Below are 56,640 nucleotides of genomic sequence, written 5' to 3' on the forward strand. Positions count from 1 at the left end.
CGACAACGATGGCGGCGCAGAGGTTCTGCAGCGAATCCGCGTCTGGCTGCGGATGGTGAGGCAATCGATGCCGCACGAAGGTGGAAAAGGTTTCATTCAGCTGGCGCTGGGACTCGGCTGCAATGGTGTCGAACACGAGCGACGACTTTCCGGAACCAGACACCCCGGTGAACACGGTGACTCGCTTCTTCGGAATGTCGACACTGACATTGCGCAGGTTGTTTTCCCGCGCGCCCACGATGCGGATGACATTTGTCGAAACAGGCGGAAGATTTGTCGTTGAAGGACTTCTTGATGTCATATCCATTCTTGGCAATCCGCGTTCCTGCCGATAGCGGGTTTTGCGACTCCGTGACGCCAAGTGGGCTTGCTTTCTACGCCGTGTGCAAAGCGGGGCATCTTCTTCGAGTCGCGTGTCCTCATCTCCATTTCTTAAGTGTGCAATGGTAAGCAAGGCCTTGTCCTACAGCATGGCTCGGCTTGCCGGGCCACGATGGACGCCATCACCATTCTGCGTGGTGACAATCCCAAGGAGCAACATATGAAATCGACCTGGATTCTGGTGGCCGACGAGGCCATTGCACGCATCCTGGAACGGCCCCGCAAACCGGGCGCCGCGTTGGTGCCGGTAGAAGAACTCACTGACCCTGACGCGCATGCAAATGAATCCGACATGCACCGCGGTCCACATGGCAGGCGTGCTGGCGGAGGCGGAGGCGGCAACGCAACCGTTTCAGCGAGCGACTCCGAACGCCACCAGCGCGCACAGCTGTTTGCCTCGCGCATCGCACAACGGCTACTGGTGTCTCGGCGTGAAAAGCGCTTCGACAATCTGTACCTTGTGGCCGCGCCACGACTGCTGGGCTACCTGCGGGCGGAGCTTCACAGCGAGGTGTCCGGCGTGGTGGTCGAGAGTCTGGACAAGGATCTCATTCACGAAAGCAACGCCGACCTCGCGCAGCGCCTTTTTCCACCAGAGCGCGCGAGAGCCTGACGCCCACCAACGGAGCGGGCCGCGAGACCTTGACCTGTAGCCGGAAGAGTCTCGCGTTCAGAACGGATAGTGCCGCGGCGTGGTCTGCAGGGTGACCCATCGCAGCTCGGTGAACTCGGCAATGCCGGCCTTGCCACCGAAGCGACCGATGCCACTGCCCTTGACGCCGCCGAAGGGCATCTGGGCTTCGTCGTGCACCGTGGGGCCGTTCACGTGGCAGATGCCGGAATCGATCTTGCGCGCCACGTTGAAGGCGCGCGCAATATCGCCACCGAACACGGCGGACGACAGGCCGTACTCGTTGTCGTTGGCGCAGGCAATGGCTTCTTCCACGCCGTTCACGCGCACCACGCACTTCACCGGGCCGAAGGTTTCTTCGTGGTAGATGCGCATGGCGGGTGTCACATGGTCGAGCACGGTGGCGGGCATGAGGGTGGTGTCGGCCTTGCCGCCGCACACCAGCTTGGCGCCTTTGGCCAGCGCGTCGTCAATGAGTTCGTTGCAGTGGTGCACGGTTCCCATGCCGATCACCGAGCCCAGCACCACGGGCTCAGGTTTGCGCGGGTCGCCCACGGGCAGCGCCTTGGCCTTGTCGCTGAACTTCTTCACGAATTCATCGGCGATTTTCTGGTCCACGATGATGCGCTCGGTACTCATGCAGATCTGGCCGCTGTTGGCAAACGCTCCGAAGGCCGCGCCGTTCACGGCATCTTCGATGTTGGCGTCGTCCAGCACCACCAGCGGCGCCTTGCCGCCCAGTTCCAGTACCACGGGCTTCAGGTACTTGGCACAGGTCATGGCAATGATCTTGCCGATCTTGGTGGAACCGGTGAAGTTCACGCGACGCACTGCTGGGTGGGCCACCATGGCTTCGACCACCGCGCCCGCATCGGCCGGCGCATTGGTGATGTAGTTCACCACACCGGGCGGGAAGCCGGCATCCTGAAACGCGTCGATGATGAGCTGATGGGTGCGCGGGCAGTTTTCACTGCCCTTGAGGATCACCGTGTTGCCACAGGCCAGCGGCACGCAGATGGCGCGCACGCCGAGGATGATGGGCGCGTTCCAGGGTGCGATGCCCAGCACCACGCCAGCCGGCTGGCGCACGCCCATGGCCAGCGAGCCGGGCACGTCGGACGGGATCACCTCGCCCGCCACCTGAGTGGTGAGCGATGCCGCTTCGCGGATCATGCCGGCGGCCAGGAACACGTTGAAGCCGCCCCACATGCCGGTGGCGCCGGTCTCTGCCGACACGGCTTCAATGAAAGCCGGCGTCTTGGCTTCGAGCGCATCGGCGGCCTTGAGCAGCAGTGCGCGGCGTTCGCCGGGGCCGGTTTCACTCCAAGTCTTGAAGGCTTCGGCGGCGGCTTCCACCGCCATCACCGCGTCAGCGGGCGAGGCGGCCGGGGCGCGTGTGGCCACACTGCCGTCGAGCGGGTTGCGGCGTTCAAAAGTGGCGCCTTTTTCGGCGGTGACTTTGAGGCCGTTGATGAGCATGGACATGTCGGACATGGGGTTCTCCTAAGTAAACAACTTCACGGTGTCAGGGAGGTGGCCACGGCCTTGCGGCGCTGCACCGCATCGGCCGCACTGGTGGTGCCGGTGGCGGGGTCTTTGTCTGCGCCCAGGTAGGCCTCGCGGATCACGGTGGAGCGCGCGAGCAGCTTCGCCGGCCCATTGGCCACCAGGGTGCCGCGTTCCATCACGTAGCCCCGGTCTGCCACGGCCAGCGCCTTCTTCACGTTCTGTTCCACCATCAACACGGTGGTGCCCGCGTCGGCAATGCGGCGCACGATGGTGAGCAGCTCGTCGACCATCTTCGGCGCCAGGCCCAGCGAAGGTTCGTCGAGCATGAGCAGGCGCGGCGCGCACATCATGGCGCGGGCCACGGCCACCATCTGCTGCTCGCCGCCGCTCATGGTGCCGGCGAGTTGCGTGGCACGCTCCTTGAGCTTGGGAAAGTCCACAAAGGCTTGCGCCAGGCGCTCGGCGCGTTGGGCCTTGGGCACCAGCCAGCCGCCGAGTTCCAGGTTTTCGGTCACCGTCATCTGCGGGAACAGCTGGCGGCCTTCCGGCACCAGCGCCACGCCGGCCTGCACGATCTCGTGGGTCTTCTCGGGCATCTCCTGGCCATCGAGCAGCACCGTGCCGCCGCGCGGGATCAGGCCGTTGAGGGCCTTGAGCAGCGTGGTCTTGCCCGCGCCATTCGGGCCCAGCACCACGGTCAGGCCGGGCTGGATCTCGAGCTTGAGGTCGCGCAGCACCAGAAAGGCGCCATAGCCGGCTGAGAGGCCGTTCACCTTCAGGCGCGCGCGCCCGCCGCCGCCGAGTTCGAAGGGGCTTGGGCGGTACCACATCATGCGGAGGCCTCCTCGACAACATGTTCGGTGGAGGGCTCGTTCATTTCGTCACCCAGGTAGGCCTCGATCACCTCGGCATTGCGCACCACCTCGGCGGGCGTGCCGTCCGCAATCTTCTTGCCCTGGTACAGCACGATCACCCGTTCCACGTGGCGCAGCAATGTGGTCACGGCATGTTCGATCCACACCACCGTGAGGTCCAGTTCGTCGCGCAGGCGGCGGATCAGGCGCGCCATTTCCTCCACCTCGTTTTCGGTGAGACCGGCGGCCACTTCGTCGAGCAACAACATGCGCGGGCGGGTGGCCAGCGCCATGCCGATTTCCAGCAGGCGTTGTTGTGAAGGTGTGATGGCTGCGGCCGGCAGATCGGCCTGGTCGCGCAGGCCGATCAAGCCCAGGATGCTTTCGGGGGTGCGCAGCACCCAGGGCACGGTCGTCTCTTCACCCCACCAGATGTATTTGCGTGGCCGGCGGCCAGCGAACTTCAGGCCGAAGGCGATGTTGTCACGCACCAGCATGTCGGGAAACGTGCGCGGGGTCTGGAAAGTACGCGCCAGGCCATGGGCCGCAAAGCGGTGCGGGCCTTTGCCACTGAGTTCGCGGCCTTGCACCTTGAGCGCGCCGCTGGTGGGTTGGGTGACGCCGGAGATGGCATTGAAGAAGGTGGTCTTGCCCGCGCCATTGGGGCCGATGATGCCGACGAGTTCGCCAGGCATGAAGGTCGCGCTGACGCTGTCAACGGCCACCAGGCCGCCGAAGCGCACGGTGATGTCCTTGGCATCCAGAAGTGGTAGCAGTGCCATGTCAGCAACCCCTTCCGTTTGGGAATACACAGTCCGGCACGCAGAGGCCCCATCCAGGGATGCCGAGGAACCGGCTTTGCCGGGCCTCTGGCATCGCCCCCTTGAGGGGGTCGCGCGAAGCGCGGCGGGGGTGTTTCTTAGAACACATCACGGCGCTCCCTCAGGCTCTTTTCCCGCTGCTTGTGGCGCTTGGCCTCACCACTCAGGTCATCCCGCGTCTCCTGCCACCACAGCTTGGCACCATCGCGCCAGCCCCGGAAGGTCTCGGTGCGCAGCGAGGCCAGGCCGCCCGGCAGGTACAGCACCGACAAGATCAGCAGCAGGCCGAGCGACATCATGTAGATCTGCGGCACCTGCAGGCGCAGGGTCTCGGCCAGCACGCTGAAGACGATGGCCGCGATCAGGGGCCCCCACAGCGTGGCCGCGCCGCCGATGAGCGCGATCAGCACGGTCTGGAAACCGATGAAGGGGTTGAACACGGTGTGCGGGTCGATGTAGGTCCAGCGCACGCTCATGGCCGCGCCCACCGCACCGGCCACCGCCGCCGTGAGCGCGAAGCCGGCCACCTTCACCCAGCGCGTGTTCACACCCAGGGTCTGGGCACGCTGTTCGTCGGCCCCGATGCCGAGCATGGCCAGACCAAAACGCGTGCGCCGGATCGCGATGGACAGTGCCACCGTGATCACGGCCAGCGCCAGCACGGTGAAGTAAATGGTGTCGCGCTCGGGCACCACCATGAGCACGCGGCCCACGGTGCCGGTCACACTTTTTTCGAAGTAGCTGATGGCATGGCGGATGAGTTCGGTCATGCCGAAGGTGAGCACCGCGAAATAGGTGCCACGCAGGTGCAGCACGGCCGCGCCCATCACCACCGCCACGGCCGCTGCAATCAAGGAACCCAGCGCAATCGCCTGCACCCAGGACAGCTGTTCCAGCAGGATGGCGCTGGTGTAGGCGCCGATGCCAAAGAAGGCCGAGGTGGCCAGCGACAGGTAGCGCGTGGTGCCGCAGAACAGCGCCCAGCTGGACGAGAGCGCGATGTACATCAGGCAGGTGAGCGCCATGGACACGGCGAACTCGCTGGCAAAGCCAGGCAGCGCAATGGCCCAGCCGGTGAGGCCGAAGAGCACCAGCAGGTCGCGGATGAGGAACTGTCTTGAGTTCATGAAAGGTCAGTCTCGCCGGGCCGCCCCAAGGGGCTGACAGCCCCCACGGGGGGCAGCGAAGTACACGTAGTGACGAGCGTGGGGGTCATGCTTTTCTTGACTTGCGGGAAAACAGTCCTTCGGGCCGCAACAACAGCACGCTGATGAAGACCACGTAGCTCAACAAGGCCTTGAGCGAGGGATTGGTGAAGTGCATGCCCAGGGCTTCGATCACGCCCAGCAGCAGACCACCGGCCAGCGCACCACCCATGCTGCCGAAGCCGCCCAGGGTGATCACGATGAGCGCGGTGATGGTGTAGGGCTCGCCCATCGATGGCGAGATGGTGTAGGCCATCGAGATCAGGCAACCGGCCACACCGGAGAGCCCCAGGCCGATGCCGAACATCAGCGGGTGCAGCTGCCGCGTGTTGATGCCCATGAGCTGTGCGCCGGTGGGCGACTGCATGAGCGCGCGCACCCCCTTGCCCAGCAGCGTGGTGCGCAGCAGCACGATGAGCGCGCCCGAGAACAGCAGCGCCAGCGCAAACACCAGCAGCTTGTTGCCGGCAAACTGGGCCTCGCCGCCCGGCAACGGAATCTGTACCGGCTCGGTCAGAAAGTCGTAGCCACGCAGGTCGCCGCCCCACATCCACGAAGCGAAGTTCTGCACCAGAAACATGAGGCCGAAGGCCACCATGAGGCCGCGCGCTTCAAAGATGTCGATGTTGGGCGAGGTGGCGGTAAGACGCCGGAAACACAGCCGATGCACCACCCAGCCCAGCACGAACAACATGCCGAACGACACCGGCACCATGAACAACGGGTTCAACCCCAGCGATGTCTGCGCCATCCAGGTAAGGTAAGCCCCCACCATGAGGAACTCGCCATGCGCAATGTTGAGGATGCGCATCAGCCCGTACTGCAGGTTCAGCCCGAGCGCGACGAGCGCGTAGATGCCACCGGTGATGAGACCGGAGGCGAGGAGTTCGAGCCAGGCAGAAAAGGACATACGAGTGAGGGGAAGTTATCCAGGAGCGCGGCGGAACCGGCTTTGCCGGGCCGCACGCGCTGCCCCCTTGAGGGGGTGGCGGCCGTCAGGCCGACGCGGGGGTGGGCCTACTTCCAGGCAGGCTTTGCCGGATTGAGCGCGGCCGTCGCCACGTTCTTCGGCCACACCACCTCAAACTCACCGTTCTGCCACTGGGACACGGTGCCTGGCGTGCCCACGTTCTCGCTGCCGTTGAACTTGATGTCGCCAATGATGGTCTTGTGCGTGGTGTTGGCCACGTAGTCGCGGATGGCTTTGCGGTCCAGGCCCTGCGCCTTCACCGCGTTGGTGAGGATCTCCAGGCCGGCCCAGCAGGCGCCGCTGGCCCAGCGATCCGGTTCCTTGCCTTCGAACTTCTTGGTGTGCGCATCGAAGTAGGCCTTGGCACCCGGGCTGGTCTTGCTGTTCCACGAGCCCATGCCCAGCACACCTTCGGCGCCGGCGGGGGTCATCACATTGCGGTAGAGCTGGAAGGCCGTGCCCACCGAGGCGTAGAAAAACTTCGGATTGAAGCCCACTTCCTTGGCCTGGCGGCTGGCCAGGATGGTGTCGGGCGGGTAGGTGAAGCCGACGAAGGCGTCGGGGTTCTTGTCCTTCATCGAACGCAGCACCGGCGAGAGGTCTTTCACGCCGCCGGGGTAGCTCTTGTCTTCCACCAGCGTGATGCCACTGCCCTGCAGCGCCACCTTGAACGCGGCGAAGTTCTCCAGGCCAAACAGGTCGTCCACGTAGATCAGCGCCACGGTCTTCACGCCATTGGACTTGAGCATGTCGACCAGCGCGTTGGTCATGGCGCCAGGTTGCTGCAGCAGCAGGAAGAAGTACGGCAGCCGCATTTCCACCAGGCGCTTGCTCAATGCGGTGGGCGCCAGGAACGGGTACTGGAAGCGGTTGGCCAGCGGTGCCACGGCGAAGTTGGCGTTGCTGCCCCAGGGCGGCAGCACCAGGTCGACCTTGTCGCTGCCCATGAGCTTTTCGTAGGTGCGCACCACGGTTTCGGTGTCGCTGCGGTCGTCGCTGCTGATGAGTTCGATCTGGCGTTTCACTCCCTTCACATCGAGGCCGCCCGCGGCGTTCTGCTGCTCGGCCCAGAGCAGATAGTTGGGCTCCTGGCTCACCTGCGCGCCGCCCGTCCAGGGACCGGTGCGCGACATGGAATACCCGATGCGCACCGGCGCCGACTGCGCCATGAGCTGCGGGGCGAAGGACATGGCGCCCACTGCAGCGGCGGCGCCCTTGATGACCAGACGGCGATTGGGATGAACCATGGTATGTCTCCTGTTGTGGGTATCGAGCCATCAGCATGGTAGGTCGTCGCCTGCCCGGCGGCTTGTCTCTGCGTGCAAAACCCGCTTGCCAAAACGTGCACATCGCTGCGGGTTAACCCTCAACGTCACCCCTCGCACAGCGCCACGGCGGGGCACATAATTTCCCTTCCACCCACCCGACGGAGCCTGCCCATGACCCCATCCTCCGTGATGAGCACCGATTCGGTCGCCCCACGCGACCGCGCCGCCATCTGGCGTGACTGGGTCTGGACCCACTTTGGCGGACTGGAATCCGACCTGTACGGTGACACCGGTTTCGACGGCCACATGGCGGCCACGCAGGCCGGCTCGGTGGTGCTGACCAAGCTCGAAGCCAACCGCCACCGCGTGCTGAAAAGCCCTCGCCTGGCCCGCGCCAGCGAACGCAACTACCTGAAGATCGTGGCACCCTGGCGTGGCAGTGCCACGGTGGAACAACAGGGCCGGCAAGCCTGGGTGCGCCCGGGTGGATGGGCCATTTACGACACCACCGGCAGCTACGAGATCGGCAATCCCGAGCGCGTCGAACACCTCATCGTGATGCTGCCCAAGGAACAGCTGATCGAGCGCGGCTTGAAGCTGGAGCCGCTCATGGCGCGGCATGTGGGCGGCGTCAGCGGCATTGCCCGCGTGGCGCTGGAAACCATGCGCAGCACCTACCAGGAACTGCCCAGCATGAGCGAGGCGGCCGCTCGCGGTGCCGGCGAACTGATCGTGGAACTGGTGCGCCTGTCGCTGCAGGAACTCGCGGGTCGCGAGAGCGCCACCACCCAGCTCGAAGCTTTTCGCGACCGCATCCGCGAGCACATCGGCCGCCACCTGCGCGACCCCGCCCTCACGCTGGACCACATCGCCCAGGCCCTCAACTGCAGCAAGCGCCACCTGCACAACGCCTTCAGCACAGAAGACGACACGCCAGCCCACTACATCCTTCGCCGGCGACTGCAGGCCTGCATGCGCGACCTGCAGAACCCCGCCCACGCCCAGCGAACCATCACCGACATCGCCTTCTCCTGGGGCTTCAACAACGGCGCCCACTTCAGCCGCGTGTTCCGCGAACACACGGGTCTGACACCAAGTGATTTTCGGGAAGCGATGTTGAGACGGTCGTTGGCTGGGGAAACTGCTCGGAACGACTGACACGATGGTTGTGCCTTCGCTCTCTCACCTTCTGAGGAGAAGGGTGGGTTGAAGGGCCTGTGTCTGCGTGTTGGTTTCTCTCCGGAAGCTTTGTTTGGCCGGGTCTCGGCCCGGCGGCCGAGTAACTTTCTTTGTCTCGCCAAAGAAAGTCACCAAAGAAAGGCGAGCCGAAGTCCGGGGCCCTGCGGGCTTCCTTGCGCTGCTCGCGTCGTGGGGGAAATTCGCAAACTTGTCCGCTGCGCGTCCTTCGGACATGCGAATTTCTGATCCCCACGCCGCTGCGCTGCTCAGCCCGGCCACACGGCACAGGCGGGATCGGGAGCGGACTACCCCTCAGGCAAGCGGGCTTCCAGCCAGGGTCAGCCTGGGAAACGGTGCAGGGGGAGAGCCAATCCCTCCGGTGCGAAATGCCCCTGACAAGGGGCAGCAAGGGTCCGGCTTTGCCGGCCCAAGCTGCCGTCCCCCCTCCAAGCCGAAGGCGCAAGAGAGGGGGGAAGCCGCGTCAGCGGCGCAGGGGGGTGCTTACTTAACCCCCAACGTCACCTTCATCGCCATCTGGTGCAGCGCCTGCCACGGATCGGTCGGCCATCCGGGCACCTTGATGCCCTTCACGATGCCGTCCACCAGGTGAGCATCTTCCAGCCATCGGCTGAGCTGTGCCATGGAGAGCAAAGGCAGTGCGCGCTCCATGAGTTTTTCCTTCACGCCCCACACACGGTTCTCGCGCAGGGCCATGGGCAGCGGGCGCCCGGCGTCCATCGCGCTGCGGATGCGGTGCAGGGTGCGGATGTCTTCGGACAGCGCCCAGTGCACCAGCACCGCCGCCTCGCCTTCGGCCTGCAGACCTTCGAGCATGCGCTGCACGCGCACGCCCTGTCCGCCTAGCACGGCTTCGGCCAGCTTGAAGGGTGTGTAGCGGGCCACGTTGAGCACCGCCGACTCGACCTGTTCAAAGCTGAGTTCGCCAGCGGGGTACAGCAGCGCGAGCTTCTGGATTTCCTGGTGGGCAGCCAGCAGGTTGCCTTCCACGCGATCGGCAAAAAACTGCAGCGTGCGCTGCCCTTCTTCGCCACTGGCCACGTGCTGCCTCTGCAGTTGCAAGCGCTGCGCGATCCATTGCGGCAAGGCCTTGCGCTCGACCGGCTCAATGCGCACGGTCACGCCAAAGCTGTCCAGTGCGGCGAACCAGGCGCCCTTCTGTGTAGCGGCGTCGAGCCGCGGCAGGATCACCAGCGTGACCGTGCTGTCGTTGTCCTGGGCCGCCTGCGCGATCTGCTGCAGCACCTGTGAGCCGTCCTTGCCCGGCTTGCCCGAAGGCACGCGAATCTCGATCAGCTGCTTGTCGGCAAAGAGGCTGAGCGAGCCGCCACTGGCCAGCACCTCGCTCCAGTCAAAGTGGGCACCGGCCACGGTGTGCACCGTTCGCTCTGAACAACCCTGGGCGCGCGCCTCTGCGCGGATGGCATCGGCCGCTTCCTGCACCAGCAGGGGCTCGTCACCGTAGACGGTGTAAAGGCTCTTCAGGCCGCGTTGCAGCTGGCCCGCCAATTGCGCCGCAGCGACCTGCATGGCAGGGTCAGACGGCCTTCACGGCCGCCAGTCGCCGGAGCACCTGCTGAACGATTTCCGACTGCTGGTCCTGAAACATCATTTCCTGCTCAGCCGCCTTGGACAAGGCCGCCGTTTCGGAGAAGCTGAGATCACCTTCGAGCAGGATTTCGGTGTCTTCGATCAGCGTCCGGCCGGTCATGGTGCTCAGACGGAAAGTAAAGCGGGTGCGGATCTGGAGCTCCCGCACCTCGCCGGTTGCCGTCTGGCCCACCACCGCGCGTTCGCGCTGATCCAGCAGCACGGTCAGCAGCACCATGGTGATCCCCGACGGTGGGTTGCCTGGCCTTGTGGTGCCAAAGGTGCGCACGCCGGAGGTGTCCAACACACTTCGCAGCGCCCGGGTCACCGGCCTGTTTTCGTTGCCGGCGAAGCGCACGGCATCGAAAGCGAATTTCGGCGTCTCGCGCAAGGCAAAACCGCAACCCGTCAACCACCCGGCCGACGCCAGGGCGCCCGCCCCGAACAGACCGCGGATCAGCGAACGGCGGCCCATGGGACCGGATGCATACAGGGGGTGTGGGGAAGTGCGGTTCATGTCGAAAAAGGTTATATCACCACGTTGACCAGACGCCCCGGCACCACCACGACCTTTTTCGGCGTGGCGCCCTGCGCCTGCTTCTGAAATGCTTCGCTGGCCAGGGCCACTGCCTCGATGGTGGCCTTGTCTGCGCCGGCGGCCACGGTGATGCTGCCACGCAGCTTGCCGTTGACCTGCAGCACCAGCTCGATCTCGTCGCGCTGCAGCGCGGCTTCATCGGCCACGGGCCAGGGCGCGTCGAGCAGTTCGCCCGCGTAGCCCAGACCGCTCCACAGCGTGTGGGCAATGTGGGGCGTGGCCGGGTACAGGCAGCGCAACAGAATGCCGAAGCCTTCGGCGAGCGCGGCGTTGTCGGCAGCAGAGCCGTCAGACTTGAAGTCCTCCAGCGCATTGAGCATCTTCATCGCGCCCGACACCACCGTGTTGTACTGCATGCGCTGGTAGTCGTAGTCCACCTGCTTGAGCACGGTGTGCATCTCCAGGCGCAGCGCCTTGGCCGCCTTGGACAGTTTCTGACCGGACACGCCATCAGCGAGCACCCCCAGCTGGCCGATGGGTGCGAGTTTGTGCCCAAAGCCCCACACCCGCCGCAGGAAGCGGTAGCTGCCCTCCACCGCTGCGTCGTTCCACTCCAGCGTTGCCTCGGGCGGTGCGGTGAACATGGTGTACAGGCGCGCGGTATCAGCACCGTATTTTTCGATCAGGTCTTGCGGGTCCACACCATTGTTCTTGGACTTGGACATGGTGCCCACGCCCTCGTAGTCGATGGGCGTGCCCACGGGCAGCATACCGTCGCCGCTGGTGGCCGGGTTCTTGAGCTTCGCGCCCACCACCTTGCCGGCGTCGTCGAGCACGTGCTCCACGTCGTGCGGCCAGAAGTAGTCCTTGCCGCCCTTGGCGGTGCGCCGGCTGTAGATGTGGTTGAGCACCATGCCCTGGGTGAGCAGGTGGGTAAAAGGCTCGTCCACCTTCACCAGGCCCAGGTCGCGCATGACCTTGGTCCAGAAGCGCGCGTAGAGCAGGTGCAGGATGGCGTGTTCGATGCCGCCGATGTACTGGTCCATCGGCATCCAGTAGTCCGCGCCTTCGGCCACCATCTTCTCGCTGTTCGTCGGGTCGCAGTAGCGCATGAAGTACCACGACGAGTCCACGAAGGTGTCCATGGTGTCGGTCTCGCGCCGCGCGGGCTTGCCGCAGACCGGGCACACCACGCCGGCGTGAAAACCCTCGTGCTTGTGCAGCGGGTTGCCCGAGCCGTCCGGAATGCAGTCCTGTGGCAGTACCACCGGCAGGTCTTTTTCGGGCACCGGTACCGCGCCGTGTTCTTCGCAATGGATGATGGGGATGGGCGTGCCCCAGTAGCGCTGGCGGCTCACGCCCCAGTCGCGCAGGCGGAAGGTGGTTTTTTTCTCGCCCATGCCTTTGGCGGCCAGCAGTTCGGCAACCTTGTCCACGGCGGCCTTGTAGCTCAGGCCATCGAGCACACCGGAATTCACGCACACGCCGCGCTGCTTGTCGCCGTACCAGTCGGCCCAGGCGTCAAGGCTGAAGGTCTCGCCTTCGACCGCCACCACCTGCTGGATCTTCAGGCCGTATTTCTTCGCAAAGGCGAAATCGCGCTCGTCGTGCGCGGGCACGCCCATCACCGCGCCGTCGCCGTAGCTCATCAGCACGTAATTGCCCACCCACACATCCACTTCCTCACCGGTGAGCGGGTGCGTGACAGACAAGCCGGTGGCCATGCCCTTCTTCTCCTGCGTGGCCAGCTCGGCTTCGGTCGTGCCACCGGTCTTGCACTCTTCGATGAACGCGGCAAGGACCGGGTTGCTGGCGGCGGCGTGCGTGGCCAGCGGGTGCTCCGGCGCCACGGCGCAGAAGGTCACGCCCATGATGGTGTCGGCGCGCGTGGTGAAGACGTACATCCGGCCGCCACTGATCGGCTCACCGCTGGCGTCCTGGATCGTGTGCGGGAAGGCAAAGCGCACGCCCTCGCTCTTGCCGATCCAGTTCTCCTGCATCAGCCGCACCTTGTCGGGCCAGCCATTGAGCGTGGCCTTCTCGTTGCCGATCTGCACGTGGTCGAGCAGTTCGTCGGCGTAGGCGGTGATGTTGAGGTAGTAGCCAGGGATCTCGCGTTTCTCGACCACCGCGCCGGTGCGCCAGCCCTTGCCGTCGATCACCTGCTCGTTGGCCAGCACGGTCTGGTCGACCGGGTCCCAGTTGACGACCTGGGTCTTGCGGTAGGCAATGCCCTTTTCCAGCATCTTCAGGAACAGCCACTGGTTCCATTGGTAGTAGCTGGGGTCGCAGGTGGCCACTTCGCGCGACCAGTCGATGGCCAAGCCCATCGCCTGCATCTGCTGCTTCATGTAGGCGATGTTCTCGTACGTCCACTTCGCCGGTGGCACACCGTTCTTGATCGCCGCGTTCTCGGCCGGCAGGCCGAAGGCGTCCCAGCCCATGGGCATGAGCACGTTCATGCCCTTCATGCGCAGCTGGCGCGCGAGCATGTCGTTGATGGTGTAGTTGCGCACATGGCCCATGTGCAGCTTGCCGCTGGGGTAGGGCAGCATGGAGCAGGCGTAGAACTTGGGCTTGCCCGCGTCTTCGGTCACCCGGTAGGCGTCGGTGGCGTTCCAGTGGGCGTGCGCGGCGCGCTCGACTTCCTTGTGGGCGTATTTTTCTTGCATGAACCAGGGGGCCGGACAGAGGCGGCGGTGATGATCGGGTGGCGCGGTGGCGGGAGGCCGGGAACCAACCCCGCCGGCGCGCCACGGAAACCCTGAATTTTAGGCCTTGGGCAGGCCCGGGCTGCGGCAGCGGTGAATCAACGCGCAGGTGCAGCGGGTGCGCCCAGTGCACCGGGCAGCTCATCGGTGACAAAACCGATGCGCGACAGGCCGGCGGCCTGCGACAAACCGATCAGCTCCACCACGCGGCCATAGGGCACGGTGGCGTCTGCGCGCAACTGCACTTCGGAATCGGGGTTGGCGCGCGCGGTGTCCTGCAATCGCTGCTTCAGCGCTTCAACGCTGATGGGCTCTTCGTCCCAGAAGGTCTGGCCCTGCGGGTCGATCGCGATGGACACGAAAGCATCCGGCTCCTGCGTCACCTGGGCGTCGGACTGCTCTGTCTGCGGCAGATCCAGAGCAAGGCGGCTCGCCATGAACGGTGCTGCGATGATGAAGATCACCAGCAACACGAGCATCACGTCGACCAGCGGCGTGACGTTGATCTCGCTCATGGGCCGGTAGCCCGCTGGTTTCTCCAGTCCACCGAAACTCATGCCCCCACGCTCCACCGCTGACGCGGGTCGCTGCCCCCAGAGGGGGCTGATCCGCCTTGGGACGGCCCGGCGGCGGAACCTATGCCCCCACGCTCCGCCGCTGACGCGGGTCGCTGCCCCCCAGAGGGGGCTGATCCGCCTTGGGACGGCCCGGCGGCGGATCTCATTCCACCTGCTCCTTGTGATGCACCAGCAACTCGCGCAGATCGCGGGCAAAGCCCTCGAGGTCGGCTTCGATGCGGGCGATCTGGCGGCCGAGCACGTTGTAGGCCAGCACGGCGGGAATGGCCACCGCCAGGCCGGCGGCGGTCATCACCAGGGCTTCACCCACGGGGCCGGACACCTGTTCGATGCGGAAGCGGCCATCAACCCCGATGGCGACCAACGCATGGTAGATACCCCAGACCGTGCCCAGCAGGCCCACAAAGGGCGCCGTGGAGCCCACGGTGGCCAGCAGCACCTGGCCGAACTGCAGGCGGTGCAGGATGCGATGCAGCGCGTCGCGCAGCACACGGGTGAGCTGCTGGGAACGGTCACCGGCAGCGGCCAGCGTGTTGGGCACTGCGCGTTCGATGGTGAGCGCCGCCTGCACCAGGGGCAGCACCAGGCGCCGCTGGTCTTGTGAACCCAGACGCTGCTGGGCATCGTCCAGATGGGTGGCCTGCCAGAACAGCGCAGCAGAAACCTGCACGTCGACCGCCGCCCGGCGCAGCAACCACCCTTTCCAGAGGATCACCACCCAGCTCGAGACCGACATGGCGAGCAGCAGCAGCGCCACGCCGCGGCTCACAGCATCACCCTGGAGAACGGTTTCCCAGAAGCTCACATTCAATTCCGAAGTTCAGCGTGCAACGAAACTCAGCGCAGGCCGAGCACGTCGAACATGTCGTACAGCCCGCTGGAGCGGCCCGCCAGGAAGCGCACGGCGCGCAGGCTGCCCTGGGCGTAGGTGGCGCGACTGCTCGACTTGTGGGTGATTTCGATGCGCTCGCCCGTGCCCGCAAACAGCACGGTGTGGTCGCCCACGATGTCACCCCCGCGGATGGTCGCGAAGCCAATGGACGAAGGATCGCGCTCACCGGTGACGCCTTCACGGGCGTACACCGCGCATTCCTTCAAGTCTCGCCCCAGCGCGTCGGCAATCACTTCACCCATCTTCAGCGCGGTGCCGCTGGGTGCGTCCACCTTGTGGCGGTGGTGGGCTTCGATGATCTCGATGTCGTAGCCAGTGGACATGGCCTTGGCCGCCATCTCCAGCAGCTTCATCGTGACATTGACGCCCACGCTCATATTGGGCGCCATCATGATGGCGATCGACGAAGACGCCTTGGCGATCTCGTCTTTCTGCTCTGGCGTGAATCCGGTGGTTCCGATGACCAGGTTGACGCCGAGCTTCACGCACTCGCGCATGTGCGCCATGGTGCCTTCAGGGCGGGTGAAGTCGATCAGGTACTGGCTGCCCAAGAGGCCGGTGGTGAGGTCGGACGTGATGATCACGCCACTGGCATGCCCACCAAATGCGGCGGCGTCCTGTCCCAGCGCGGGGCTGGTCGCCACGTCGAGCGCACCGGTGAGCTGGCAGTCGCCGCTGGCGCGCACGGCTTCCACCAGCATCTGGCCCATGCGGCCACTCGCACCCGCAATGCACACGCGGTGCAGGTCGGCGGCGGTCATTGTGCAGCCCCGGCGGGCTCCAGCGGCGGATAGCTCGATGCCGGCTGGGCGGCAGGCTCGCTGGTCGTGGCATCGGCCTTCTTCGGCGGATTGCGTTCCTGGAAACGCTGCAACTGCTCTTCCGTGGCTTCCAGGGGAACGGGTTTGCCGAGTTTCTTCTTCACTTCAAGCGAGGACACGAACTCGGCCTCGGTGGGCAGTTCGTCGGCTTCGACCCGCTCCAGCACGTTGTCGCGGAAGAAGACCGCGAGCTTGCGGCGCTGGGTTTCCTGGCCCTGCCGCCGGAAGGTGAACACATAGTCCCAGCGGTTGCCATGGAACACACTGGTGAGCAAGGGCGTGCCAAGGATGTCGCGAACCTGCTCGCGCGGCATGCCGGGGCGCAGTGCCGCTGCCTGCTCGCGCGTGACCACATTGCCCTGCACGATGTCGATCCGGTACGGTGTGACCATGTTGCCCAGATCACCCACGGAAGGCGCACTTGAGCAACCCGACAGTGCAGCGAGGGCGGCCGCCGGAACCCACAACCAGAATGTCCGGCGTTGGCGATGCGCGCTGGCGGTACCGCGATGCTTGGAGAGGATGTGCATGAATGCTGACCAGAATGTGCACGAACAGAGCCGCACATCCCTGGGAAAATGCAGCATTCAGCCCGCGCTGGCGATATGATCCGGTCATTGTAGCCCTCAGGCCATCGCCAGGCCGCCTACCTTTCTGAATGGGCTTCGTTCGCCGACGTGCCCACGAAAGCCCCTTCAGACACCCGCCCATGACCAACATTGAAGAACTCAAGAACACCGGGCTCAAGGCCACACTGCCCAGGCTGAAGATTCTGGATGTGTTCCAGAACGCCAAGCAGCGCCACATGACGGCCGAAGACGTGTTCCGCGTGCTGCTGGAGGATCGCTCCGACATCGGTCTGGCCACGGTCTACCGTGTGCTGATGCAGTTCGAACAGGCCGGCCTGCTCACCCGCAGCAACTTCGAATCCGGCAAGGCGGTCTACGAACTCAACGAAGGCCAGCACCACGACCATCTGGTCTGCCTGGACTGCGGGCGGGTGGAAGAGTTCTTTGATGCCGAAATCGAAAAGCGCCAGCAAATGGTCGCCAAGACCCGCGGCTTCATCCTCCAGGAACACGCCCTGTCGCTCTACGCGAACTGCAGCAAGACCGACTGCCCCCATAGAGGTGGGTAGCACCCCCCTGCGCTGCTGACGCAGCTTCCCCCCTCTCTGACGCGCCTTCGGCGCTTGGAGGGTGGACGACATCTCGGGCCGGCGGAGCCGGACCCTTGATCTCCCTTGACGAGGGCACGTCACGCGATCTGGATCACACGCTGGAGAGCAGTGCACTTTCTGCGCCACAGAAAAAGAAGCGTCTCCAAGAAGCGATGTCCCCATCCAGGGGCACCGAAGGTCCGGCTCCGCCGGCCCAAGGGTGCCGTCCCCCCTCCAAGCGGCGCAGCCGTGCCAGTGAGGGGGGAAGCCGCGTCAGCGGCGCAGGGGGGTGTCACTCACTACGCATCATCGCGGCCCGATGTCGCGAGACGAATTCCTGGTAGGTGTCAATCCCGCGCAGTTGCAGGATGGTGTTGCGCACGGCGGCTTCGACCAGCACGGCGATGTTGCGGCCTGCCACCACCTGGATCACCGACTTACGAACCGGCACACCCAAGACGTCCTGATACAGCGGCTCGTGTGGCATGCGTTCATAGTCGCGCTCCAGTGTCTCTTTGCGGACCAGATGCACGATCAGCGTCAGGCGCATCTTTCGCCGGACGGCCGTCTCGCCAAAGATCGCCTTAATGTCGAGCAGGCCGATGCCCCGCACTTCCAGCAGGTTCTGTAGCAGCTCAGGGCAGCGGCCTTCGATGCTGGTTTGATTGATCCTGAACAGGTCGACTGCGTCGTCGGCCACCAGGCCGTGACCGCGTGAGATCAGCTCCAGGCCCAGCTCGCTCTTGCCCAGGCCCGACTCACCGGTGATGAGCACGCCCATGCCCAGGATGTCCATGAACACGCCGTGCATGGAGGCGCGGTCGGCAAAGTGGCGTGACAGATAAGCCCGCAGCACATCGATCACGAAGGCCGCCGACTCCTTGGTCGAGAACATCGGAATCTGGGCGCGTTCGCACATGGCCACCAGCGCATCTGGCGCCACCTGACCGTCGGCCACCACCAGCACCGGGGGCTCCAGCGTCACGATGCGTGAGACTCGGCGTCGGTTGTCGTCTTCACTGGGGCTGGTGAGATAGGCCACCTCGCGTTCGCCAAACACCTGGACCCGGTAGGGGTGGATGTAGTTGAGGTAGCCCACGAGGTCGGCACCTGAACGGGCCTCGCGAATCGCCACTTCGTCGAACCGGCGCTCGGAAGCGCCGAGGCCAGCCACCCATTGCCACTTCAGGGCGTCGCGATGGTCCTCAAACAGTACATCGGCACTGACAACGGTGGGTTTCATCTCTGGTCACCTGAAGGGCGACCTGCAGCCGCATCAACCGATGCCGACACCCGCGCGTGGCTGGGGTTCGGGCAAGGCAAGGAGCGGGCGGCGCGCCGTCTCACGCAGCGGCGTGGGCCGATTGCCAGGTGGTGATGAGCGAGTGAAGGGCTGCACCGTCGGTGGAGCTCTTCATCTGTTCGCGCAGGTTGCTGTCGCTGAGCAGTTCGGCGATCTCTGACAGGATTTCCAGATGCTTCTGCGTGGCCGCTTCCGGCACCAGCAGAAAGATCATCAACTGCACGGGTAATTCGTCGGGTGCGTCGAAACCAATGGGGTTCTCGAGCTGGAACACCGCGGCCAAGGGTTGCTTCAGGCCCTTGATACGCCCATGCGGGATCGCCACGCCGTGACCGAGGCCGGTGGACCCCAGGCGTTCTCTGGCAAAGAGGCTGTCGGTGATGAGTGCGCGGTTGAGGCCGTGCAGGGTTTCAAAGAGCAACCCTGCTTCTTCAAACGCACGTTTTTTGCTGGTCGCATCCACGCTGACGAGCACTTGCGCGGCGGGCAATATGGCAGATAGTCGGTTCATGTGGGCCTCTTGGACCGCAAATTATGACGAGTTGGGCGGCGATGGCTAGACTCTGGCGACAAAAAAGCCGCTTGACAGAACAAGCGGCTTGTTGCAGTGCAGCATTGAAAAATGGCTGCACCGGCGGCCATCGTGACGGATGTCACATCAATCGTTTCGTCGATTCATGGTGGTGATTCTGTGACTTGTCTTTGTAGCGCAACACCTGGCGGTCCAGTTTGTCTGCCAGTTCGTCAACAGCGGCATACAGGTCGGCATGTGCGCTTTCTGCAAACAAGTCCCTGCCCTTCACATGGATGTTGCATTCGGCGCGCTGACGCAGGTCTTTCTCCTTGAGGTTGTCTATGGTGAGCAGGACCTTGACATCGACCACCTGGTCAAAGTGCCGTGAGATCCGTTCGAGCTTGGTGGTGACGTAGCCGCGCAAGGCGGGCGTGACCTCGAGGTGGTGACCGCTGATCGTCAAATTCATGGATGAGCCTCCTGTTGCTCCTGGTTGACACAAGCCACCGGCTGGTCAGGACCTCCCGGCGGCCACGGGGATGTCTTGGAGCCACTATGCACAGGAACCCCGGGCGACGCAAGCTTGCACTGCAACATCCTGCAAAAAGACGAACTTTTGATGTGCTGGCGTTCGCAGCGGCTCAGTTCGGCGGTGCGATCTTGTCCTGTGTTCCGGTATCGAAGTCGCTCGCATCGTGCCGCTCGTGCAGCTGGCTGGACGGCGCGCCCCAGGTGCGATTGACCATGCGACCCCGCCTGGCACCGGGCCGCTGTGCAATCTCGTCGGCCCAGCGGATCACATGCGTGTATTCGTGCACCTGCAGGAATTCGCCCGCTTCGTAGAGTTGGCCCTTGGCCATGGCGCCGTACCAGGGCCACACGGCCATGTCGGCAATGGTGTATTCGTCCCCGGCCAGGTAGCGTTGTTCGGCCAGGTGGCGGTTGAGCACGTCCATCTGGCGCTTGACTTCCATCGCGTAGCGGTCGATCGCGTATTCGATCTTGATGGGCGCATACGCGTAGAAGTGGCCAAAGCCGCCGCCCAGAAAGGGCGCGCTGCCCATCTGCCAGAACAGCCACGACAGGCATTCGGCCCTGGCCGCGCCCTCGGTGGGCAGGAAGGCACCGAACTTTTCGGCCAGGTAGATCAGGATCGCGCCGGACTCGAACACGCGTTGGGGTGTGGCGCCGCTGTGGTCCACCAGCACCGGGATCTTGGAGTTGGGATTGGCCGCCACAAAGCCGCTGCCAAACTGTTCGCCTTCGTTGATGCGGATGAGCCAGGCGTCATATTCGGCGCCGGTGTGGCCCGCCTGCAGCAGCTCTTCCAGCATCACCGTGACCTTGGCGCCGTTGGGCGTGCCCAGCGAGTACAGCTGCAAGGGATGGCGACCCACGGGCAAGGGCTTGTCGTGCGTGGCGCCGGCCACCGGGCGGTTGATGTTGGCGAAACGGCCGCCGCTTTCCTTTGGGGGCGACCAGACTGGGGGTGGGGTGTAGGCAGTGGTGTCGTTCATGCGGTCATTGTGGTGTGCGTCCGCGTTCCTTGCAGGCGCGACCCAAAAGGCCCGCCGGGCCATCTCGTATAGTGCCCCGACCAACGTACCCGCCCTGAGCCCATGCCCACCCCCAAGAACCCTCCAGCACCCGCCCTGCACGCTGAGCCCGGGCATCTGATCCGGCGCGCGCACCAACTGGCCGTGTCCACCTTCCATGACACCCACGGACGCGAGATCACTCCGGTGCAATACGCCATCCTGCGCGCGCTGCAAGACCACCCCGGCATCGACCAAGTCACCCTGGCCGACAAGGTCGCGCTCGACACCTCCACCACTGCCGACATCGCCACCCGGCTGGAAGCCAAGGGCTGGATCGTGCGCGAGCTGCTAGCGCGGCGCCAGCGCGCCCTGCGCCTCACCGCGGCGGGCGAAGCCATGCTGCAGGACATGCTGCCCCGCGTCGCCCCCATGTACCACCGCCTGCTGGAGCCGCTCTCGGCTGAAGAACAGGCGCAGTTCCTGGCGCTGTTGCGCAAGTTCGTGCACCTGAACGACGCCGCCCGCGCCGAGTCTCCCGGTAAATCTCGCGAAACCTAGGGTTTACCCGATGTTTTGAGCCCTTTTATTTTGATTCTTCATTCCGTACAATGAACGTCATTCAGCATACTGAATGAATCAGAATTCCCCTCACGACTTCCGCCCAAAAGGAGACACCCCATGTTCCCCACCCTCACCTGGTATGTCGCCTGCACGGCCGACGAGATCAACGAAAAGCCCCTGGGTCGCACCATCTGCAACCAGGCCATCGTGTTCTACCGGCCACAACCCGGCCAGGTGGCGGCGGTGGAAGACTTCTGCCCGCACCGGGGCGCCCCGCTGTCGCTGGGCACGGTGTGTGAAGGCAAGCTGGTGTGCGGCTACCACGGCCTGGAGATGGGCTGCGACGGCAAGACCGTGGCCATGCCCGGCCAACGCGTGGGCGGCTTCCCCGCCATCCGCAGCTTCCCCGTGGTGGAGCGCTACGGCTTCATCTGGGTGTGGCCCGGCGACAAGACCAAGGCCGACCCGGCGCTCATCCCGCACATGGTCTGGTACGACAACCCGGAATGGGCCTACGGCGGCGGCCTGTACCACGTGAAAGCCAACTACAAGCTCATGGTCGACAACCTGATGGACCTCACGCACGAGACCTACGTGCATTCCACCAGCATTGGCCAGAAGGAGATCGACGAGACGCCGTGCAAGACCACGGTCAATGGCGACGAAGTGGTCACCAGCCGCTTCATGGAAAACATCATCGCGCCACCGTTCTGGAAGGCTGCGCTGCGCGCCAAGGGCCTGGCCGACGACGTGCCGGTGGACCGCTGGCAGATCTGCCGCTTCACGCCACCGAGCCACATCATGATTGAAGTGGGCGTGGCCCACGCCGGGCATGGCGGCTACGACGCGCCCGCCGAACACAAGGTCTACAGCGTGGTCACCGACTTCATCACGCCCGAGACCGACACCAGCATGCACTACTTCTGGGGCATGGCGCGCCAGTTCAACCCAGGCGACAAGGCGCTGACCGCCCAGATCCGCGAAGGCCAGGGCAAGATCTTTGCCGAAGACATGGAGATGCTGGAGCGCCAGCAGAAGAACATCAGCGCCTTCCCCGACCGCAAGCTGTTGATGCTCAACATCGACACCGGCGGCGTGCAGTCGCGCAAGGTGATCGATCGCGTGATCGCGGCCGAACAGGCGGTGGTGGCATGAACGTTCACACGGACACGCTGCGGGTGCGCGTGGCCAGCCGCAGCACCGAAACGCAAGACATCTGCAGCCTGGAACTGGTGCCCGTGGAAGGCACCACCCTGCCCGCCTTCACCGCCGGCGCACACGTGGACGTGCACCTGCCCGGCGGGCTGGTGCGCCAGTATTCGCTGTGCAACCGGCCGGGCGAAACGCACCGCTATCAGATTGGCGTGCTGCGCGACGCGGCATCGCGCGGCGGCTCACAGGCGGTGCACGAAGCCTTGCTCGAAGGCACCGAGCTGGACATCAGCACACCGCGCAACCTGTTTGCCTTGAGCGACAGCGCACCGCACCACCTGCTGCTGGCCGGCGGCATTGGTATCACGCCCCTGCTGGCCATGGCGGAGCACCTGAGCGCACAAGGCGCCAGCTTTGAGCTGCACCACTGCACCCGTTCACGCGACCGCACACCCTTTGTGCCGCGCATCACCGCCGCCAGCTATGCGCAGAAGGCCCACCACCACTTCGACGACGGCGATGCCGCCCAGAAGCTGGACATTGCCACCACCCTGGCCCAGGCACCCGCCGGCACGCACCTGTATGTGTGCGGACCACAAGGCTTCATGGACGCGGTGCTGAACGCCGGTCGTGCCGCCGGCTGGCCAGAAGAACGCCTGCACCGCGAGTACTTCGCCGCCGCACCGGTGGACCACACCGGTGACGGCAGCTTCGAGATGGAAATTGCCAGCACCGGGCGCGTGATCCCGGTGCGCGCCGACCAGACCGCCCTGGCAGCCCTGCACGAAGCCGGCCTGGACATCCCCATGTCGTGCGAACAAGGCATTTGCGGCACCTGCCTGACCGGCGTGAAAGCCGGCAAGCCCGACCACCGCGACCAGTACCTCACGCCAGAGGAACGTGAAGCATGCGACCAGTTTCTGCCGTGCTGCTCCAGGGCCAGCAGTCCCCGTCTGGTTCTCGATTTGTGAGAAAGCTCCCCCTGCGCCGCTGACGCGGCTTCCCCCTCTCTTGCGCCTTCGGCTTGGAGGGGGACGGCGGCTCGGGCCGGCGGAGCCGGACCCTTGTCGCCCCTGGAGTGAGGGCGCCCCAATTGCTGCGGACCATACTCCGGCAACCGGGCTTGAAGCGCCTCAGGCTGAAGGCACGGGAAGAACGGTCGTTTCAAACACCTCCTTCAAGCACACGAAGGTGCGCACCTGGCGCACGCCCGGCAGCGCGATCAGCTGGGCGCTGTGCATGTCGTTGAACGAGTCAATGCCCTGGATGCGCAGCTTGACGAAGTAATCAAATTCGCCGGTCACCAGTTGCACCTCCAGGCAGCCGGTGAGCCCGGCCGCGGCCTTCTCGAACGCAGCGAACGAATCGGGTGTGGACCGATCCAGCACCACGCCAATGATCACCAGCCCCGTGTAGCCCAGCGCGCGCGGGTCCACCAGGGCCACCGTCTTGCGGATCAAGCCCGACGCCCGCAGCCGCGCCACACGCCGCGAACAGGCCGGCGGGCTGAGGTGGGTGCGTTCGGCCAGTTCCAGGTTGGCCAGCGAGGCGTCTTGCTGCAAAAGCTCCAGCAGTTTGCGGTCGATGCGGTCAAGCGGTGTTTCCATAGCTGAAACCTTCATTTGTTGCGTCAGGCGGCCATTTCACACCATCTATTCAACAAATGCCTAGAAATTAGCATCAAAAACTGGTTTCTTAAGGTCAATTGGCAATTCGTAGCAGCGCCACCGCCCTACGATGAACTTCGTTCTCACCCCAACGGAGTTCGCCCCATGCCCACGTGTTTTGCCGCCATGACGCTGTACGCACCCGGGCTGCAAGCGCTCCTACACACCAGGACCCTTGATGCCATGACCACCGTCACCACCCACACCCTGAACCTGCAGAAATTTCCCCGCTACCCGCTCACCTTTGGCCCCAGCCCCATCCAGCACCTCAAGCGGCTCAGCAACCACTTGGGCGGCAAGGTGCAGCTCTACGCCAAGCGCGAAGACTGCAACAGCGGCCTGGCTTTCGGCGGCAACAAGACACGCAAGCTTGAATACCTGATCCCCGAAGCCATCGCCGGTGGTTACGACACGCTGGTCTCCATCGGCGGCATCCAGTCGAACCAGACGCGCCAGGTGGCCGCCGTGGCCGCGCATCTGGGCATGAAGTGCGTGCTGGTGCAGGAGAACTGGGTCAACTATTCCGACGCGGTGTACGACCGCGTGGGCAACATCGAGATGAGCCGCATCATGGGTGCCGACGTGCGGCTGGACGCGGCGGGTTTTGACATCGGCATCCGCCCCAGCTGGGAACAGGCGATGGAAGACGTGCGCCAGGCCGGCGGCAAGCCCTTCCCCGTGCCCGCCGGTTGTTCAGAGCACCCCTACGGCGGCCTGGGCTTCGTGGGTTTTGCCGAAGAAGTGCGCCAGCAGGAAGCCGAGCTGGGTTTTCAGTTCGACTACATCGTGGTGTGCTCTGTGACCGGCAGCACCCAGGCCGGCATGGTGGTGGGTTTTGCGGCAGACGGCCGCGCGCGCAAGGTGATCGGCATCGACGCCTCAGCCAAGCCCGAAAAGACCCACGCACAGATTCTGCGCATTGCGCAGAACACCGCGCAACTGGTGGAACTGAACCAGGACATCACGGCAGAAGACGTGGTGCTGGACACGCGCTACGGTGGCCCCGAATACGGCCTGCCCAACGAAGGCACGCTGGAAGCCATTCGCCTGTGCGCGCGGCAGGAAGGCATGCTGACCGACCCGGTGTACGAGGGCAAATCCATGCACGGCATGATCGACAAGGTTCGCCGCGGCGAATTCCCCGAAGGCTCGCGCGTGCTCTACGCCCACCTGGGTGGCGTACCGGCGCTCAATGCGTACAGCTTTCTGTTCCGGAACGGCTGAACAGAACAAAGGCATGAGCCGTGCCTTCGCTCCCTCCCCCGCTGGGCGAAAGGCACAAGCGTGCACGAAGATGGGGTCAAGGGGTCTCGGTCATGCACCAAGGTGGCACAAAAGAAGCGCTGAAACTGCCAACAACCTGGCATGGAGATTGCGGCATGTGCCTCGGCGGGAATGGTCTGGCATTTGCTGGATTCGAAGAGCCACATCATCAATAGACGGCTAGGGTTCCGGCCTGCGCAAGCAGGTGTCTGGTCCGAGAGCTGTCGACCTCTTCGGGGGTTACACGGCGGGATAAAAGCCCGGGAGAACAAGCGCATTGTGGTGCGCCGTTCCCGTGTGCCATCTCCAAGGAGTTATCCCATGCTTTCTCGCCGACTCTTCAAGCAGGTCGTCACGGCGGCCGTGTTCTCCGGTCTGACTGTGCTTGGCAGCACGTCCGCCCTTGCCGCACCCAAGAAAGACTTCAAGGTCTGCTGGACCATTTATGTGGGCTGGATGCCGTGGGACTTTGCCAAGTCCAGCGGCATCATGGACAAGTGGGCCAAAAAGTACGACATCAAGGTCGATGTGGTTCAGCTCAACGACTACGTGGAGTCGATCAACCAATACACCGCCGGTTCGTTCGATGGCTGCACCATGACCAACATGGACGCGCTGACCATTCCTGCTGCGGGCGGCGTGGATTCCACCGCCTTGATCATTGGCGACTTCTCCAACGGCAACGACGGCATCGTGATGAAGGGCGAGAACAAAAAGCTCGCCGATCTCAAGGGCAAGCAAATCAACCTGGTGGAACTGTCTGTGTCTCACTATCTGCTGGCACGGGCACTGGAGAGTGTGAAGCTCAGCGAGAAGGACGTGAAAATCGTCAACACGTCCGACGCTGACCTGGTGGCGGCATTCAAGACCCCGGGTGTTGACACGGTGGTCACCTGGAACCCCTTGCTGGCCGAAGTGGCCGCCACGCCCAAGGTCAGCAAGCTGTTCGACTCCAGCAAGATTCCCGGCGAGATCATCGACCTCATGGTGGTCAACAGCAAAACCCTCGCAGACAACCCCAACTTCGGCAAGGCCCTCGTGGGCGCCTGGTACGAGGTGATGGGCATCATGGGCAGCGACACGGCCCAGGGGCGCGAGGCGCGCACCCAGATGGCGGCCGCGTCGGGCACCGATCTGAAAGGGTTTGATGCGCAGCTCGCTGCCACCAAGATGTTCTTTGCCCCGAAGGACGCTCATGCCTTTGCCATCAGCAAAGAGCTGCCCGCCACCATGTCCAAGGTGTCTCAGTTCAGCTTCACGCATGGCCTGCTGGGTGAGGGCGCGCGCAGTGCAGACGCCATTGGTGTGCAATTTGCCAAAACACAGACGGGCAATGCCAAGAACGTGAAGCTGCGCTTCGACCCGAGCTACATGAAGATGGCCGCCGACGGCCAGATCAAGTAAGCCCCCACGTCGCTTTTTCTCTCCAGCGGGGGGCCCATGCGCCTGATCAACCTCATTCCCGGTCGCGGCCTTCGGGTCGGACTGGCGGTGCTGCCTTTCTTGCTTCTGCTCATCGCCTACGCGATGGCCTCGGACGCCAGACTGGCCGTCAATCCGGATGACAAGCTGCTGCCCAGCTTTGGCCAGATGGCGGACACCTGGCAGCGCTACGCCTTGCAGGAAGACGCCCGGACCGGCGGCTGGCTGTTCTGGGATGACACCCTGGCCAGCCTGCGCCGCCTGGGGATGGGCATACTGGTGGCCACTGCCCTGGCTTTGGTTCTGGGTATTGGCCTGGGTGCCCTTCCGCTGGTAGGTGCGACGCTGTCACCCGCCGTGGCGGTGATCTCGATGATCCCGCCATTGGCCATCCTGCCGGTGCTGTTCATCGTTTTCGGGCTCGAGGAGTTGTCAAAGGTCATGCTGATCGTCATCGGCATTGCCCCGGTGATGACACGGGACCTTGAGCAACGGGCGCGGGAGATCCCGTTGGAATGGCTGATCAAGGCGCAGACCCTGGGGGCCAACACATGGACCCTGGTGCTGCGGGTGATCCTGCCGCAACTGATGCCGCGCCTTCTGATTGCGCTGCGGCTGGCGCTGGGGTCGGCATGGCTGTTTCTGATCGCGGCAGAGGCCATCGCATCCACCGACGGCCTGGGCTATCGCATCTTTCTGGTGCGGCGTTACCTGGCCATGGATGTGATCCTGCCCTACGTCGCATGGATCACCCTGCTGGCCTGGTCCATGGATTTCGCACTCAAAAAAATGACTGCCTTCTTGTTTCCCTGGCACGAAGGGCGCTGACCATGGCATTTCTCAAAGTCAGCAACGTATGGATGGCATACGGCGAACAGGTGGTGCTCGAACGCATCAACCTGGAAGTTCAGGAGGGACAGTTCTGCACCATGGTGGGCGCATCAGGCTGTGGCAAATCAACCTTCCTGAGGCTGCTGCTGGGCCAGGAAAACCCGACGAAGGGCAGAATCACGCTGGACGGCCAACCCTTGGCGGCTGAACCGGACGCCAGCCGGGGCATCGTGTTTCAGAAGTACTCGGTGCTGCCGCATCTGACCGTGCTGGACAACGTGGCGCTGGCGCTGGAGCTGCCACGCAGCCCGGTGCTGGGCCGCCTGTTCGGGAAAGCCAAGGAAGCAGCACGGGAAGAGGCCCGGGCCATGCTGGACAAGGTGGGCCTGGCACCCGCCTTGCACAAGTACCCACACCAGCTCTCTGGTGGGATGCAGCAGCGCCTGGCCATTGCCCAGGCGCTGATGGGCAAGCCCCGCATCCTGCTGCTCGATGAGCCCTTCGGTGCCTTGGATCCCGGCATCCGCAAAGACATGCACCAGCTGCTACAGGATCTGTGGTCCCAGAACCGGCTGACCGTGTTCATGGTCACGCACGACCTGTCAGAAGGCTTCCACCTGGGCACACGCCTGCTGGTGTTCGACAAGGTGCGCATCGACCCCCAAGCCCCGCAGGCTTACGGGGCAGCCATCACCTACGACATCCCTCTGAACCAGGACCGCGCCGCTGCCAATGGCCTGCTGGATGCGGTCCGCAACCAATACACCCTGCCGGCAACGTCACAGGCAACGATGACATGACCACCGCACACCCAGATACCCCGATGAACGCCAGTATCACCAACCCACCGAGCGAGCAGCCCGTGGACAACCTGGCGTGGTGGAAGCGTTTCCCCGCTGAAGCCACCGCCAACCTGACCACAGAAGACGTGCTGTGGTCGGACATGATGCCCGGCGGCAACCACTGGTCATGGCGCATGCAGCGCGGGCGTGCCCTTCGTTTTGTGGCCATGGACCCCGGTGTCAACCTGAGCATGGTGCTGTACGCCGCCCACGACAAGCTCGAACGCTACAACATGCCCGACTCGCTCAAGGCCCAGCACACGGCCCACTACCGCCAGGGCCACGTGCTGATGAGCGACATGGGCCGATCCCTGGCCAGCATCACCCACGACAGCCTGGGCTGGCACGACCCGCTGGGCCTGTTGCTGGACAACGCCAGGCTCCAGGCACGCTACGGCGAACAGCGCTACCAGACGCACCGGAACGCCATGTTCCGCAGCGGCAAGGACGGCTTGCTCACCGAAATCGGCAAACACGGATTGACCGCACGCGACCTCATCATCGGTGTGAACTGGTTTTCCAAGGTCAGCGTGGATCCGCAGGGGAGCTTTGTTTTTCACCCCGGCCACAGCCAGCCCGGACATTGGTTCGAGTTGCGCTGCGACATGGACGTGGTGATCGCCGTGTCCTCAGCGCCGCATCCACTGGACCCGAGCCCGGTGTACCAGCCGGGCCGCATCGGGGTGCTGGCGCGGCAGGTGGGCGCTGCCGCCGCCGATGACGCGTGCCGCGCGTTCCGGCCGGAGAACGCCCGCGCACTGCACAACGCCGACATGTTTCACGCCTGAGCAGGGAGCCCGCCATGACCGCCATCACCACATCTTCAGCCACAGCCACAGCCCCCGCCGCCGCGACGCGCGTGACCACCAGCGCACTGCAGCCACAGCATGCGGTGTGGAGCGAAACCCACCCGGCGGGCGAACCCATCCTGTTCCAGGTGAAGCAAGGTCAAACGCTTCGCATCGTGGACCTGGAAGGCAACCAGGCAGCCGACGTGATTTTTTACGCCGCAGACGACCTGGCCGAGCACTACAGCGCCACAGACACCATGCTGGCCCAGGGCGGCATCTACCTGACGACCGGAACGCGCCTGATGAGCAACGTGGGCCGCCCCATGCTCACCATCGTCGCCGACACTTGCGGCCGCCACGACACCCTGGGCGGCGCTTGTGCGGCCGAGAGCAACACCGTGCGCTACGCCCTGCAGAAGAAGTACATGCACAACTGCCGCGACAACTACCTGATAGCGATCCAGCGTGCCGACATGGGGCTGACCAAGCGCGATCTGGTGCCCAACATCAACTTCTTCATGAACGTGCCGGTCACCGAAAGCGGCGACCTCAAGTTCGACGATGGTGTGTCAGGGCCTGGCAAGTACGTGGAAATGCGCGCCGACATGGATGTGTGGGTGCTCATTTCCAACTGCCCCCAGCTCAACAACCCGTGCAACGCCTACAACCCCACCCCGATTCAACTCATCGTCTGGGACCCCGCCTGAGACTCAACCCATCTGCAGGACGGCCTGCAGATGCACACACCAGGCGGGACGGCCCGCACAAGGATTCCATGTTTGAGAAGGTACTGATTGCCAACCGAGGAGCCATTGCGTGCCGCATCATCCGCACGCTCAGGCAAATGGGGGTGCGCAGTGTGGCGGTGTATTCGGAGGCAGACGCACAGGCGCGCCACGTGCGTGAAGCCGACGAGGCCTACCTGATCGGGCCTGCCCCCGCCGCACAGAGCTACCTGTGTGGCGATCGCATCCTGGCGGTGGCCAGGCAGGCCGGGGCAAAAGCCATCCACCCTGGCTATGGCTTTCTGTCAGAGAACCCCGACTTTGCCGAGGCCTGCGAGGCAGCAGGCATGGCCTTCATCGGGCCAACGGCTACACAAATGAGGGCCTTCGGGCTCAAGCACACGGCGCGCCATCTGGCGCAATCGCTGGGGGTACCGCTGCTGCCCGGCTCAGGGATCATCGGTGACCCCGAACAGGCCTGCCAGCAAGCCCAGGCCATTGGCTACCCGGTCATGCTCAAGAGCACGGCTGGCGGTGGCGGCATCGGCATGCGATTGGTGTGGAACGAGGCCGAAATGGTCGAAGCCTTCGAATCCGTGGGCCGGCTGGCACAAGCCAATTTCAAGGACGCTGGCCTCTTTCTGGAAAAGTATGTCGAGCAAGCGCGCCACATTGAAGTGCAGGTGTTCGGGGATGGCGCAGGGGGTGTGATCGCCCTGGGCGAGCGCGACTGTTCGGTGCAGCGCCGCAACCAGAAGGTGATCGAAGAGACGCCCGCCCCAGGGCTGAGCGACGAGCAGCGCCAGGCGCTGCACACCACCGCCGTGCGCCTCGCCCAGGCAGTGAACTACCGCTCTGCCGGCACGGTTGAGTTTGTGTACGACGCCGTCGGCCACCAGTTCTACTTTCTGGAGGTGAACACCCGCCTGCAGGTGGAGCACGGCGTGACCGAGCAAGTCACGGGTGTTGACCTGGTGGCCTGGATGGTGAAGCTGGCCGCAGGCAAGCTGCCGCCATTGGCCACCCTGCAGCCGGTGGCGCGCGGGGCCTCCATACAGGCGCGGCTGTACGCCGAAGACCCTGCTCGGCATTTCCAGCCCAGCGCGGGGCTTCTCACCGATGTGCACTTCCCACCCGAGGCCCGGGTGGACGGCTGGGTGGAGCGCGGGACCGATGTGCCCCCGTGGTATGACCCCATGCTGGCCAAGTTGATCGTCACGGCCGACACCCGCGAACAGGCCTTGCAACGCATGGATGCCGCGTTGGCCGCCACCCGGCTGGCAGGCATTGAAACCAACCTGGCGTACCTGCGGTCTGTGGTGCAAGACCCGGTGTTCAGGGAGGGGCGCCAGGTCACCCGCTTTCTGAACACATTTGTGTTCCGCCCGCGAACCATCGAAGTGCTGGAGCCCGGGGTGCAAACCAGCGTGCAGGACTGGCCCGGCCGCACGGGTTACTGGGACGTGGGCGTGCCCCCCAGCGGCCCTATGGATGCCTACGCCCACCGAATGGCCAATGCCCTGGTCGGCAACCCACCCGAAGCAGCAGCCCTGGAAATCACGCTGGCCGGTCCCACCCTGCGCTTCAACACGCCTGCCGTGGTCGCCGTGACCGGTGCACCCGCCAGCCTCACATTGAATGGTCAGCCCGTGGCCATGTGGCAGACCTTGCACATCGAGGCAGGCAGCACCCTGGAAATCGGCCGCACAGAAGCCGGCGTGCGCTTGGCGCTTGCCGTGGCCGGAGGGCTGGATGTGCCTGCCTACCTGGGCAGTTGCAGCACATTCACGCTGGGCCAGTTTGGCGGCCATGGTGGCCGATGCCTTCGCGCCGGAGACGTGTTGCACCTGGCCCAGAACAGCCATGCACCGCAGGCCTGCTGCCCGCCCGACCTCGTGCCGCACTATGGGCACCACTGGCACGTGGGCGTGATATACGGCCCGCATGGCGCTCCTGATTTCTTCACAGCTTCGGACATCGATACCTTTTTCGACACCGACTGGAAGGTGCACCACAACAGCAGCCGGACCGGGGTGCGACTGATCGGTCCCAAGCCTGAGTGGGCACGTTGCGATGGCGGTGAAGCCGGGCTGCACCCGTCGAACATCCACGACAACGCGTATGCGATCGGGGCCATCGACTTCACAGGTGACATGCCCGTCATCCTGGGTCCGGACGGGCCCAGCCTGGGGGGCTTTGTGTGCCCGGCGGTGGTCGCGCATGCCGAACTCTGGAAGCTGGGTCAGTTGCGGCCAGGCGACACGGTCCGGTTTTATCGCGTGTCGCAAACGCAGGCACTGGAGCGGGAAGCGGCCATCCACCGTGCGATCACCGCGCGCTGCGGGCCATTGCCCGCTGCACCCCGTGACGATGCCGCCGCCCACCCGACGCCAGTGATTCACAACGACCCCGGCCGCGGCGACGTGCCTGACATGGTGGTGCGTCAGGCCGGGGACCGCTACCTGCTGGTGGAGTTTGGCCCGCTGGTGCTCGACATTGAACTCCGGCTGCGCGTGCATGTGCTGATGCAAGCGCTGCAAGATCTGCGCAAAGCCGGGAGCCTGAACGGCATCATCGACATGACGCCGGGCATCCGGTCCCTGCAACTGCACTACGACCCGGCGCAGATCGCCCAGCAAGCGCTGCTTCAGCAGGTGATCGATGCCGAGGCTGGATTGCCGGCGGTCGATGACATGGTGGTGCCCAGCCGCACCGTGCACCTGCCCCTGTCATGGGATGACCCGCAGACCAAACTCGCCATCGAAAAGTACATGCAGTCGGTCAGACCGGACGCACCCTGGTGCCCAAGCAACATTGAGTTCATCCGACGCATCAATGGGCTGGAAACCTTGGAGGATGTGCACCGGACAGTCTTCGATGCCAGCTACCTCGTGCTGGGCCTGGGCGATGTCTACCTGGGCGCACCTGTGGCCACGCCGCTGGACCCGCGCCACCGCCTGGTGACCACCAAGTACAACCCCGCCCGCACCTGGACCCCGGAAAACGCGGTCGGCATTGGCGGTGCCTACCTGTGTGTGTACGGCATGGAAGGGCCTGGCGGCTATCAGTTCGTGGGGCGCACCCTGCAAATGTGGAACCGCTGGCATCACGGCCAGCCCGGCCCCGCGTTCGAGCAGCCCTGGTTGCTCCGCTTTTTTGACCAGATCCGTTTCCACCCCGTGAGCCAGGACGAGTTGCAGCACATCCGCGCCGGGTTTCCCAGCGGGGGTTACACACTTCGGATCGAAGAGGGCGTGTTCAGCCTGAAGGACTACCGACAATTCCTGGCCGACGAAGCCGTCGGCATCACCGCCTTCAAACGGCAGCAGCAGGCAGCATTCGAAGCCGAGCGGCAACAGTGGGTGGCGGCCGGGCAAGACATGCCAGGCAGCGAGGCAGAGCTTGTTGCTGACGGCGCCACCCTGGAACTGGATCTGCCCCCGGGTGGCCGTGCCATCACCACCAGCGTGCCCGGAAGCGTGTGGAAAGTGACGGTCACCCCTGGCCAGACCGTGAAAGCGGGCGACGTGCTCATGGTGATCGAGTCCATGAAGATGGAGTTCAACCTGCTGGCCCCGGCCGATGCCACGGTGCACCAACTCTTTTGCCAGCAGGGCGCTGCCGTGACAGCAGGCCAAACCGTGCTGGTGCTGATGGACCCCGCCGCCGCCGAAACGCTGGCCGCCTGAAAACGCGCGTGCTGTACGCCCACCTGGGCGGCGTGCCGGCGCTCAATGCGTACAGCTTTCTGTTCCGGAACGGTTGATCCGCGCCACCCCGGTTTCAGTGCAGAAAAAGCGATGGCTGGCGGGCGGTGGTGCACAGCCCACCGCCCGCACCGCTCACCCCGCCTGTATGCGCCACTCCGATTGCCGGTCCTGGGCATCGCCGCGGCGAAAGTCGCGCGGAGACAGGCCGATCTCGCGTTTGAACACTTTGGAAAAACCGAAGGCGTCGCTGTAGCCGACTTCTTCTGCCACCTGGTCCAGCGGGCGCTCGGTCTCGCTGAGCAAGTGCATGGCTTTTTGCATGCGCACGGTGCGCAGGTGGCTCAGTGGCGTGTCGCCCATGGCTTTGCGGAAGCGCTCGGCCAGACCGGTGCGCGACAGCCCCACCGCGCGGGCGAGTTCGTCCAGTGTCCAGTTGCGTGCGCAGTCGGCGTGCATGAGGTGGATGGCCTGGCGCACTGGGAGGTCGCGCACGGCCATGGCCCAGCCGGTATGCGCCTCGCCTTCGCGCGCCAGCAGCTCGCGCAGGGCGTAGGTGAACAAGGCGTCCAGCAGACCGTGCACGATGGTGCGTGCGCCCATGCCGTGGTGGCGCAGTTCCTGATCAAGCAGGCCCACGGTGAGCGCGAGCGCGCCCAGCCTGGGCAGTTCTTCGGCGCGCAACACGAACCACGATGGCAGATCGCGAAACAGCGGGTGCACGGGCGCGTGCCAGAACTGGTAGGCGCCGCTGATGACGGTGGGGGTGGCGTCGTCCTGCCCTTCGCTGGATACGTTGGGTTCGGCGGGTTCGGTGATGTGGTCGATGCGCACTTCTTCCGCCGCACGCCAGCCGGGCTGCAGGCTCAGCACATGGTGGCAACCGCGCGCCATCACCGCGATGTCGCCGCGCGCCAGCGCCAGCGGCTGTGCCAGCCCAGGCGCACTCAGGAACAACTGGCCCTGCGTGACCACGTGCAGGCCCATGCTCTTGTCACAAGGAAAACGCAGGGGCGCGCCTTCGCGCAAGCGGCGCAGGTCCAGCAGGCGGCGGTGCAGGCCGGCCTGTTGCAGCACGTCGGTGAGCAGATCCATGGCGATAGAGTGGTGGTGGAGTGAGGGTTGACTGATCCATGATTCCGTACGATTGAACATGAATCATGAACTGGCATGCATTCTAGTTCAAGCATTCAGCCAGAACAATGCAGGCTTCTCCACTTCACAAAGCAGCTTTCCATGGCCAACATCCTTGTCATCGGTGCCAGCGGCACCGTCGGTTCCGAACTCTCCCGTCTTCTCAAGAGCGCTGGACACGGCGTGGCCCGCGCCACCAGTCGCGCCCCCAAGGCACCTGACCAGGTACAGCTCAACCTGGCCAACGGCGAAGGCCTGGACGTGGCACTGGCCGGACGCGACGCGGTGTTCCTGCTCTGCCCGCCTGGCCACACCCGCCAGCACGAATGGCTGGTGCCAGTGATCGACCGTGCCAAGGCGCTGGGCGTGCCCAAGCTGGTGCTGATGACCGCCATGGGCGCCAACGCCGACGAGGCAGCACCGCTGCGCATGACCGAACGGCACCTGGAGGCCAGCGGGTTGGCCTACAACATCATCCGGCCCAACTGGTTCATGCAGAACTTCCACACCTTCTGGCTGCAGGGCATTCGCGAGCACGGAAAGATCTTCCTCCCGGTGGGTCAGGCCAAAGGCAGTTTCATCGACGCGCGCGACATTGCGTCGGTGGCTGCCGTGCTGCTCACCAGCACGCAGTGGGACAACCGCGACTTTGACCTCACCGGCGACCAGGCCCTGGACCACGACGAGGTGGCGGTGATCTTGAGCCGAGTCACCGGCCGCAACATCAGCTTCCAGGACGTGACGCCGGAAGACATGCGCCCCGGCCTGCTGGCCGCTGGCCTGCCGGCGGACTACGCCGACTTTCTGCTGCTGATTCTGGGCTTCTTCAAGGCCGGCTACTCGGAGCGCGTCACCGATGCGGTGCAGACCATCACCGGCCAGACACCGCGCCGCTTCGAGGCCTACGCGCAAGACCACCGCAGCCACTGGCTGGTCTAAACACCGCCGCGCTGCCTGGGCGCTGGGGGGCGCAGCGAGACGCCCGGCAGCGCAAGATGACCCCGCGAGGCAGGCCGTGCCTTCACTCCCTCGCCCCTCTGGGGAGAGGGCTGGGGTGAGGGGCCACGCCTCAATCTTTGGACCAGATCTTGAACGACACGTACATCCCATACCCCAAGGCCAGCACGCACCACACCAAGAAGAACACATTGCCCCAAAACCGGCCCGCATTCTCAGCCAGGGTGTAGACCTGTCCCGCGCAGCCTTTGCCGACGCATTCGATCTGGCCTTGCACCAACGCGCGCAGCACGCCAAAGAGAAGAACGCATGCAATGGCACCGCACACCACAAAGCTCACGGGCCCCATGGGCGGTTTGGTGATTTCATCGTTCTCATCGCGGAAGCCTTGCTTGAGCAGCTTTTGCCCGTGCCTGTACACGACAAAGCCGAGCAAGAGCATCAGCGCGTAATAAACGACGGTCAACATGCCTTCACGTCCGTTGAGTTAAAAAAGAAAGCGGTAGATGCATTGGCAGGGATCGTACCCGAGCAAGATTCGGTGTCGCCGGCCGCGGCAGGAAGGCATGCTGACCGACCCGGTGTACGAAGGCAAGTCCATGCACGGCATGGCCAGGCGATTGACCTCAAGCTGCGGCGAGCCCCTGGGCATCATCCGGCGGGCTCGCGCGTGCAGCCATTCGATTGAGGCAGCGCGCTTCAATGGCATCGAGTGTTTCGACGGGTACGCGATGGATGTACTTCTTCCGGATGTTCTTGGATACCACTCCACCGTTGTGAAATGCAGCAGCGACAAGGTGGGACAGGTCGTTGTCCCTGATGTCAAACCTGGCCTTGATCTGGGCATAGACAAGGTCGAAGTCGCCCAGCCATTGGGCTTCTCCTAGCAGGTCTTTCTGCAGGGCGACCTGGGCCATGCGCATGGTGAATTCAACGCATGCCGTCAGATCCATGAACCTGAAGGCCTCGTCGGCTTCCGGCAGCCAGTCGAAGGCATAGTTGGCGTCACCCCCCCATGTCACGTGGCACAGCTCGCGCGCGGGTTTGCTGAAGGCGTGCAGCGCTTCCAGGTAGGCGTCTTCATGCCGCCTCAAAGCCACCGAGACGGGAAGCACGAAGGCCGTCGGCAGCGCGTTGGACTGCCCCAGGCAATGGTGAACCAGAAACCGGGACAGCCGGCCGTTGCCATCCATGAACGGGTGGATGTACACAAACCCGAAGGAGATGATGGCCGCGTGCACAAGGGGGTCCAGGCCTTTGGGTGGTCTGTTGGCCAATGCCATCAGGGGCGTCATCAGCGGCACGACCATCTCTGGCCGCGGCGGCACGTAGCGCACGCCTGCTGCCCCCACACCTTTTTGGAGCCGGTTTTGTTCACTGCGGAATTCCCAAGCCTTGTCGAAGGGGTTGGTGATGCTCATGCGCTGCAATTCGCACAGGAGTTCCTCCGTCAACGCCTTGGGATCGCTGGCGTGCTGCAGCAACTGGGTGAACGCGCGCGCCTTGTCCTGCGTCGGCACCTCACCCTCAATGGCGAAGGATCCCTCCGTCTCACTCATGTAGGCCCAGCCCAGCGCACGGTCCAGCATCTCCGTGTTGGTGTTCTCAGCGAACGCTCTGGCCTGCTTCAAAACATCCTCGGCCAGCAATTGCTGGATGCCCGGTGTTTTCCTGACGATGGGGCAGAAGCTGATGTCGCCCAGTCCGTTGAAATCCACCCTCCACTTCGCACTCTTGCGTGATTCGCCCACAAAAAATTGCACTGGGTCGAAGACTTCCTGGTAGGGCGCTGTGATCGTGGCGCCGTTGGTGGCCAGGCTTTTTCCAGTGACCATCTCCCAAAGGCAGCAAGCCGTCCGGATGTACACCCCGTTGGGCGTGGCCGCAAAGGAGGCCTCCATGTCCGAGCTGGGCACCCTTTTCAGGGCAAGCGCCAGAAGATGCAGGTTGATCTGTTCGTGCTTGAGTGCGAAGAGCACATGATCGAGAATGGTGGCCGGCGGCGCCATGCGGGCCGGCACCAGCAGCCCGCCTTCAGGCAGCCTCTCGAGGGCGTTGACGCCTGCCATTCGCGCTTCGCGGGCGCCCAGGAAAGATGGGACATTCAGATGGTCCCTCAGCCAGGCATAGCCAACAGGCCCCGTGATTTTTCGCAGATCAGTCATGTGAGGCGCGATTATCTATAGAAGATTCGCATTTTCTATAGTTCTAGCCTTTTCGGCAAACTTATCTATAGTCGAGGTCGTTCTTTCGTCAAGGCAAAGGGCTCACGCAGTGGGGGAACACGCCTCTCAACATCGCAGCCATCTGCGCGCCCGCTACCTTCACCCGCCAACACCCGCCTGCCACGCCAGCACGGGCAAGCCCAACATCGTCAGAAGTGAGAACAAAACCAGGCCGCCGTCCCGGGTCAACAGACCAGCGGCCAGCATCGAAATGATGGCGGCGGCGATGGAGCCGGAGACCGGGACGAGTTCCATGAAGGGCATGAAAAGGCACAGCACCAGGACCATGCCCAGCGGCAGATACCGCCACGGCCTTTCCAGAATGAAGGTGAGCCGGGCCTTCAGAAAGCGCTCGACAAAAACGACGGGCTTTCTCAACCATCCAAGTGCCTTGCACAACGCTGCCTTGGAAATGCAACGGTGGCGAATGAAGGAAGGGAGCCACACACTCTCGCGCCCGACGATCATCTGGCTCACCAGCAGGAAGACGATGACCGCGACCGACGCCGTGACGCCCGGGATCGCGCTGGCCGGAGAGACTGCGATCAGCGGGAAGATCAGCAGCAATGACGCAAACGACCTTTGACCCAGCGTCTCTACGATGTGCTGCACGCTCACCTCTTCCCCATTGATGGATTTCTCCAACCCATCAAGAACCTCGCTCAATGCGTGGCTCACACGCTCGGTCATCTTTCCTCCTGTTCGATATGGTCGACACGGAACCCCGCAGGATTTCCCACTGTAGCGACTCCGTCGAAAGGAAATGACGGCATCCACAACACCCGCATCAGAATGGCGGCACCGCTTCCCCATCCACAAGGAGCACCGCATGGACCGCCCGCAGCCCGGCCTGATGAACAACGAGCCGCCGCCCCCTGATGCGCACGACCTATGGCGGCATTTCTCTGAAACCTATTTCTCGCTCAGGCTGGGGCTGGCGGTGCTGGCCTTTGCCTTCCCGGCGGTGCTCTATTTCTGGGGCCGCTTCGTTCACGATCTGCCGCTGCAGCCTTCGATGAGCGCCTACTTCTTCGCCGCCCGCGCCACAGCCGAAGCCGGCGCCATGCAGTGCGCCGCATCCCCATGCGCACCTTCTTCGTGGGCGGCCTGTTCGCCATCGCGGCCGGGCTGCACCTTTACAAGGGGCTCAGCGGGGTGGAAGGCGACGCCGATTAAATGGCGCATGTCCCTTCAATGAAGCCGGTGGTGCTGGACCTCTCCAAATAGCGACTGCTACGAGCAGGACGAGCAGAAGCACAACACATAGCCCCGCGTACTGAATGACGTAGTAGCGCACGCCTGAGTGGCCGACTGCGACGTGCATCCACCATGGCAGTAAAAAGCTGCCTGCGCTGTTCGACACGGTGCCCGGCCCGGCAAGCAGCACAAGAAGTGCAATCGCATTCAGCCCTCGCAACAAAAACGTCTTAACTCCCCGCTCGGCAGCCAACGCCACGAATAGCAGCGAGGCGAGGGTGACCACCGGCAATGCAAGGGGGAACACAAAGACCAGTACGACAAGAAGCAGGCCCATAGTGACGGGATAGAGTTAAAGCCGCCCACGGGTGCGGGTAGCCCAACTGTACATCCGCTCCTGGCCGGGACCACGAATTCGCCGCCGCCACATTTGAGGTCGTAGACCTGCGCGGTGCACAAACCGACAGCACGACGGAATTCAGCCGCGCCATTCTTGAATGGCTGCATCGGCTGCGCTGTGGCTGCCATTCGCAAACCCTGACGTCCGCAGCACGCCATCGGTCCTGCGGCCTCTGTACCCGTTGGGTTGATCCGCAAGCAGCTTGACTGACTGATTGATTCATTGAGGGAGTGATTGATTGAGTGGATGAGCCAAGCATCCCTGCACCAAAGGTTCACGCCCACACACACCCGCATCAGAATGGCGGCACCGCTTCCCCATCCACAAGGAGCACCGCATGGCCCACCCGCAGCCCGGCCTGATGAACAACGAGCCGCCGCCCCCTGATGCGCACGACCTATGGCGGCATTTCTCTGAAACCTATTTCTCGCTGAGGCTGGGGCTGGCGGTGCTGGCCTTTGCCTTCCCGGCGGTGCTCTATTTCTGGGGCCGCTTCGTTCACGATCTGTCGCTGCAGCCTTCGATGAGCGCCTACTTCTTCGCCGCCCGTGCCACAGCCGAAGCCGGGGCCATGCAGTGCGCCGCATTCCCCATGCGCACCTTCTTCGTCGGCGGGCTGTTCGCCATCGCCACAGGCCTGCGCCTTTACAAGGGCCTCACCCGGTGGGAGAACACGCTGCTCAACACCGCAGCCATCTGCGCGCTGATCGTCGCCGTGGTGCCGGAACGCATCAGAGCGGAAGACCTCGCCGGCGACGAACGCATCATGCAGTTGGTGAAAGACTGCCCTGCCGTGCTGGAGTGGGCCAGCCACCAGCCCAGTCCGCCCATCCACTTCGCGGCGGCTGCCGTGCTGTTCGTGTTGCTGGGCATCGTCGCCTGGCAATGCGCGTGCAAATCACTGAGCTACCTGCCAGCCCACCAGAAGCACCGGGAGCCGATGCTCAAGCGCACCTACCGCGTGCTGGCCGTGTTGATGATTTTGTGCCCGGTGACCGGCTTCGCCCTGGCGGCCTTGCTTGCGGGCGGCGGCAACTTCGTGTTCTTTGTGGAGATGGCCGGGATCTGGACCTTCGGTGCCTACTGGGCGCTCAAGACCTGGGAGTTGTCGCTGTCCAGACTTGAGAGGGATCCTGGGGCTGCTGTGCGGAATATGGCGGGCGATCCGCGCGATCCTCATTGAGGTGGTGTGGATAGCTTCATCGCGACCTGGTGCGCAGTGTCGTCCGCTCTATGTGAATGACCGAGGAGCAGCGAGTGCTGCCGGTGGGTGCGGCGAAGCGTTCGCACGGTGACTGCCATTAAGCGGCTGTTGGATGGTGCGCCCGGCGCTGGGCTGAGTGGCGGCTGTACGAGGTACTGCGGTCAATGGCTTCCGCGACCCGATTCCTGAAGTCTAGCTTTTGCGCGCGCGGCCCGACCCCCGTCAAGGTGGCATGACCGGACGCATACGCATCGGATGGCAGTGAGCGCAACAAACCCGCAAGGTTTGCCATTTGTCGACCCATATTGATCCTTGCCGTGGTCTTGTGGTCGCACAGCGGGCTAAGCAATGCTCACTCATCCATTCCCCGTCGTTGTTGATGCCACCCGTCAGCTCGGTCTTCTGTTGGCACCAGCCCATGCCATCGAAGCATAAATGCTTGGCCAAGCCGCAGCTATTGAGCAGCCTAGAGATGGCACGCTCGACATGCCAATGAACAACATCTGCGCTACAGGCGAGGAGATTCTGGCTTTCTAAGGGAATTACCGCCGAGTGCGGAACGAGGCGAGCAACTCCTGTGGCTCTCGCCGTCGGCGAGTGTGGGCGGGCACCCGGGCGTCGGGTGCTCACCCACACTGATCAGGACATCAACCTCCCCACTCGTCGGTCGTGATGTTCAACTTTCGCAGCTTGTCATGGAGCGTTTGGCGTGCAACACCCAGTGCCGCGGCCGTTGCACTCTGATCGCCCCGGTGCCGCCGTAGCTCCTCCACGATCACTGCGCGCTCGAAACTCTGAACCTGCTGTGGGAGGCCCTGTGGCAGGTCCGACATCACCTGACCGGCTCCACGGGTCTGGGTCAGACGATCACCCAGCAGTCCCAGCGTAAAGCGGTCCGCCACGTTGCGCAGTTCTCGTACGTTGCCGGGCCAGGCGTAGGCCATCAACTCGGCCAGTTGGAGGCTGCTCAACGTCGGCGCGACACGCCCGTAGCGACTTGCTGCGAGCAAGGTGAAGTGTTCAAACAACAACGGGATGTCTTCCAGGCGTTCGCGCAATGGTGGCAACTCGACGAAAGCCACACCGATGCGGTAGTACAGGTCGGCCCTGAACTGCTTCTGATCGCTGAGCGTCTTGAGGTCGTCCTTGCTGGCCGCGACCAGCCGGCAGTCAAATGGGATCGACTTGTTCGACCCCACGCGCTCGATGGAGCGCTCCTGTAGCGCGCGCAGCAGCTTGATCTGTACGGCCATGGGCATGCTCTCGATCTCGTCGAGGAAGAGGGTGCCACCATGCGCATATTCGAACTTGCCTACGCGTGGGCGGTTGGCGCTGGTGAATGCGCCAGCCTCGTGACCGAACAACTCGCTCTCGGCAAGGGCTTCGGGGAGCCCGCCGCAGTTCAGCGCCACAAAGTGGTGCCGCCGGCGCTCACTGTGATCGTGCAGGCAACGCGCCACAAGTTCCTTGCCGGTGCCGGTTTCGCCATAGATCAGCACGTCGGCTGATGTTTCCGCCAGGTTCATCACGGTGCGGCGCACCTGCTGCATTTGCGCCGAACGACCAATCAGAACGGCCTGGATGCCGTGCCAGTTGTCGAGAGCATCACGCAGCGCTCGCACCTGCAACGACAGTTGCCGTCGCTCCATCGCATGTCGCACAACCGCCAGCAGCCGTTCGGTTGTGAAGGGCTTTTCGATGAAATCGTACGCGCCTTCGCGCATGGCCTGCACTGCCATTGCGATGTGGCCATGGCCAGTCACCAAAACCACGGGCAACTCCGCATCGATGGTGCGGATCTGCGGCAGCCAGTCGGTGCCGCAAAGCCCTGGCAACTTGACGTCGCACACCACGATGAGCGGAGCGCCGAAACTGATATGAGCCCGGGCACGCTCGACACTGGCGAAGTCATCCACCTCGAAGCCGGCCAGGCTCAGGGCCTGGATGGTGCTGATGCGTACGTCATCGTCATCTTCGACCAGCAGCACGCGGATGGGAGTTGATGCACTCACTGTGGGTGAACCCTATCGGCAATCGGTTGTTCGACGCCAAGCGGCAAGTCGATGGTGAAGATGGCACCACCCTCGTCGCGATTGGCGGCACGCAGCACCCCCCCGGCGCCGCGCACCAGTTGCTCGGAAATGACCAGTCCCAACCCGAGCCCCGCACCGGCCGGCTTGCTCGTGACGAAGGGTTCGAAGAGGCGCTCGAGGATGTCAGGACGAATTCCGTGGCCCGTGTCGGCCACGCTCAGGATCAATCGGCCGCCTTGTGCTCGGGCCTGCACCCGCAACTCGCGTTGCGCAGCCTCCCTCATGGCGTCGACGGCGTTGCGCATCAGGTTGACGAGCACGCCGCTCAGCGCGGCCTCGTCGGTGACCAGGCTCAGCCCGATGGGCTGCACGTCGACCAAGAGCCTGATGCCGCGCTCCTGCAGTTCGCTTTCGAGCAGGGCTTGCGCATCGGCGATGCTGCGGGCCACGGTCACATGGGCCAGGGCCGTGTCGCTCTTGTGCGCAAAGGTCTTAAGCTGCGTGGTCAGCCGCGCCAGGCGATCCACCATCCCGGTGATGCGCCGCAGGTTGCCGCGCACATCGTCAGACCGCCCCTTCTCGAGCAGGATCGCGGCGCTGTCCGACAAGGTGCGCAATGCCGTGAGCGGCTGGTTCAATTCGTGCACGATGCCGGCGGACATCTGTCCCATCGCCGCCAGCTTTCCCGCATGCACCAGTTCGCCCTGCGCCGAACGAAGTTGTGCCGTGCGCGCGACCACCGTCGATTCGAGGCTGTCATGCGCCGCCTGCAGCGCCGCCTGGCTGGCCAGCTTGTGGCGCACGGCGCGCCGTCGCTGCCACAGCGTCACCGCGACCAGCACCAGCACCGCCATGGCCAGGCTGCCGGTGATGGCGGCATAGCGGGCCGCCACCCGCACCGGCGCCATTTCGTCCAGGACCACCAACTGCCACGGGCTGTGCTGCAGCGCGCGCGTCGAGGCCAGGTGGTCCCGCCCGCTCAGCGTCACCAGCTTCACGCCGTCGGCCAATGTGGTTCGCTCGCTCCAGTCCGCTGGCTGCAGCGTCGCCTGCCCGTAGGAGCGGGCCAGCCGAACCTCTGCGTGTTGCTCGGCATCCAGGGGCGCCAGCGGCCGGTACTTCAGGTCGTGGAGCGTGGACAGGATGACGACGCCGCGTTCGTCGATCAGCAACACGTGGCCAGGCAGGTTGCGCCAGGCGCGCTCGGCCTCATCAATATTGACCTTGACCGTCATCACGCCGCGCAACTGATCGTCGCGCCGCAGTGCGTACGACAAGTAGTAGCCCGGCTTGCCGCTGGTGATGCCCACGCCGTAGAAACGACCACGCCCCTGCTTGACGGCGTCGCGCATGTAGGGCCGAAAGGAATAGTCCTGGCCGTACGATGTGCCCGGCTGATCCCAGTCGGACGCGGCGACGGAGGTGCCGCCCGCTTCCAGCACGTAGAGCATCTCGGCGCCGACGCTGGCGGCGACCTCCTTCAGGTAGCGGTTGACACCGTCCCGCAGGCCCGGATCGGACGGCGCGTCGAGCAGGGCCGGCACCACGGGCGTCATCTCCAGCAGCGCGGGCAGGTACTCGAAGCGCGCCAGGTGGGCGTCCAGGCCAGTGGCCACGAGGTCGAGACGGTGCTGGGCTGCGTCACGCAGGCGCGACAAGCCCGTCTGCAAGGCCGCCTCGTGGCCCATGTAGGCCGCAGCCGCCACCAACGCCAGGGCGGTGCCCCAGCCCATCAGGAAGCGCCTGCGGCGTGCACCGGGCGCGGCCTTCGTGCGGAGGCCGTCAGGCGAGGTCTTCGTCATGCGCCGAGTATCGTACAAGTCCGCGGCGGCGAGCAGACCATCATGCGTACTTGAGTTCACTCGTCTTGCCTCGGAAAACGCGGTACGAAAACACGGTGTAGCCGGCGATGGCAGGCACCGAAATGCACACACCGACGAGGATGACCTTCAGCGCCTCGGGGCTGCTTGCGGCGTCCCAGATCGTCAGTTGGTCGAGCACCACGTACGGGTACAGGCTGTAGGCCAGGCCCAGGAAACCGAGCACGAAGACCAGCACCAGCAACACGAAAGGCAGCCAGCACAGCGGTCCACGCACCTGGCGTGTGCGCAGCAGGGCTCGAACGGCCAGCAGGCACCCGCCTGTCATCAGCGGAATCGCCATCAACGCGATGAGCTCGGGCAGCGCGAACCAGCGCTCGCGTACCGTCGAGCTGACCCACGGCGTGGCCATGGAAATCAGCACCAACCCGCCGACCATCGGCGTCCAGGCAATACGCGCCCAGACCACCGCGCGTTCCTGAAGTTCGCCCTCGGTCTTCATGATCAGCCAGGCCGCGCCCATCAGCACGTAGGCCATCGGCAACGCGACGGCAATCGCGGCGGCGAACAGTGGGTAGTTCCAGCCGACGCCGAAGCCGCTGACATAACGCCCGAGCATCCAGCCCTGCGCCACCGACGCCAGCAAGGAGCCGGCAAAGAAGAGCCGGTCCCAGGTGAGCTTGTGCGTGTCGCGGGCCTTGACGCGGAAGTCGAAGGCCACACCGCGCAGGATCAGACCGACGAGCATCAGCGCCACCGGCAGGTAGAGTTCACCCAGCACCAGGCCGTGCGCCTTCGGGAAGGCCACCAGCAGGATGCCGACGCCCAGCACCAGCCAGGTCTCGTTGGCGTCCCAGAACGGGCCGATGGAGGCGACCATCACGTCCTTGTCGGCGTCGCTGGCGCGGTGCATCAGCATGCCCACGCCCAGGTCGTAGCCGTCACTGACCACGTAGACCAGCATCGACAGGCCCATCAGTGCCATGAAGATCACCGGCAGCGCCTGGTCGAAGTTCATGGGCGTCATGGGCTCGTCCCTTGCAACAGCGAGGGCGAGCCGGCGTCCACCGGCAGTGGCGTTTCCGGCTTTTCGGCCATGTACTTCAGCACCGCGATGTAGGCGACGATCAATGCCAGGTACACCGTCACGTAAAGCGCCAGCGTCAGCCCGACCATGGGCGCCGGCACCTGCGCCACCACGTCGGCGGTGCGCACCAGGCCCTGCACGATGAAAGGCTGGCGGCCGATCTCGGTGACGTACCAGCCGGCGACGGTGGCCACCCAGCCGGAAAAGGTCATGCCGGCGAATAGCCATAGCAGCTTGCGTGGCAATTGCGCAGGCTGCCAGCGGCTGCGCCGCAGCAGCCACCAGCCCAGCCAGCTGGTGGCCAACATCAGCAGCCCCATGCCGATCATGATGCGAAAGGCGAAGAACACCGGCAGCGACGGCGGGTGTTCGCCGATGAAGTCGTTCAGGCCCTGTACCTCGCCGTCGAGCTGGTGCGTCAGGATCAGGCTCGCCAGCTTGGGAATTTTGACCTCGAAGTGGTTCATGCGCCGCTCGGCGTCGGGCAGCGCAAACAGCAGCAACGGCACGCCGCGCTGGGTCTCCCACACGCCTTCCATCGCGGCGATCTTGGCCGGCTGGTGCTTCAGGGTGTTCAGCCCGTGCAGGTCACCGACGAAGATCTGCAGCGGCACCAGCAGCGCCGCCATCGTCAGGCCGACGCGCATCACCCGCGGCGCCGAGCGCTGGGCCACGCCTTTGAGCACCTGCCAGGCCGACAGCCCTGCCAGCAGGAAGGCGCAGGTCAACGCCGAGGCCAGCAGCATGTGTGTGAGCCGGTAGGGGAAGGAGGGGTTGAAGATCACCTCGAACCAGCTGCTGACATGGTAGACACCGTCGCGGATCTCGTAGCCGACAGGCGTCTGCATCCAGGAGTTCAGCGCCAGGATCCAGAACGCCGACAAGGTGGTGCCCAAGGCGACGAAGAAGGTGGCCATCAGGTGCACCCGCTCGCTGACCCTGCCGTGGCCAAAGAGCATGACCCCGAGGAAGCCGGCTTCCAGAAAAAAGGCCGTCAGCACTTCATAGGCCAGCAGCGGGCCGGCGATGTTGCCGACCTGTTCCATGAAGCCGGGCCAGTTGGTGCCGAACTGGAAGCTCATGGTGACGCCGCTGACCACCCCCAGCGCGAAGCTCAGTGCGAACACCTTGGTCCAGAAGCGGTAGGCGTCGAGCCAGCCCTGCGCATGGGCCATGTCGCCGCTGCGCTGCGTCCTCAGCCAGCGCCAGCGAAAGAACAGCAACACCCAGCCCAGCGCGATCGTGATCGTGGGGAACAGGATGTGGAAGGTGATGTTGGCCGCAAACTGCATGCGGGCCAGGATCAGCGCGTCCATCGGCGTGGGTTCTCGTCCGTGCGCAAGGAGCGGCTCAGCCGCGGGATGCCCGCTTGCGCGGGCTTGCGGCCGGGGCCGGTGGCCTTTCTCCTTGCAGGGCCTGTGACATGCCGATGAGCACGCCGCTGACCAGCGTGGTGTACGTGTCCAGCATGGCCTGCGACGCGCGCAGGCTGAGGGCGCGCCCGTCGCGCAGGCTCTTCTGCGTGTCGTCCAGCAGCTGTTCGAGCGCTGCACTGGCCTGGGTGCCGGTGCCGGTGGCCTTGCCCTGCACGGCTTGCAGGACGGCGGACCAGGGGCCCTGCAGGGCAGAGTCCGCTCCCGCGGCGGCCTTGCGCACGGCGGCGAACAGGGTGTCCTCCATCTTGTCGATGTCGGCCAGCGCTTTTTTCAACTGCGTCTCGCGCAGGCTCAGGCCCTGGTCCACCATCTGTTGCAAGGCCGTGCGATGCGCCTGCACGGCCTGCTCCAGTGCTGCGTCCATGCCGGCAAACGCCTTGGTGAGCAGGGCCTGCACGTCGGCCGTGCCCAGTGGGCTGGCGGCGGCGCCTGCGGAGGCCGACCGCGTCACGGTGTCCAGCACCTGCCGGATGTTGGCCAGAGACAGCTCACGCCCCTGCAAAGCCTTCAGCGTGGCCTCGTTGACGGCCTTGCGCAAGGCTTCGCCCTGGCGGGCGGTGGCCTGGGAGAACTGGGTGATCAGCGCGTCCTGATCGATGCCATGTTTGATCATTTCGTTTCCCTTCATTGCATGTGCTGGCCGCCGTTGATGGCGATGTTGGCCCCGGTCACGAACGCGGCCTCTTCGGAAGCCAGGTAGATGATCAGTCCCGCCACCTCTTCCGGTTTGCCCAGTCGTCCCACGGGGATGTGCGGCAGGATCTTGCTGTCCAGCACCTCCCTGGGAATGGCCGTGACCATCTTGGTGCCGATGTAGCCCGGCGAGATGGTGTTGACTGTGACGTTCTTCTTCGCCACCTCCAGCGCCAGTGCCTTGGTGAAGCCGTGCACACCGGCCTTGGCGGCCGAGTAGTTGGTCTGTCCGAACGCGCCCTTGCTGCCATTCACGGAGGACACATTGATGATGCGGCCCCACCCCCGCTCGGTCATGCCGTCGGCCACCTGCTTGCTCATGTTGAACAGGCTGTCGAGGTTGGTGCGCAGCACCGCGTCCCAGTTGATCTTGTCCATCTTCTTGAAGGTCATGTCGCGCGTGATGCCCGCGTTGTTCACCAGCACGTCGATCGCGCCCAGCCTGGACTGCACCTCGGCCACTGCGCTGGCGCAGGAATCGAAGTCCGTCACGTCGCATGGCACGGCCAGGATCTCGTAACCCCTGGCCTTCATCTGTGCCAGCCAGTCGCCATGCGTCTTGTTGCCGGGCGAATACGTCACCGCCACCTTGTAGCCGGCATCGACCATCTTGGTCGAGATGGTCTCGCCCAGGCCACCCATGCCACCGGTGACCAGTACCACGCGTTGTTGACTCATTTCATTGCTCCTTGTGTTGATGAAGAAAGGGGTCAGGCTCGTTCCACCGCCAGCGCCACGCCCATGCCGCCGCCGATGCACAGCGAGGCCAGGCCCTTGTTGGCGCCGCGGCGGCGCATCTCGTGCAGCAAGGTCACCAGCACGCGGCAGCCCGAGGCACCGATGGGGTGGCCGATGGCGATGGCGCCACCGTTGACGTTGATCTTGCTGGTGTCCCAGCCCATCTCCTGGTTCACCGCGCAGGCCTGCGCCGCGAAGGCCTCGTTGATTTCCATCAGGTCCAGGTCCTGTGCATTCCAGCCGGCTTTCTGCAGGCAAAGACGCGACGCCGGTACCGGGCCCATGCCCATGATCTGAGGGTCGATCCCCGCGCAGGCATAGGCGCGGATCACGGCCAGTGGCTGCAGGCCGAGCGCAGCGGCGCGCTTTGCCGACATCACCAGCACCGCCGCGGCGCCGTCGTTCAGCCCGGAGGCGTTGCCGGCCGTCACCGAGCCGGTCTTGTCGAAGGCCGGGCGCAGGCCGGCCAGCGCCTCGGCGCTGGTCTTCTTGTTGATGAACTCATCGGCGGCGAAGACGATCGGGTCGCCTTTCTTCTGCGCGATGGACAGCGGGAGGATCTCGTCGGTGAAGCGACCCGCCTCCTGCGCTGCCGCCGCCTTCTGCTGCGAAGCCAGCGCCAGGGCGTCCTGCATGTCACGGTCGATGCCGTATTGCTTCGCCACGTTCTCCGCCGTTGTGCCCATGTGGTACTGGTTGTACACATCCCACAGGCCGTCGGTGATCATGGAGTCGACCATCTTCCAGTCGCCCATGCGCTGGCCGTCGCGCGAATTGAGCAGCACGTGCGGCGACGCGCTCATGTTCTCCTGGCCACCGGCCACGACGATCTCGGCGTCGCCGCATTTCACGGCTTGCGCGGCCAGCATCACGGCCTTCAGGCCCGAACCACACACCTTGTTGATCGTCATCGCAGGCACCGACTGCGGCAGGCCGGCCTTGATGACGGTCTGCCTGGCCGGGTTCTGTCCCGAACCGGCTGTCAGCACCTGGCCCATGATGACCTCGGACACCGCGTCGCCGGGCACACCGGCCTTGGCCAGCAAGCCCCTGACCACATGCGCGCCCAGGTCGGGCGCCGTGGTGCGGGCCAGCGTGCCACCAAACTTGCCTACCGCCGTGCGTTGCGCGGCCACTATCACGATGTCGGTCATGAGACTCTCCTTTGGGGTTGAAAGACGGTATTGGCGGCCGGTGCTCACGCCGCTGGTGTGTTGACGTAGCGTCCAGGGGCGGGCTCGATGACGGGAAACGCCGCGTTGCCTGCCTTGCGAGGAGGCGCGACCTGTTTGCCGGCATGGCCCTGCAACCACTCGCTCCACGCCGGCCACCAGCTACCCTCGACACGCTGCGCAGCGTCCAGCCAGGCCGGGGCATCCGCCGCGAGCGGCCCGGTCCAGTGATGGCGCTTGCGCTTGGCTGGGGGGTTGATCACGCCTGCGATGTGGCCACTGGCGCCGAGCACGAAACGCGTGTCGCCGCGCAGCAGGCGCGTACTGGCATAGGCGCTGTGCCAGGGCACGATGTGGTCCTCACGCGAGGCGTAGACGAAGGCCGGCGCATCGATGCGCGAGAGGTCCACCCGTACGCCGCATTGCAGCGTACCGCCCGGCTCGCGCAGGCGGTTTTCCAGATAGGTCTGGCGCAGGTACCAGCAATACATCGGCCCTGGCAGGTTGGTGTCGTCGCCGTTCCAGTGCAGCAGGTCAAATGCAGGCGGCGCTTGGCCCTTGAGGTAGCTGTTGACCACATAGGGCCAGATCAGGTCGTTGGCGCGCAAGGCGGCGAAGACCTGGGCCAGTTCGCGCCCTCGCAACAGGCCGCCCTGGCCGATGCTGGCCTCGCGCGCGGCGACCATCTGCGGGTCCACCATCAGGCCCAGTTCACCGGTGTCCGAGAAGTCGAGCAGTGTGGTCAGCAGGGTGAGGCTGGCCGCCGGCGACTCGCCGCGCGCCGCCGCCACCGCCAGTGCGCTGGCCAGCAAGGTGCCGCCAATGCAGAAGCCCAGCGTGTTGAGCCGCTTGCTGCGGCCGATGCGCTGCGTGACCGACACGGCCTGCAACACCCCCTGCTCGACGTAATCGTCCCAGCCCAGGTGGCCCTGCTCCGCCGTGACGTTGCGCCATGACACCAGGAAGACGCTGTGGCCCTGGGCCACCGCGTAGGCCACCAGCGAATTCTCGGGCTGCAGATCGAGGATGTAGTACTTGTTGATGCACGGCGGCACGATCAGCAAGGGTCGCTGGTGCACCTTGGCGGTGGTGGGTGCGTACTGGATCAGCTGCATCAGTTCGTTTTCGAACACCACGCTGCCCGGTGTGGTGGCCAGGTTGCGACCCACTTCGAAGGCCTGGTCGGCGGACATCGAGATCCGCCCCTTGGCCACGTCGGCCATGAACAGGCGGGCGCCTTCCAGCAAGCTGGCGCCGCCGCTGTCCAGCACAGCCTGCATCGCCTCGGGGTTGGTCGCCAGGCAGTTGGCCGGGCTCATCGCGTCGACCACCTGGCGCAGCATGAAAGCGCACTGCGCCTTGCTGCGTGCGTCCAGTGGCGCCTTGTCCACCGACTGCTGCATCAGCGTCGCGAACCGCAGGTAGGCCTGGCTCATGGAGGCGAAACGCGGGTCCTGTTGCCAGGGATCGGCGGCAAAGCGGCGATCGGTCGCGGCAGCGTCAGTGGGCATCAGGGCCGCAGTCCAGAACGCGTTGACCTGCGCCAGTCCTTGTTGCCACGCCTGCAAGGTGGCGTCGGCCAGCGGCCACGGGGAGGTCGACGTGCGCATCAGCTCGTCGAGCCACCGGGCGGGGTCAAACGGGGGAGGGGATGGGTTCATGTGGCGCCGTGCTTCAATGCAGCTTGACGTGAGGTTCGGTGCGCCGCGTGATCAGCCGCGCCATCGTGTCCAGCGTGACCTTGGCCGGACCGTGCAGCGCCAGCTCGTGCATCTTGTAGAGCGACACGTACATCAGGCGGGCGAAGGCGCCTTCGATCATCAGGCTGCCGCCGATCAACCCGCCCATCATGTTGCCCACGGTGCTGTACTCGCCCAGCGACACCAGCGAACCGAAGTCCCGGTAGCGGTAGGCCTGCAGGGGCTTGCCCGCCAGGCGGCGCCTGATCTGCGCGGCCACGTGCGAGGCCTGCTGGTGTGCCGCCTGCGCGCGCGGTGGCACCCAGCCGCCCTTGCCTCCGTTGGCCTGCGGCCATGCACAGGCAGCGCAATCGCCGATGACGAAGATGTCCTCGTCACGCGTGGTCTGCAGGCTGGGCCGCACGACGAGCTGGTTGATGCGGTTGGTTTCCAGGCCGGCGATGTCCTTCAGGAAATCCGGAGCCTTCACGCCCGCCGCCCACACCACCAGTTCGGCAGGCAGGAGGCGGCCATCGGCCAGGCGCACGCCCTCGGGCAACACCTCGGCCACCTTGGCGGCGGTGTGCACCTGGACGCCGAGCTTGGCCAGCAGGGCCTCGGTGGCCTTGGACAGCCGCTCCGGCAAGGCGGGCAGCACCCGGTCGGCGGCTTCGATCAGGTTGACCTGGATGTCCTTGTCGGCATCCACGCGATCCAGCCCGTAGGCCACCACCTCGCGCGTGGTGCGGTGCAACTCGGCCGCCAGCTCCACGCCGGTGGCCCCGGCGCCGATGATGGCCACGTGCAACTGCTCGGGCCGCAGGGGTGTGCTCTGGGCATGGGCGCGGATGCAGGCGTTGACCATGCGCGCGTGAAAGCGTTGCGCGTCGGCCTTGGACTCCAGCTTCAGCGCGTGCTCGCCGACGCCGGGCGTGCCGAAGTCGTTGCTCAGGCTGCCCAGCGCCAGCACCAGCGTGTCGTAGCCAAACACGCGGTCGGGCGTGACCTCGCGGCCCTCGGCGTCGAGGTAGGGTGCCACGCGCACTTCGCGACGCTCCCGGTCCAGCGCTGTCATCTCGCCGATCCTGAAGCGGAAGTGGTGCCAGTGCGCCTGTTCCAGGTAGCCGACCTCATGCGCGCTCAGGTCCATGCTGCCCGAGGCGATCTCGTGCAGCTTGGGCTTCCAGACATGGGTGCGGTTCTTGTCGATCAGCGTGACATCGGCGCGGCCGCGCTTGCCCAGCGTGTCGCCCAACCGGGTGGCCAGTTCCAGGCCGCCTGCACCGCCACCGACGATGAGGATGCGATGTCGTTCGGTAGCCGGTTTCATGGTGTGGACCTCGACAGCATGGATGGGCGACTCAGACGCCGGCCGCATGGGCCTGCTGGTCGGCGTGGTAGCTGGAGCGCACCAGCGGCCCGCAGGCGGCGTGCAAAAATCCCATGGCCCGCGCCTGCTGTGTCAGCGCGTCGAACTGCTGCGGGGTCACATAGCGCTGCACGGGCAGGTTGCCTGGCCGCGGTTGCAGGTACTGCCCGACCGTCAGCATGTCCACGCCGTGCTGGCGCAGGTCCTGCAGGACTGCCAGCACCTCGTCGTCGGTTTCGCCCAGGCCCAGCATCAGGCCCGACTTGGTCGGCACAGATGGGCAGCGTTGACCGAACCCGCGCAACAGCTGGAGTGAGTTCGCATAGTCCGCGCCGGGCCGCGCCTGCCGGTACAGGCGGGGCACGGTTTCCAGGTTGTGGTTCATCACGTCGGGTGCATCGGCGGCCAGGATGTCCAGGGCGATCTCGACGCGCCCGCGGAAGTCGGGCGTCAGCACCTCGATGTGCGTCAGCGGCGATTGGCGGCGCACCGCGCGGATACACGCCGCAAAGTGCGCCGCACCGCCGTCGCGCAGGTCGTCGCGGTCGACGCTGGTGATGACCACGTACGCCAGGCCGAGCCGGGCCACGGTGTCGGCCAGGCGCTGCGGCTCCAGCGGGTCGGGTGGCTGGGGCCGGCCATGCGCCACGTCGCAGAACGGGCAACGCCGCGTGCACAACTCACCCAGCACCATGAAGGTGGCCGTGCCCTTGCCGAAACACTCGCCGATGTTGGGGCAGGACGCTTCTTCGCACACCGTGTGCAGGCTGGCCTCGCGCAGCAGGTGCTTGACCTGGCGGAAGCCCTCGCCCTGCGGAACGTGCACGCGTATCCAGGGCGGCTTGGGCAGCGCTGCGGCCGCGACCACCTTGATGGGTATGCGCGCGGTCTTGGCGGCGCCGCGTTGCGCGGCAGCGGTGACGGCTTCGCTCATTACCGCCTTACGCGCCGGAGCGGTCGGCGCTGCGCTGCGCCGAAGCGTCCACCACCGCCAGCGCCGTCATGTTGACGATGCGGCGCACGGTGGACGATGGCGTGAGGATGTGCACCGGACGCGCCGCACCGAGCAGGATGCCCCCCACGGTGATGCCGTTGCCGGCGGCAATGCGCAGCAGGTTGTAGGAAATGTTGGCCGCGTCCACATTGGGCATGATCAGCACGTTGGCCTCGGTGCTCAGGCCCGAGTCGGGGAACTCTCGGTCCAGGATCGGCTTGGACAGGGCCGCGTCGCCGCGCATCTCGCCTTCCACCGCCAGGTGCGGGTCGCGCGCGCGGATCAGGCCAAGCGCCGCGCGCATCTTCACCGCCGAGGCGGCGTCGGAGCCACCGAAGCTGGAGTGCGACAACAGCGCGACGCTGGGCGTGACGCCGAAGCGGCGCACCTCTTCCGCGGCCATCAGCGCGATCTCGGCCACCTGCTCGGCATCGGGGTCGCGATTGACATGCGTATCGCAGATGAAGAGCTGGCGCCCGGGCAGCATCAGCATCTGCATGGCGGCCAGCGTGTTCGTGCCGCTGCGCAGGCCGATCACGTCACGCACATGGCGCAGGTGCTCGACGTAGCCGCCGACCGTGCCGCACAACATGGCGTCGGCGCGACCCTGGCGCACCCACATGGCCGCCAGCAGGGTGCCGCGGCTGCGCATCTCTGCGCGGGCCACCGCGCGCGACACCCCATTGCGACGCATCAGCTGGTGGTAGCCGTCGGCGGCCTCGCCATACACGGCGGGGTCCAGCGCGTTGACGATGTCGCAGTCCCCGCCGGGCTTCAGGCGCAGGCCGAATTCGGCGATGCGCTGGGTGATCACCTCTGCTCGGCCCATCAGCAGCGGCCGTGCCAGGCCTTCGTCCACCACCACCTGAGCCGCGCGCAGCACACGTTCGTCCTCGCCTTCGGCATAGACCACCCGCTTCGGGGCCTGCTTGGCGGCAGCAAACAAGGGCTGCATGCTGCTGCCCGACTGGTAGACGAACTGCGCCATGCGCTGGCGATAGGCCGGCATGTCGTCGAAGGGGCGGGTGGCCACACCGCTGTCCATCGCGGCCTGCGCGACCGCCGGAGCCACCACCTCGATCAGGCGCGGGTCGAAGGGCTTGGGGATCAGGTAGTCGCGCCCGAAGCGCAGCCCTGCTGCGCCGTAGGCCTGGGCCACCACCTCGGGAATTTCTGCATGGGCAAGCTCGGCGATGGCGCGCACCGCGGCCAGCTTCATCTCCTCGTTGATGGTGGTAGCGCCGGTGTCGAGCGCGCCGCGGAAGATGAAGGGAAAGCACAGCACGTTGTTCACCTGGTTCGGGTAGTCCGAACGGCCGGTGCCGATGACCGCGTCGGGCCGCACCGCCAGCGCCGTCTCCGGCATGATTTCCGGCGTCGGGTTGGCCATCGCCAGGATGATCGGATCGCGTGCCATGCTCTCGACCATCTCGGGCTTGAGCACGCCACCGGCCGACAGGCCGAGGAAGATGTCGGCTCCCGGGATGATGTCGGCCAGCGTGCGGGCGCTGGTGTCGCGCGCATAACGCGTCTTGTTCGGATCCATGCCTTCGGTGCGGCCCATGTACACCACGCCCTTGGCATCGGTGACGAAGATGTTCTGCGGTTTCAGGCCCAGGCTCACCGCCAGGTCCAGGCAGGCCAGTGCCGCAGCGCCGGCGCCCGAGGCCACGAGCTTCACCTCGGCGATGTTCTTCCCCACGTGCTTCAGGGCGTTGAGGATGGCCGCCGCGGCGACGATGGCGGTGCCATGCTGGTCGTCGTGGAAGACCGGAATCTTCATGCGCTCGCGCAGCTTGGTCTCGATATAAAAGCACTCGGGCGCCTTGATGTCCTCGAGGTTGATGCCGCCGAAGGTGGGCTCCATGCGGGCGATGGTCTCGATCAGCGCGTCGGGGTCGTTCTCGGCCAGTTCGATGTCGAACACGTCGATACCGGCGAACTTCTTGAACAGGCAGCCCTTGCCCTCCATCACCGGTTTGGAGGCCAGGGGGCCGATGTTGCCCAGGCCCAGCACGGCGGTGCCGTTGGTGATCACTGCCACCAGGTTGCTGCGCGCGGTCAGGTTGCCGGCCTCGAGGGGGTCAGCGACGATGGCCAGACAGGCATCGGCGACGCCGGGTGAATAGGCCAGCGACAGATCGCGCGCCGTGGCCATGGCCTTGGTCGGCGTGACCGAGATCTTGCCCGGTGTGGGGTAGCGGTGGTAGTCGAGAGCGTCTTGGCGCAGTGTGTCTGACATGCTGTTTTGTCTCCATGGGTAAACGAATCGGAATCAGCTGGTTGCCGGCAGCGGGATGGTCTCGGCCAGCCAGCCGCGCAGCGCCTGAATCAGTGCCTCGGGCTCGTCGGCATGCACCCAGTGCCCGGCATCGCGGATCTGCTGCAGCTGCGCCCGGGGAAACAGGCGCACGATGCCCGCGCGCGATTCCGGGCGCACATACCGGGAATGCTCACCCGCGACGAACAGGGCCGGCCCCGGGTAACGTTGGCGAAGCAACTCAGACGGGAACGCGCACAGGTCTTGCATGCATACGGCTGTCGCCATCAGGTTGAGCCGCCAGTCGAAACGTTCGTTGTGGCGCTGCAGGTTCTGCATCAGGAAGTCCACCGGCGCGTCAACGTCCAGGCGGCAGGCAAGGGCCTGCCGGACCTCCCGGCGGCTGGTGGCCGCCGCCACATCCAGGCCGCGCATGGCATTGACATACGGCGAGAACTGGTCGGCGTAGGCCTCGGGCGCGATGTCAATCACCGCCACGCCCGAGATCGCGTGCGGATACTCGAGCGCCAGGGCCATGGCTGTCTTGCCCCCCATGCTGTGGCCGATCACAACGGGCCGCTGCAAACCCTCGCGGTCGATCAGCTCCAGCACGTCCAGGGCCATGTGGGAGTAGCACATGGTGTCGGCCCAGGGCGACGCACCGTGGTTGCGCGCATCGGGCAGGTACATCCGGTAGCTGCCGGACAGGGCCTGGGCGATGGACGCCCAATTGCGACCGGAACCGAACAGTCCATGCAGGATCACGACGGGCGGGCCGTCGCCCATCGCTTCGTATGCCAG

At 64.9% G+C, this 56,640-nt stretch carries 51 protein-coding genes and 1 riboswitch (2 of these 52 running past the window's edge); of the genes, 16 read left to right on the top strand and 35 right to left on the bottom strand.

Annotation, left to right across the window (positions count from 1 at the left end):
- Positions 1-238, bottom strand: partial view of an ATP-binding cassette domain-containing protein gene (locus J2W49_RS08650; RefSeq protein ID WP_310314396.1) — the start only. The gene continues 1,997 nt to the left of window position 1, outside the view; the window shows 238 of its 2,235 coding nt (coding positions 1-238); its start codon is at positions 236-238; its stop codon lies beyond the left edge, outside the window.
- A gap of 303 nt (positions 239-541) precedes the next feature.
- On the opposite strand from J2W49_RS08650, the gene J2W49_RS08655 reads away from it, so the two are divergent.
- Positions 542-994: a host attachment protein gene (locus J2W49_RS08655; protein ID WP_310314398.1), complete on the top strand. Its 453-nt coding sequence runs from the start codon at positions 542-544 to the stop codon at positions 992-994.
- 57 nt (positions 995-1,051) lie between these two features.
- Here J2W49_RS08655 and J2W49_RS08660 read toward each other — a convergent pair whose 3' ends face one another.
- The 6 genes from J2W49_RS08660 to J2W49_RS08685 all read right to left on the bottom strand — a co-directional run bounded on the left by J2W49_RS08660 (position 1,052) and on the right by J2W49_RS08685 (position 7,618).
- Positions 1,052-2,506, bottom strand: a complete 1,455-nt coding sequence (locus J2W49_RS08660) for an aldehyde dehydrogenase (protein WP_310314401.1) — start codon at positions 2,504-2,506, stop codon at positions 1,052-1,054.
- A gap of 23 nt (positions 2,507-2,529) precedes the next feature.
- A complete protein-coding gene (locus J2W49_RS08665) occupies positions 2,530-3,354 on the bottom strand; it encodes an ABC transporter ATP-binding protein (protein WP_310314403.1) in 825 nt (274 codons plus the stop codon).
- Positions 3,351-4,157: an ABC transporter ATP-binding protein gene (locus J2W49_RS08670; RefSeq protein ID WP_310314405.1), complete on the bottom strand. Its 807-nt coding sequence runs from the start codon at positions 4,155-4,157 to the stop codon at positions 3,351-3,353. Before J2W49_RS08670 ends, J2W49_RS08665 begins: the two co-directional genes overlap by 4 nt.
- Positions 4,158-4,294: 137 nt before the next feature.
- Positions 4,295-5,323, bottom strand: a complete 1,029-nt coding sequence (locus tag J2W49_RS08675; protein WP_310314407.1) for a branched-chain amino acid ABC transporter permease — start codon at positions 5,321-5,323, stop codon at positions 4,295-4,297.
- Between the two features lie 85 nt (positions 5,324-5,408).
- Entirely contained in the window at positions 5,409-6,311 is a 903-nt protein-coding gene (locus tag J2W49_RS08680; RefSeq protein WP_310314409.1) for a branched-chain amino acid ABC transporter permease, read from the bottom strand.
- Between the two features lie 107 nt (positions 6,312-6,418).
- Positions 6,419-7,618 carry an amino acid ABC transporter substrate-binding protein gene (locus tag J2W49_RS08685; protein WP_310314411.1) on the bottom strand — a complete coding sequence of 400 codons (1,200 nt, stop codon included), beginning with the start codon at positions 7,616-7,618 and terminating at the stop codon, positions 6,419-6,421.
- A gap of 192 nt (positions 7,619-7,810) precedes the next feature.
- Here J2W49_RS08685 and J2W49_RS08690 point away from each other — a divergent pair, with 192 nt between their 5' ends.
- Positions 7,811-8,797, top strand: a complete 987-nt coding sequence (locus J2W49_RS08690; RefSeq protein WP_310314413.1) for an AraC-like ligand-binding domain-containing protein — start codon at positions 7,811-7,813, stop codon at positions 8,795-8,797.
- 522 nt (positions 8,798-9,319) lie between these two features.
- On the opposite strand, the gene holA is transcribed toward J2W49_RS08690, so the two are convergent.
- The 7 genes from holA to J2W49_RS08725 all read right to left on the bottom strand — a co-directional run bounded on the left by holA (position 9,320) and on the right by J2W49_RS08725 (position 16,496).
- Positions 9,320-10,366 carry a DNA polymerase III subunit delta gene (gene holA, locus J2W49_RS08695; RefSeq protein ID WP_310314418.1) on the bottom strand — a complete coding sequence of 349 codons (1,047 nt, stop codon included), beginning with the start codon at positions 10,364-10,366 and terminating at the stop codon, positions 9,320-9,322.
- Positions 10,367-10,373: 7 nt separating this feature from the next.
- Positions 10,374-10,943, bottom strand: coding sequence for an LPS-assembly lipoprotein LptE (locus J2W49_RS08700; RefSeq protein WP_310314421.1), 570 nt, complete (start codon positions 10,941-10,943; stop codon positions 10,374-10,376).
- An 11-nt stretch (positions 10,944-10,954) separates the two neighbouring features.
- Positions 10,955-13,636, bottom strand: a complete 2,682-nt coding sequence (gene leuS / locus J2W49_RS08705) for a leucine--tRNA ligase (protein WP_310314423.1) — start codon at positions 13,634-13,636, stop codon at positions 10,955-10,957.
- 137 nt (positions 13,637-13,773) lie between these two features.
- The gene (locus J2W49_RS08710) at positions 13,774-14,232 is read right to left on the bottom strand and encodes an ExbD/TolR family protein (protein WP_310314426.1); all 459 of its coding nucleotides are present in this window, start codon (positions 14,230-14,232) and stop codon (positions 13,774-13,776) included.
- Positions 14,233-14,395: 163 nt separating this feature from the next.
- Positions 14,396-15,058: a MotA/TolQ/ExbB proton channel family protein gene (locus J2W49_RS08715; RefSeq protein WP_310314429.1), complete on the bottom strand. Its 663-nt coding sequence runs from the start codon at positions 15,056-15,058 to the stop codon at positions 14,396-14,398.
- 32 nt (positions 15,059-15,090) lie between these two features.
- On the bottom strand, positions 15,091-15,906 hold the full coding sequence (gene dapB, locus J2W49_RS08720) for a 4-hydroxy-tetrahydrodipicolinate reductase (RefSeq protein WP_310314432.1): 816 nt from the start codon (positions 15,904-15,906) through the stop codon (positions 15,091-15,093).
- Positions 15,903-16,496, bottom strand: coding sequence for an outer membrane protein assembly factor BamE (locus J2W49_RS08725; RefSeq protein ID WP_405001000.1), 594 nt, complete (start codon positions 16,494-16,496; stop codon positions 15,903-15,905). The genes dapB and J2W49_RS08725 overlap by 4 nt, the downstream gene beginning before the upstream one ends.
- 179 nt (positions 16,497-16,675) lie before the next feature.
- Here J2W49_RS08725 and fur point away from each other — a divergent pair, with 179 nt between their 5' ends.
- Complete coding sequence (gene fur, locus J2W49_RS08730; protein ID WP_310314435.1) at positions 16,676-17,104, top strand: ferric iron uptake transcriptional regulator; 429 nt, start codon at positions 16,676-16,678, stop codon at positions 17,102-17,104.
- A gap of 313 nt (positions 17,105-17,417) precedes the next feature.
- Here fur and hprK read toward each other — a convergent pair whose 3' ends face one another.
- From hprK to yghU, 4 genes are all read right to left on the bottom strand, one after another.
- Positions 17,418-18,368 carry an HPr(Ser) kinase/phosphatase gene (gene hprK / locus J2W49_RS08735; RefSeq protein ID WP_310314437.1) on the bottom strand — a complete coding sequence of 317 codons (951 nt, stop codon included), beginning with the start codon at positions 18,366-18,368 and terminating at the stop codon, positions 17,418-17,420.
- A gap of 100 nt (positions 18,369-18,468) precedes the next feature.
- Positions 18,469-18,939 (bottom strand): PTS sugar transporter subunit IIA, encoded by a 471-nt coding sequence (locus J2W49_RS08740; protein ID WP_310314441.1) that lies wholly within the window; start codon positions 18,937-18,939, stop codon positions 18,469-18,471.
- Between the two features lie 142 nt (positions 18,940-19,081).
- A complete protein-coding gene (gene hpf / locus J2W49_RS08745; RefSeq protein ID WP_310314444.1) occupies positions 19,082-19,411 on the bottom strand; it encodes a ribosome hibernation-promoting factor, HPF/YfiA family in 330 nt (109 codons plus the stop codon).
- Between the two features lie 172 nt (positions 19,412-19,583).
- Positions 19,584-20,459 (bottom strand): glutathione-dependent disulfide-bond oxidoreductase, encoded by an 876-nt coding sequence (gene yghU, locus J2W49_RS08750; RefSeq protein WP_310314447.1) that lies wholly within the window; start codon positions 20,457-20,459, stop codon positions 19,584-19,586.
- A gap of 102 nt (positions 20,460-20,561) precedes the next feature.
- On the opposite strand from yghU, the gene J2W49_RS08755 reads away from it, so the two are divergent.
- From J2W49_RS08755 to J2W49_RS08765, 3 genes are all read left to right on the top strand, one after another.
- On the top strand, positions 20,562-21,038 hold the full coding sequence (locus tag J2W49_RS08755; protein WP_310314450.1) for a MarR family winged helix-turn-helix transcriptional regulator: 477 nt from the start codon (positions 20,562-20,564) through the stop codon (positions 21,036-21,038).
- A 120-nt stretch (positions 21,039-21,158) separates the two neighbouring features.
- A complete protein-coding gene (locus J2W49_RS08760) occupies positions 21,159-22,196 on the top strand; it encodes an aromatic ring-hydroxylating dioxygenase subunit alpha (protein WP_310314452.1) in 1,038 nt (345 codons plus the stop codon).
- Complete coding sequence (locus J2W49_RS08765) at positions 22,193-23,164, top strand: PDR/VanB family oxidoreductase (protein ID WP_310314456.1); 972 nt, start codon at positions 22,193-22,195, stop codon at positions 23,162-23,164. Before J2W49_RS08760 ends, J2W49_RS08765 begins: the two co-directional genes overlap by 4 nt.
- Before the next feature lie 162 nt (positions 23,165-23,326).
- Here the strand turns inward: J2W49_RS08765 and J2W49_RS08770 are convergent, their stop codons facing one another.
- Positions 23,327-23,800 carry an Lrp/AsnC family transcriptional regulator gene (locus J2W49_RS08770; protein ID WP_310314459.1) on the bottom strand — a complete coding sequence of 158 codons (474 nt, stop codon included), beginning with the start codon at positions 23,798-23,800 and terminating at the stop codon, positions 23,327-23,329.
- Positions 23,801-24,067: 267 nt separating this feature from the next.
- Here J2W49_RS08770 and J2W49_RS08775 point away from each other — a divergent pair, with 267 nt between their 5' ends.
- The 7 genes from J2W49_RS08775 (at position 24,068) to uca (ending at position 33,423) form a co-directional block, all read left to right on the top strand.
- Positions 24,068-25,084: a 1-aminocyclopropane-1-carboxylate deaminase gene (locus J2W49_RS08775; protein WP_310315201.1), complete on the top strand. Its 1,017-nt coding sequence runs from the start codon at positions 24,068-24,070 to the stop codon at positions 25,082-25,084.
- Between the two features lie 208 nt (positions 25,085-25,292).
- Positions 25,293-25,392, top strand: a riboswitch (guanidine-I (ykkC/yxkD leader).
- Positions 25,393-25,444: 52 nt separating this feature from the next.
- Complete coding sequence (locus J2W49_RS08780; protein ID WP_310314463.1) at positions 25,445-26,527, top strand: putative urea ABC transporter substrate-binding protein; 1,083 nt, start codon at positions 25,445-25,447, stop codon at positions 26,525-26,527.
- 36 nt (positions 26,528-26,563) lie between these two features.
- Positions 26,564-27,373, top strand: coding sequence for an ABC transporter permease (locus J2W49_RS08785; protein ID WP_310314466.1), 810 nt, complete (start codon positions 26,564-26,566; stop codon positions 27,371-27,373).
- A 2-nt stretch (positions 27,374-27,375) separates the two neighbouring features.
- Positions 27,376-28,176: an ABC transporter ATP-binding protein gene (locus J2W49_RS08790; protein WP_310314471.1), complete on the top strand. Its 801-nt coding sequence runs from the start codon at positions 27,376-27,378 to the stop codon at positions 28,174-28,176.
- 23 nt (positions 28,177-28,199) lie between these two features.
- Positions 28,200-29,006 carry an urea amidolyase associated protein UAAP1 gene (locus J2W49_RS08795; protein WP_310314473.1) on the top strand — a complete coding sequence of 269 codons (807 nt, stop codon included), beginning with the start codon at positions 28,200-28,202 and terminating at the stop codon, positions 29,004-29,006.
- Positions 29,007-29,020: 14 nt separating this feature from the next.
- A complete protein-coding gene (locus tag J2W49_RS08800; protein WP_310314475.1) occupies positions 29,021-29,716 on the top strand; it encodes an urea amidolyase associated protein UAAP2 in 696 nt (231 codons plus the stop codon).
- A gap of 68 nt (positions 29,717-29,784) precedes the next feature.
- Positions 29,785-33,423, top strand: coding sequence for an urea carboxylase (gene uca / locus J2W49_RS08805; RefSeq protein WP_310314477.1), 3,639 nt, complete (start codon positions 29,785-29,787; stop codon positions 33,421-33,423).
- Positions 33,424-33,576: 153 nt separating this feature from the next.
- On the opposite strand, the gene J2W49_RS08810 is transcribed toward uca, so the two are convergent.
- Positions 33,577-34,536, bottom strand: a complete 960-nt coding sequence (locus J2W49_RS08810; protein ID WP_310314480.1) for an AraC family transcriptional regulator — start codon at positions 34,534-34,536, stop codon at positions 33,577-33,579.
- A 141-nt stretch (positions 34,537-34,677) separates the two neighbouring features.
- On the opposite strand from J2W49_RS08810, the gene J2W49_RS08815 reads away from it, so the two are divergent.
- Complete coding sequence (locus J2W49_RS08815; RefSeq protein ID WP_310314483.1) at positions 34,678-35,514, top strand: SDR family oxidoreductase; 837 nt, start codon at positions 34,678-34,680, stop codon at positions 35,512-35,514.
- A 130-nt stretch (positions 35,515-35,644) separates the two neighbouring features.
- Here J2W49_RS08815 and J2W49_RS08820 read toward each other — a convergent pair whose 3' ends face one another.
- The 3 genes from J2W49_RS08820 to J2W49_RS08830 form a co-directional block, all read right to left on the bottom strand.
- Positions 35,645-36,001 (bottom strand): hypothetical protein, encoded by a 357-nt coding sequence (locus J2W49_RS08820; RefSeq protein ID WP_310314485.1) that lies wholly within the window; start codon positions 35,999-36,001, stop codon positions 35,645-35,647.
- Positions 36,002-36,158: 157 nt separating this feature from the next.
- Positions 36,159-37,697, bottom strand: a complete 1,539-nt coding sequence (locus J2W49_RS08825) for a Fic family protein (RefSeq protein ID WP_310314487.1) — start codon at positions 37,695-37,697, stop codon at positions 36,159-36,161.
- Between the two features lie 159 nt (positions 37,698-37,856).
- Positions 37,857-38,534, bottom strand: a complete 678-nt coding sequence (locus J2W49_RS08830; protein WP_310314490.1) for an exopolysaccharide biosynthesis protein — start codon at positions 38,532-38,534, stop codon at positions 37,857-37,859.
- Between the two features lie 52 nt (positions 38,535-38,586).
- Here J2W49_RS08830 and J2W49_RS08835 point away from each other — a divergent pair, with 52 nt between their 5' ends.
- Positions 38,587-38,955 carry a hypothetical protein gene (locus J2W49_RS08835; protein ID WP_310314494.1) on the top strand — a complete coding sequence of 123 codons (369 nt, stop codon included), beginning with the start codon at positions 38,587-38,589 and terminating at the stop codon, positions 38,953-38,955.
- Positions 38,956-39,691: 736 nt separating this feature from the next.
- Positions 39,692-40,537: a hypothetical protein gene (locus J2W49_RS08840; RefSeq protein ID WP_310314497.1), complete on the top strand. Its 846-nt coding sequence runs from the start codon at positions 39,692-39,694 to the stop codon at positions 40,535-40,537.
- Positions 40,538-41,205: 668 nt separating this feature from the next.
- On the opposite strand, the gene J2W49_RS08845 is transcribed toward J2W49_RS08840, so the two are convergent.
- The 12 genes in view from J2W49_RS08845 to J2W49_RS08900 are tightly spaced (at most 44 nt apart) and all read right to left on the bottom strand, a layout consistent with a single transcriptional unit that may run on beyond the window.
- A complete protein-coding gene (locus J2W49_RS08845; protein ID WP_310314500.1) occupies positions 41,206-42,570 on the bottom strand; it encodes a sigma-54-dependent transcriptional regulator in 1,365 nt (454 codons plus the stop codon).
- Positions 42,567-44,393 (bottom strand): sensor histidine kinase, encoded by a 1,827-nt coding sequence (locus tag J2W49_RS08850; protein ID WP_310314502.1) that lies wholly within the window; start codon positions 44,391-44,393, stop codon positions 42,567-42,569. Before J2W49_RS08850 ends, J2W49_RS08845 begins: the two co-directional genes overlap by 4 nt.
- 40 nt (positions 44,394-44,433) lie before the next feature.
- On the bottom strand, positions 44,434-45,429 hold the full coding sequence (locus J2W49_RS08855) for a cytochrome d ubiquinol oxidase subunit II (protein ID WP_310315203.1): 996 nt from the start codon (positions 45,427-45,429) through the stop codon (positions 44,434-44,436).
- A 5-nt stretch (positions 45,430-45,434) separates the two neighbouring features.
- Entirely contained in the window at positions 45,435-46,814 is a 1,380-nt protein-coding gene (locus tag J2W49_RS08860; protein WP_310314505.1) for a cytochrome ubiquinol oxidase subunit I, read from the bottom strand.
- Positions 46,815-46,848: 34 nt separating this feature from the next.
- Entirely contained in the window at positions 46,849-47,547 is a 699-nt protein-coding gene (locus J2W49_RS08865) for a DUF6781 family protein (RefSeq protein ID WP_310314506.1), read from the bottom strand.
- A gap of 11 nt (positions 47,548-47,558) precedes the next feature.
- Positions 47,559-48,305, bottom strand: a complete 747-nt coding sequence (gene phbB / locus J2W49_RS08870; RefSeq protein ID WP_310314508.1) for an acetoacetyl-CoA reductase — start codon at positions 48,303-48,305, stop codon at positions 47,559-47,561.
- 32 nt (positions 48,306-48,337) lie between these two features.
- On the bottom strand, positions 48,338-49,519 hold the full coding sequence (locus J2W49_RS08875; protein ID WP_310314511.1) for an acetyl-CoA C-acetyltransferase: 1,182 nt from the start codon (positions 49,517-49,519) through the stop codon (positions 48,338-48,340).
- Between the two features lie 44 nt (positions 49,520-49,563).
- On the bottom strand, positions 49,564-51,198 hold the full coding sequence (locus J2W49_RS08880) for a PHA/PHB synthase family protein (protein WP_310314513.1): 1,635 nt from the start codon (positions 51,196-51,198) through the stop codon (positions 49,564-49,566).
- A gap of 13 nt (positions 51,199-51,211) precedes the next feature.
- Complete coding sequence (locus tag J2W49_RS08885) at positions 51,212-52,546, bottom strand: NAD(P)/FAD-dependent oxidoreductase (RefSeq protein WP_310314516.1); 1,335 nt, start codon at positions 52,544-52,546, stop codon at positions 51,212-51,214.
- A gap of 31 nt (positions 52,547-52,577) precedes the next feature.
- Positions 52,578-53,519 carry a lipoyl synthase gene (gene lipA / locus J2W49_RS08890; RefSeq protein WP_310314519.1) on the bottom strand — a complete coding sequence of 314 codons (942 nt, stop codon included), beginning with the start codon at positions 53,517-53,519 and terminating at the stop codon, positions 52,578-52,580.
- A 7-nt stretch (positions 53,520-53,526) separates the two neighbouring features.
- Positions 53,527-55,821, bottom strand: a complete 2,295-nt coding sequence (locus tag J2W49_RS08895; protein ID WP_310314522.1) for an NADP-dependent malic enzyme — start codon at positions 55,819-55,821, stop codon at positions 53,527-53,529.
- Positions 55,822-55,854: 33 nt separating this feature from the next.
- Positions 55,855-56,640: the 3' portion of an alpha/beta fold hydrolase gene (locus J2W49_RS08900; RefSeq protein WP_310314523.1), read on the bottom strand. The gene runs 12 nt beyond the window's last position; only the last 786 of its 798 coding nucleotides appear in the window; the start codon falls outside the window, past its right edge; the stop codon is at positions 55,855-55,857.

It is taken from the genome of Hydrogenophaga palleronii, from assembly GCF_031457455.1.
GTDB classification, from domain to species: domain Bacteria; phylum Pseudomonadota; class Gammaproteobacteria; order Burkholderiales; family Burkholderiaceae_C; genus Hydrogenophaga; species Hydrogenophaga palleronii_A.

Bases quoted from the DNA above. Each gene is read 5' to 3' on its own strand.
- J2W49_RS08760 (WP_310314452.1), top strand. From the start codon at position 21,159: ATGTTCCCCACCCTCACCTGGTATGTCGCCTGCACGGCCGACGAGATC.
- J2W49_RS08825 (WP_310314487.1), bottom strand. From the start codon at position 37,697: ATGACTGATCTGCGAAAAATCACGGGGCCTGTTGGCTATGCCTGGCTG.
- J2W49_RS08665 (WP_310314403.1), bottom strand. From the start codon at position 3,354: ATGATGTGGTACCGCCCAAGCCCCTTCGAACTCGGCGGCGGCGGGCGC.
- lipA (WP_310314519.1), bottom strand. From the start codon at position 53,519: ATGAGCGAAGCCGTCACCGCTGCCGCGCAACGCGGCGCCGCCAAGACC.
- hprK (WP_310314437.1), bottom strand. From the start codon at position 18,368: ATGAAACCCACCGTTGTCAGTGCCGATGTACTGTTTGAGGACCATCGC.
- J2W49_RS08755 (WP_310314450.1), top strand. From the start codon at position 20,562: ATGCCCACCCCCAAGAACCCTCCAGCACCCGCCCTGCACGCTGAGCCC.
- J2W49_RS08790 (WP_310314471.1), top strand. From the start codon at position 27,376: ATGGCATTTCTCAAAGTCAGCAACGTATGGATGGCATACGGCGAACAG.
- J2W49_RS08895 (WP_310314522.1), bottom strand. From the start codon at position 55,821: ATGTCAGACACACTGCGCCAAGACGCTCTCGACTACCACCGCTACCCC.
- J2W49_RS08880 (WP_310314513.1), bottom strand. From the start codon at position 51,198: ATGAACCCATCCCCTCCCCCGTTTGACCCCGCCCGGTGGCTCGACGAG.
- J2W49_RS08865 (WP_310314506.1), bottom strand. From the start codon at position 47,547: ATGATCAAACATGGCATCGATCAGGACGCGCTGATCACCCAGTTCTCC.
- J2W49_RS08820 (WP_310314485.1), bottom strand. From the start codon at position 36,001: ATGTTGACCGTCGTTTATTACGCGCTGATGCTCTTGCTCGGCTTTGTC.
- leuS (WP_310314423.1), bottom strand. From the start codon at position 13,636: ATGCAAGAAAAATACGCCCACAAGGAAGTCGAGCGCGCCGCGCACGCC.
- J2W49_RS08815 (WP_310314483.1), top strand. From the start codon at position 34,678: ATGGCCAACATCCTTGTCATCGGTGCCAGCGGCACCGTCGGTTCCGAA.
- J2W49_RS08765 (WP_310314456.1), top strand. From the start codon at position 22,193: ATGAACGTTCACACGGACACGCTGCGGGTGCGCGTGGCCAGCCGCAGC.
- J2W49_RS08835 (WP_310314494.1), top strand. From the start codon at position 38,587: ATGGACCGCCCGCAGCCCGGCCTGATGAACAACGAGCCGCCGCCCCCT.
- J2W49_RS08740 (WP_310314441.1), bottom strand. From the start codon at position 18,939: ATGAACCGACTATCTGCCATATTGCCCGCCGCGCAAGTGCTCGTCAGC.
- J2W49_RS08680 (WP_310314409.1), bottom strand. From the start codon at position 6,311: ATGTCCTTTTCTGCCTGGCTCGAACTCCTCGCCTCCGGTCTCATCACC.
- fur (WP_310314435.1), top strand. From the start codon at position 16,676: ATGACCAACATTGAAGAACTCAAGAACACCGGGCTCAAGGCCACACTG.
- J2W49_RS08655 (WP_310314398.1), top strand. From the start codon at position 542: ATGAAATCGACCTGGATTCTGGTGGCCGACGAGGCCATTGCACGCATC.
- J2W49_RS08770 (WP_310314459.1), bottom strand. From the start codon at position 23,800: ATGGAAACACCGCTTGACCGCATCGACCGCAAACTGCTGGAGCTTTTG.
- J2W49_RS08690 (WP_310314413.1), top strand. From the start codon at position 7,811: ATGACCCCATCCTCCGTGATGAGCACCGATTCGGTCGCCCCACGCGAC.
- J2W49_RS08795 (WP_310314473.1), top strand. From the start codon at position 28,200: ATGAACGCCAGTATCACCAACCCACCGAGCGAGCAGCCCGTGGACAAC.
- J2W49_RS08840 (WP_310314497.1), top strand. From the start codon at position 39,692: ATGGCCCACCCGCAGCCCGGCCTGATGAACAACGAGCCGCCGCCCCCT.
- holA (WP_310314418.1), bottom strand. From the start codon at position 10,366: ATGCAGGTCGCTGCGGCGCAATTGGCGGGCCAGCTGCAACGCGGCCTG.
- J2W49_RS08885 (WP_310314516.1), bottom strand. From the start codon at position 52,546: ATGAAACCGGCTACCGAACGACATCGCATCCTCATCGTCGGTGGCGGT.
- J2W49_RS08710 (WP_310314426.1), bottom strand. From the start codon at position 14,232: ATGAGTTTCGGTGGACTGGAGAAACCAGCGGGCTACCGGCCCATGAGC.
- yghU (WP_310314447.1), bottom strand. From the start codon at position 20,459: ATGAACGACACCACTGCCTACACCCCACCCCCAGTCTGGTCGCCCCCA.
- uca (WP_310314477.1), top strand. From the start codon at position 29,785: ATGTTTGAGAAGGTACTGATTGCCAACCGAGGAGCCATTGCGTGCCGC.
- J2W49_RS08670 (WP_310314405.1), bottom strand. From the start codon at position 4,157: ATGGCACTGCTACCACTTCTGGATGCCAAGGACATCACCGTGCGCTTC.
- J2W49_RS08800 (WP_310314475.1), top strand. From the start codon at position 29,021: ATGACCGCCATCACCACATCTTCAGCCACAGCCACAGCCCCCGCCGCC.
- J2W49_RS08675 (WP_310314407.1), bottom strand. From the start codon at position 5,323: ATGAACTCAAGACAGTTCCTCATCCGCGACCTGCTGGTGCTCTTCGGC.
- dapB (WP_310314432.1), bottom strand. From the start codon at position 15,906: ATGACCGCCGCCGACCTGCACCGCGTGTGCATTGCGGGTGCGAGTGGC.
- J2W49_RS08810 (WP_310314480.1), bottom strand. From the start codon at position 34,536: ATGGATCTGCTCACCGACGTGCTGCAACAGGCCGGCCTGCACCGCCGC.
- J2W49_RS08780 (WP_310314463.1), top strand. From the start codon at position 25,445: ATGCTTTCTCGCCGACTCTTCAAGCAGGTCGTCACGGCGGCCGTGTTC.
- J2W49_RS08685 (WP_310314411.1), bottom strand. From the start codon at position 7,618: ATGGTTCATCCCAATCGCCGTCTGGTCATCAAGGGCGCCGCCGCTGCA.
- J2W49_RS08785 (WP_310314466.1), top strand. From the start codon at position 26,564: ATGCGCCTGATCAACCTCATTCCCGGTCGCGGCCTTCGGGTCGGACTG.
- phbB (WP_310314508.1), bottom strand. From the start codon at position 48,305: ATGAGTCAACAACGCGTGGTACTGGTCACCGGTGGCATGGGTGGCCTG.
- J2W49_RS08660 (WP_310314401.1), bottom strand. From the start codon at position 2,506: ATGTCCGACATGTCCATGCTCATCAACGGCCTCAAAGTCACCGCCGAA.
- J2W49_RS08850 (WP_310314502.1), bottom strand. From the start codon at position 44,393: ATGACGAAGACCTCGCCTGACGGCCTCCGCACGAAGGCCGCGCCCGGT.
- hpf (WP_310314444.1), bottom strand. From the start codon at position 19,411: ATGAATTTGACGATCAGCGGTCACCACCTCGAGGTCACGCCCGCCTTG.
- J2W49_RS08875 (WP_310314511.1), bottom strand. From the start codon at position 49,519: ATGACCGACATCGTGATAGTGGCCGCGCAACGCACGGCGGTAGGCAAG.
- J2W49_RS08700 (WP_310314421.1), bottom strand. From the start codon at position 10,943: ATGAACCGCACTTCCCCACACCCCCTGTATGCATCCGGTCCCATGGGC.
- J2W49_RS08855 (WP_310315203.1), bottom strand. From the start codon at position 45,429: ATGAACTTCGACCAGGCGCTGCCGGTGATCTTCATGGCACTGATGGGC.
- J2W49_RS08860 (WP_310314505.1), bottom strand. From the start codon at position 46,814: ATGGACGCGCTGATCCTGGCCCGCATGCAGTTTGCGGCCAACATCACC.
- J2W49_RS08725 (WP_405001000.1), bottom strand. From the start codon at position 16,496: ATGCACATCCTCTCCAAGCATCGCGGTACCGCCAGCGCGCATCGCCAA.